Source organism: Lysinibacillus sp. CTST325 (assembly GCF_054665055.1).
This window is the reverse complement of sequence record NZ_BAAFHO010000009.1, coordinates 56,358-114,028: the sequence shown is the minus strand read 5'-3', so window position 1 is coordinate 114,028 and position 57,671 is coordinate 56,358. Positions and strand designations below refer to the sequence as shown.

The window sequence follows — 57,671 nt, the reverse complement described above, 5'->3', positions numbered from 1 at the left end:
TAGTGATAAATTCAAAATACAAAAAGAAAATAAGAATATTAGCGAGGAAAAGCTTATAGTCTCCGCCATCGTTATTGAATATTAAAATTTCAAGGAATTGGATGAGTTCTTTGCAAAGTAGGAAGGATAAAATGAGCGCTAGAAGTACAAGGCAAACATTTAGAAACAATTGTAAAGACTTGGGTATAACTTTTATTAATTGTAAATAAGTCGAGTTCTTTTGGTTCATCGAATTCCTCCAATCTTGTAAATCGTATAAAAAACTAAATAACACATAATCATATGGTTGAGCGTCATCGTTTTATGATTTGAATATAACATTTTATCGTAAATTTATTAGCGTTCATTTGTAAAGTTTTGGTATGTATTGGATTATCGTCAAAAGCTGTGGATGATATTTGTTAAAACGTATGTTATGTATATAGGTTGATTGGAGTCGCCCAGTCGGAACGGAAATCAACCACACGTTATGTATGGTGATGAGCCTATATATTGCGAAAGAAAGTTTTCAAAATAAATTAGCTGTATGCTAAAATAGATGTGCATGAATATAAAATTCAAAAGGGGTTTTTAAAATGGCTAAAGCAGCAAAAACAGGAAAAATTACACCAGAGCGTTTAGAAGAAGCATTAAACGTCCGTGATCGTCTTATTATCGAGTTACTAGTACAAGTTCTTGATGAAAAGCTTGTAATTGAACGTCCAGTATTACGTGAACGTGTAGCAAACCTTGTAGACCTTTCTGATCATGATGAAGAATTAAAAGAAACGATCCACGCTGTTATTAACAAGCTATAATCTTTAGGAAAATGCTACTCTTAATTGGTAGCATTTTTTCTTTTGTTGGAAAGGTACATTTTTAAATAAAAGAACAGTCTGCCAAGAGCCAAAACCTCTCGGGTAGCCCGAAGAACTGCTCAACCAAGAATCACAATTGCTCTGCCCAATTTAAACTCTTACAGAATAGAGAAACGAAACCCAAAGAAAAACCCCAACAAGAATGTTCTCCATTCTTGTTGGGGTTTCCTTAGTTGTTAGTATACTTTATCTCCATTAAAAATAGAGTTTTTCACAATTACATAATCTACATTTCGAATGGCATCTAGTTTATTGCCACCTGCATAGGAAATAGATGATTGAAGGTCTTGTTGCATTTCAATTAACGTATCTTTGATGCTGCCTTTATGTTCAACAAACATCTTTTTACCTTCAACATTTTTACGTTCGCCTTTTTGGAATTCAGAAGCAGATCCGAAGTATTCCTTCACAGTTTTACCGTCGATTTCGATTGTTTCGCCAGGTGACTCTTCGTGACCTGCAAATAATGATCCAATCATCACCATTGAGGCACCAAAGCGAACAGATTTTGCAATATCACCATGTGTACGAATACCACCATCAGCGATAATTGGCTTCGTTGCAGCTTTTGCACACCAGCGTAGTGCAGCTAGCTGCCAACCACCTGTACCAAAACCAGTTTTGATTTTAGTAATACATACTTTACCTGGTCCAATACCAACTTTTGTTGCATCAGCACCAGCATTTTCAAGTTCACGTACTGCTTCAGGTGTGCCCACATTACCAGCAATCACAAAGCTAGTTGGTAGATGTTTTTTGATATGTTGAATCATACGAATAACAGCATTTGAATGACCATGTGCGATATCGATTGTCATAAAATCGGGCACTAAATTCGCAGCTGCTAATTCTTCAATAAATGTATATTCTTCATCTTTTACACCAACACTAATTGATGCAATTAATCCACGACCTTGCATATCTTTAATGAAATTGATACGTGTCTCAGGGTTAAAACGGTGCATGATATAAAAGTAACCGTTTTCAGCAAGCTTCACAGCAAGACTTTCGTCGATAATAGTTTGCATGTTTGCTGGAACAACAGGAAGCTTGAATGTATGACCACCTAAAGTAACAGAAGTATCACATTCTGAGCGACTTTCTACAATGCATTTTGCGGGAATTAGTTGAATATCCTCATAGTCAAATACGTTATCCATTATAAACACTCCTAAAATACGAATATTTTTTAAGTTTTAATTTAAATCGTTCGTCATTTGGTAATTTACATTATTTTCGAGTAAATGTCAAAGCTTTTATCTAAAAAATAAAAAATCAGCAGGAAAGAACAGGAGTTAAGCGAAATATAAAGATATACTATTTTTTCGTTATAGTATGGAAAATAGGTATAAGCTTATTGTTTCAAAAGAAAGGTATTTAGTAAAAATCCTACAATCTTTGTAGGAAAATAAATCTTTATTGTCGCTGTATCTAAGATTTGTATTATTATTTGTTATCCATGTAAAATGGAATTGTTTCGGAAAATGACAAAGGGAGTGTTGGACATGGCAGTAGAGGTCTACTTAATTTTTAATGGAAATTGTCGAGAGGCTGTATCTTTTTATGAGGAAGTTTTTAATGCGAACAAACCTGAAATTATGACATTTGGAGATTCACCACAAAATCCAAGTTATCCATTACCAGAGGAAGCAAAAGATCTTGTAATGCATACACGACTTCCGATTTTTGGTAGCACTGTAATGTTCTCAGATACATTTCCAGGCAGTCCATTCACGACTGGAAACAATGTAACGTTAGCCGTTGTCTCAGACGATGAGGCCCAGATGCGAAAAGCTTTTGATGGCCTTAAAGAGGGTGGCAAAGTTAAAATGGAGCTACAAGAAACGTTTTGGAGTAAATGTTATGGCTCCCTTACTGATAAATTTGGTATCGAATGGCAGTTTAGTTATGAGGAAAATAAATAAAGATCAATTATGTGTTTCGGCATTATTGCGTCCGGAATAAGAAGTTAATATTGAAAAGCACGATGTTTGGAAAATCTTCATTAACATCGTGCTTTTCTTTTTAGTATTTAAAACGATTCACATAGCTTTGTAATTCATCAGCCATATCGAGAAGTACTTTTGAGGCTGCAGCCATTTCCTGCATCGAAGACAACGTTTGTTCAGTTGAAGCGGCAACTTCCTCTGACGCTGCTGCATTTAATTTAGCATGATCAGTTAGCTCGATAGCAGTTGCAGAAACTTCTTCGACTACTGCTGACATTTCTTGAGCGGATGCAGATATATCCTCCATTTTCGGAGCCATGTCGTGTAGGCTCTTAATAATGTTTGCAAATTTTGTACTTGTATCTTCTGTTAGCTGTAAACCATCCTGGACATCTGTTGAAGCCTTGATCATTGTTTGAACAGATTTAGCGGTATCTTGCTGAATGCCAGTAATTAATGTAGAAATTTGCTCTGCTGATTGATGAGATTGCTCTGCTAACTTCCGAACTTCATCGGCGACTACTGCAAATCCTTTCCCATGCTCTCCAGCTCGCGCCGCCTCGATAGCAGCATTAAGGGCAAGCAGATTTGTTTGATCTGAAATAGCACTAATAATTTCTAAAATAGAACCGATTTCTTTTGTTCGATCATAGAGTGATTTAATCATCGTATCTGATTGCGTCACAGATTCATGAATAGAAATCATTTGATTCACAGTTTGTTCTACTGCTTGACCACCTTCATCGGCCAATTTTATAGCATAGCTAGATAAATCTGAAACCTGCATTGAGCTATCGGCAACCTCGACGACGCCTTTTGCTATTTCTTCAATAGACATAGCATTCTGGTCAATGCCTGTTGTTTGTTTTTCTGTACTGATAGCCACCTGTTGCATAGCTTCTGTAACTTGCTCTGAAGCAGCTATATTTTGTTCGGCATTCGCAGATAATCCATGCGCAGAAATCTGTACGTGTTGGGAGCTTTGATCAACGTTACGAATAAGGTTTTTTAAGTTAACCTTCATTGCGATAAAGGCTTCCCCGAGCTGTCCAATCTCGTCTTTAGAATGAATGTCAATAAACTCTGTTAAATCGCCCTCGCTAATTTTTATAGCGCTTTGTTTAAGACGATTGATTGGATTAACGATCGATTTTATCATGAGTAACATAAAAATAATGCCAACTATAATAGAAATGGCGATGATTATTAAGTTGATATTAAAGGTCGAAGCAGCGGCTTTTGCAGCTTCGGCTGTAAACATTGTACCAACAACTTTCCAGCCTGTTAGCTTATTTGTAACAAATTGTAGCTGGCGATCTTTTTCTATAATGGTACCACTATCTTGTTCATAGATTTTAGGAATATAGCTCTCTGTTGCTTCAGAGCCACTTTCTTTATCTTGATGGGCGATATAAGTTTTATTGCTATCTAAAAGTGAAGCAAAGCCAGTTTCTCCAATGCGTATATCATTCGTGATGGTACTAAGTTTAGATATGTTTAAATCTAACCCTATTACCCCTGAGCCATCTGGTAAAGCCTGAGTAATCGTAAGAACGATATCACCTGTAGTTTGTGTAATATATGGAGCTGTAATAGATACTTGGTTTTTGTTATCTAAAGCTTGCTTATACCAAGGTCTCGTACGCGGATCAAACCCACTAGGGTATTTTTGAGCAGGCTTATCTAGTAGTCTGCCATCAGAGGTTCCAATATAAATTAGCTCCACCTCTGGATGCATATTGATGTATTCGTGGAAAAGAGATTTAAGTTCTGGAATTTTACCTTCTTGTAAATAAGATTGATTGAGCTTTTTTGAAAAATATTGAACGTCCTTCACTCTTGGCTCAATCGTGTTAGTAATATTCGTATTAAGCATACGCACACTTTCGGCTGCGCTTGCTTGTTGTTCTTCTGAAATTTGCTTTCCCGCACTTTGGTAAGACACAATTCCAATTAACAGTGTTGGGATGATAAGCATTGCTAAAAATGAAAAAATGAGCTTTTTTCTTAAACTTAGTTGTTTCACTTGAATTATCCTCACTATAATATTTGTATTTTAAACTTTGTTTTATCACCGAAAACTAAGTAATAATGCCTTTTGGGACCAACCTCCTATTATCCTAAGAGGATCATCGGATAATCGACACCTTATGTTATGGTGAAAAGTATATACTTTACCGATTAAGGTAAATAATAGACGACTAGGCTCATTTTATCAAAAATAAAATAAAAGTTAAGTATTTTATAATAACTGTTCATTAATTGTAGATATAAGAAACTAATATTTTGAAACGATAATCATTAGATGACATATAAAGCTACTTTTTGATATATACTAATGCTCAAAAGAGGAGGGAATTGTTTCATGATTCGACAAATTGGACAAGTGATGTTATATGTAAATGATCAGGAAACTGCCGTGAAGTTTTGGACAGAAAAAGTTGGATTTGTTGTAGTTGCTGACCAGGAAGAGGGAGGAGTACGTTGGATTGAAATTTCTCCAACTAAAGAAGCTCAAACTACCTTTGTCCTACACAATAAAGAAATCATTGCGAAAATGCAGCCTGAATTAAATTTAGGGACACCTTCTATTATGTTTTATGCCGATCATATAGAAAATTTATATCGGGATTTTCAAGTAAAGGGCGTTAAAGTGGGAGATTTAGTAATGATGCCAATGGGTAGGGTTTTTAATTTTGCTGATCACGAAAATAATTATTTTGCATTAGTAGAAAAATAAGCCTTGTCCTATCACTAGAAAAAGTAAGTTCGAATCTGTCCAATTTCGATTATGCTATGTGAAATCGGACAGATTTTTGCTTTTTTCCCCTATATAAGTGCACGTAATTTATTTTATATCTTCTCCAAAAATCCCTACAGTTTGACGGTCAACGATAAATGCATTGCCATCCCATTTTAAAATATTTTCTACATAGCCTAATCCATCGGCATGAAATCGGCCTGCTATAGCCTGATAAGCTAAAATCTCATATATTCCATCACGTTCATAGTCCACTGGGTACAATCCACTGATTGGATCTACCCAACCTTCAATAGGCTGCTTTAGTGTACCGTCTTGATTGTAAATTTCTGCTAAATATTCTGAACCCTTGTATTGTAAATCGATGATATATTGCTTTTTGGGATTCATGCTACGAACGGCTACTTTATATTGATTTTGATAATTAACGCTGTACTTTAACTTATTATTAAAAGAATTTGCATCAAAAATTGAGCGTATTTTGCCGTTTATTGAGGCAAATATTTCACCGTTGATAATGCCTCCACTACCTCCTGTGTCAGAAATAGCTAGAATATCTTCTAGATGATTGCCTGTAAAGTCCCCTAAAAAAATAGTTGGGTTATAGCCAACGCTTTGTTTTAGCATTATTTTTTCGAATTGGTGCGTCTGTCCGTAAAAAATAGCAAGCGTTAGGTCTTTCCACAAAGGGCTATCTGGAGTTTTAGTGCCCATCAAAAGAACAGTTTCAAGTAAGCCATCGCCATTAATATCTCCAAATTTTGTCTGAATAACCTGAGGGGTCATAGGTGAAATAGGCATATTATTTAAGAATGGATTCATATTATTAGTCATACATGCACCTCTTTCTTTAGTGTTAGCATATGTTGTAAATGTGGCTTGGTGAAAAAAGAAGACGTGTTAGTAATGAATATAAAACTTATAAAAAAACTTGTAATTAACCCATTGACATTTTTAAATGTGAAAAGTATCATAAATGTCAACGAATCAGAAAATTCAGTACCACGCATCCTCTTGCTACTAATACGTAGTTAGAGATTTTTTTACAATTTTAATTCTTAGTAAGTATATATGTTTTATATATTTTGGGAAGAAGGAGATTTTCTTGAAGAATTTATTTATTAAAACAAAGCAACAGCAGTATTGGCTAGATCAGCTAGCATCTATTTCTGAGCCAATCAAGGCTGAGGCTAAAGAAGTAGATGAACAATCTCGTTTTCCATTCGAAGCACATAAACTACTTCTGCAAATTGGTTATCCAACACTAACTTTACCGAAAGAATATGGCGGTGAGGGATTATCAGTCTATGATATGGTACTCGTTCAAGAAACGTTAGCAAGCTATGACGAGAATGCTTCACTCTCACTAGGGTGGACATTAGGCGTTGTAGGCGAAATATATGAGAAAAAGCTTTGGTCAGACGATTTACTAAGTTCATTTGCTCAGGAAATAAAGAAAGGTGCCATTATAAATAGGGCTGCGAGTGAAGCGGCAACTGGGAGTCCGACCCGTGGAGGGCGACCAGAAACAAATGCTGTTTCAAGAGAGGAAGGGTGGCTCTTAAATGGACGTAAAATTTTTACGACAGCCTCTCCGGTGCTAGATTATTTCTTAACATCAGCGTGGATTGAGGAAAAAAATAAAATTGGTTTTTTCCTTATTCATAAAGATGCTCAAGGACTTTCAATTGAAGAAAACTGGGAAATGTCTGCAATGCGAGGCACAAGTAGCCACGACCTAGTTTTAAAGGATGTAATTGTCCCTTCAAATCATTTAGTAGAATTACCGAATCACCCAAGTGGTGGCAAGATAAATGGTTGGATTCTACATATCCCAGCAACATACTTAGGTATTGCGCAAGCAGCTCGTGATTATGCACTGCATTTTGCCAATCATCATCAGCCTAATAGCTTGAATGCTCCGATTAGTACATTGCCAAATGTGCAGCAACTTCTAGGCGATATTGAATTGAAGCTATATCAAGCACGCTTTGTACTGTATGGGGTCGCTGACGCTTATGATGACCCAGCTAGACGTGAGCTTTTAGCAAATGAAATGGCGGTTGCTAAGCATACAGTAACAAACTTGGCGATTGAAATCGTCGATAAGGCAATGCGTGTAGTAGGTGCGAAAAGCTTACATTTAACAAATCCATTACAGCGCTATTATCGAAATGTTCGTGCGGGACTTCATAATCCACCGATGGATGATATGACAATTATTAAATTGGCAAATGTCGCAATTGAACAGCAAAAATCGAATGAAAATCATTGACAAAAACCATGGAGAATAAGGGGACATGATATATGTTTAAACATAAGAAAAAGATTTTTCAATTGGCAGCAATCGGGTTGGCTTCACTTGCTATTTTAGCAGGCTGTAATTCAGGTGAAGCTTCAGATAAAGATTCAGAGGATGGCGCGAAAGTACGTACAGTGAAGGTTGCATTTGACCAGGCGTCTAAGCCAATTAGTTATCTAGATGATAACGGAAATCCAACAGGCTACGATGTGGAAGTTATGAAGCTAGTCGATGAGATGTTACCTGAATATAAGTTTGAATTTGTAGGCACGACTAGCGATGATTTACTAATTGGTGTTGAGCAAGGGAAATATCAAGTAGGGATAAAAAATGCCTTCTTTACGCAAGAACGTACAGAGAAGTTTATTTTCCCTAAAGAATTTTTAGGCTTAAGTAGTGCGGGTTTAGTATTACGTAAAGAAGATGAAGGTGTAAAAACATTAGCCGACTTTGCGAAAAAAGGTTATTCATTAGCACCAATCGCTGCGAATAATGCTCAATACACAATTATTGATGAATATAATAAAGCCAACCCAGACAATAAAGTGAAATTACAAGCTGGAGATGCATTTACTGTCGATGTCGTGCAATGGGTAAATGAAAAACGTGTCGATGGTGGTGTGATGATTGAAGGTCCATTTAAACAACAAGTTTTAGCAGAAGATGGCCCATATCATAATTTAAAGGATGACGTAGTTTACAACGAATTTGACGTTATCAAAACATGGCCGCTGTTCAATAAAAAGGAACAAGAATTTGCAGATGCTTACGATAAAGCGATAGCAAAAATCAAAGAGCAAAAGAAAACAAATGAATTAAGCACTAAGTTTTACGGTCGAGATTTATTTGAAGTGTTAGATTCTGTGAAGCGCTAATAGGCGGTAGCTAATCAAAGAAGACGCCTCTTTAGCAGAGAAAGTATTCTAGCAAATAAAAGGCTGTTGAGTCAGTATACTCAGCAGTCTTTATTAACTTCTTTCAGCAGGTGTCCAAACACCTGCTGAAATAGAGGAACTCAGTCTAAGAGCGCCACGTCCTGTGGCAACGACTGAGTGACCAACATCGTGCCGTTGGCGCTACGCTTTCGCGCAAAAAACATCTGTTGGGCTAAAGCCTCCGGCGGATGTCACAGAATCGGAAAGGAGTTCTTAAAGGATGTTAGCCTAAAATCATTGCATCCATGCGGTAACGGCTAACTGACCTGCATCGGTAAAAGCGCCACGTCCTGTGGCATTACCGAAATGACCAACATCGTGTTGGCCCTCGGTAAAAGCGCCATGTCCTGTGGTATTACCGAAATGACCGATATCGTGTTGGCCCTCGTGCAGGCCTAAGCACAAAGCCGATTCTGGACGCAATTATGCCGAGGCATAATTGATTAGAAAGAGAATTATATAAAAGTTGGTGAGGAAATGGAGAAGTATTTTGATGCATCATACATTTGGAACTCAATTCCTGTATTATTGCCGTTTTTAAAAGTTACCTTCTTAGTCGCAGGATCATCCATTGTACTAGGCACAATATTTGGCTTACTATTAGCGGCAGCCAAGTTAAGTTCAATACAATTGCTGCGAAAATTAGCGAACTTATATACAACGATTATGCGTTGTACACCATCTATCGTCTTATTATTCCTCGTATATTATGGTGTGCCAGCGTTAGCGGAAAACTTCGGCATAAATCTCCATTCAATCGAAACAGCCATTTTCGTAGTCGTAACGTTCACTTTGCAGTTTGCGGCGATTATGTCAGAAGTTATTCGTTCTGCTTATTTAGCGATTGATAAAGGACAATTTGAAGCGGCTGTAAGTGTGGGATTAACGCCATTTCAGGCTTTTCGACGTATTATTTTCCCACAGGCACTTGTAGTCGCTTTACCGAACTTTGGGAATGGAATGATTGCCTTATTACAAGAAGGAGCGCTCGCTTATACAATCGGCTTAATTGATATTGTCGGAAAGGCAAATTTAATTATTGCAAGTAATATTAATGCGCATGCATTAGAAATATATATTGCTTTAGCGATTGTTTATTGGGTGCTGTCGATTATTATAGAAAAATTCTTCGCTATGCTAGAAAAGTTCTTTGGTAAGGGGAAAAAGACATTAGAAACAACGTAAGGAGGCGTAACCATGAATTATCAATTTTTAGTTGAAACATTTTTTGTTGCATTATCAGGTGTACCTATCGCACTCCTTGTGACAATTGTTGCTATGCTTGTTGCTCTACCACTTGGCTTTCTACTAGCACTAACACGAATCAATAAAATCCCAGTGATCCATCATATAGCAAAAATTTATGTCTCCTTTGTCCGAGGTACACCTATAATCATTCAAATCTTTATTATTTATAGTAGTATCCCATTACTACTTAAAATGATTTTTGAAAAATATAATATTGCCTATGATATTTATAAAATCAATCCGATTTGGTATGCATTTATCGTTTTCGCATTTAGTACAACGGCCATATTAATTGAGGTATTTCGTTCTGCTTTAAGTACGATTGAAAAAGGTCAGCTAGAGGCTGCTCATGCAGTAGGCTTAACAACGTTTCAAGCCTATCGCCGTATTATTATTCCACAGGCTCTAGTAGTAGCTATGCCGAATATTTGTACGGCTACAGTCAATCTCATTAAAGCGACGTCTTTAGGCTATGCAATGTCCTTACCTGAAATTACATTAAAGGCTAAGGTAGCTGCAAATGTTGGCTACAATTACGTAGAAGCATATATTGATATTTTCATAGTGTACTTAATTTTATGTAGTACGGTCGAATACATTTTTAAACGATATGAAAAACATTTAAGTAAATTCAAAGTGGCAAAAGCCTAAGGGGTGAACGAGTATGTTAGAAATTAAAAATATTCATAAATCATTTGGTGACAATGAAATTTTAAAGGGTGTCGATTTAGCCATTGATAAAGGTGATGTTGTTGTTATTTTAGGCCCCAGCGGCTCAGGAAAAACAACATTATTACGTTGCATTAACTTTTTAGAGAAAGCCGACCAAGGACATGCTACATTTGGCGATATCCAAGTAGATTTTCAAAATGTGAAGAAGAAGGACGTACATTCGATTCGTCAGCGTGTAGCCTTTGTATTCCAAAACTATAATCTATTCACGAATAAAACAGCGTTAGAAAATGTGACAGAAGGGCTTATTATAGGACGTAAAATTTCAAAAGCAGAAGCGATTGAAATTGGCAAAAAGGCGCTTGATAAAGTAGGCTTATCAGAAAAATATGATGCCTATCCAAGTCAATTGTCAGGAGGCCAGCAGCAGCGAGTCGGTATTGCACGAGCAGTAGCATTAAATCCTGATATTATTTTATTTGATGAACCGACTTCTGCACTGGATCCAGAGCTAGTAGGAGAAGTCCTTCAGGTTATGAAGAACATTGCAGCAGAAGGAACAACGATGCTTGTGGTCACACATGAAATGGGCTTTGCAAAAGACGTAGCAAACCGGGTGATTTTTATGGACGGTGGTGTCGTTGTAGAGGAAGGAAATCCTCATGATATATTTGTTAATCCGAAAGAGGAGCGCACGAAGAAATTCTTAAAACGTGTTATTCCAGAGGATTATACGTACTACATTTAAAAATAATAAAAAAAGAGAAGAGAATCTGCAAGCTTACCATGAAGTATCCATGGAAGCATGCAGATTCTCTTTTTGTAATAATTAAAACTCTAAAAAATGTGTTAATTCGTTAATGGAATAGATATGCAATTCGTGCATAGCTCGTGTACAAGCTGTGTAGAAATAATTACGTTCTGTTTCCCTAGAATAATTAGCCGAGGAGGCATTGTATATCAAGACAGCGTCGAATTCAATACCTTTTGCCATATAAGTTGGTAACAGTAAAATGCCTTTTTTAAATTGTTTTGTATCATGGGTAATGAGTTGAATATCTACTTGGTCTCTCATTTTATCAAAAACCATCGTACACTCTTGCTCTGTTTTACAGATGACTGCAATTGTTTCGAATTTTAGGGACAAGCTGTTAATCTTTTCGATAAGCTGTTCAATTAAATCTAATGCATTCGGAACAATCGTGATAGTCGGTTCGGAACCAGTTCTGTTAAATGCTTCTACTTTGGCGTCCTCATGTAAAATCTTCGAAGTAAGGTGAATAATTTGTTTTGTTGAGCGATAACTTTTCGTTAATATCATTTTTTCTGCTTGTTCACCATACAATTGTGGTGTCAGCAGTGAAGGGTTTTTAAAGGTATGAGGATGGATGGTTTGATGCCCATCGCCCAATATAGTCATACGTGCACGTGGGAATAGTTGTTGTAATACAAATAGCTGAAATGGAGAATAGTCTTGTGCTTCATCGATTAGAACATGACGAATCATCGTATTTGTTCGTTGACCTTCTATTTTGTCCTGTAAGTATAAAAATGGAGCGGCGTCTTCATACGAAATAATACGCTTTGCTAAATTAGGGAGTGTATGTTGACAGATTTCTTCCCAATGGTCAGGTAAAAAGTTCTGTAAATGCTGGTGAATAGATGTATTCATTTCAAATAGTTGACGATAAATGCCTAACATATGAACGAACCTCAATTGTTTCACAGATTGACGAAGTGGCTTGAACTGCTTTTTGACAATTTGGATAGCTATTTTCTTGCGCTCTTGCTCGAAATCATCAAAAGAGTTTTCTGAAAACCGACCTTCATGTAAAAGCTCGCTATAGGTTTTTGTATACTCTTCAATGTCTAAAAGTTCACTAGCTTCTTCTACCCATTCTTTCGCCCGTTCTGCCTTTTCTATTTTCGATAATTGTTGTAATAACCATTCTTTCACTAACTGTAGTCGATTTGGGATAGGCATTGTGGCGTTGAACGAATAAAAGTACTCAGCGATTTCTTGAGCTGTAATAATTCTTTCTCCGCGAAAAACAATATTTTTAAACAGCATACCTTCATGGGCAAGGTGCTCTATATATTTGTCCATCAATTCTCTATAGTGAAGGCTAGCTTTAAAAGAAATAATCGAAAGCTTTGTTTGGTAGAGAGAGTCATCTTGCTCTGTTAAAAGTGACTCTAATTGCTCATAAGGATATTCCAATTGGAACCGTCGACCTAAACGTTTTGTTGCATATTCGGAGAAGGTTAATTGCTGCATATTGTCTTCGCCTAAATCCGGTAAAACGGCATGAACATATTGATTAAAAAGCTGATTAGGTGTAATCAATAAAATTTGATCAGCTGTAATTTGGTCTCGATAATGATACAACAAATAAGCAACACGTTGGAGAGCAACAGCCGTTTTTCCACTACCCGCGACACCCTCTACGATTAGATAAGGAGTGTTGACATGTCGAATTATTTTATTTTGCTCAGCTTGAATCGTTGCTACGATGCTGCGGATATGTTCGTTTGCATTTTGAGCGAGAATATCGAGTAATAAATCATCACCAATAGTTAAACCTGTATTAAACATCGATTGTAATTGACCGTTTTTAATGATAAATTGCCGTTTTAAAAGCATCTCACCTTGAATTTCTTCAGTCGCTGTTTCATAAGTAGCTGGGCCAGGTGTGAAATCATAATACATACTTGCTATAGGGGCTCGCCAATCATAAATTAATATGTTGTCATTCTCTTCATCCATTAAGGTTGCTACACCGATATAAATCTTTAAAGGTTCATTATGATCATCCTGTAAAAAATCAATGCGAGCAAAATAGGGTGAATGCTGTAAACGATCATAAATTTTTACATCTTTGATGACACGTTTCTGAGCATGCTGGGAATCAGATAAGAGCTCTGCCTGCTGTTTAATAGCATAAAAGGTCTCGTCTAGATCCTCCGGCGTATCTAAATTCACTCTAACGTCGTCCCAAAAGGTTTTCTTTAATGTTAAAACATTGTCTCTAACATCCTTTTCCTTTTGTAGTAACTCCTCCTTTTTGTGACCAACTGTGTTTATACAAAGAACAAGATACTGTTTTTCTTCTGTCCATTCATATTGCTTTTCCAACGTTACTCACATTCCTTTCAAAATGGATTTAGAATCGGGAAATTTATCATACAGCTAGTTCAGAAAGAAGTATAGTCTAGTAATATTGGCAAATTTATGATATAATAAAGTTACAAGAGAAAATCAATTTTTTAATAAAAAGACTGTTCCGCAAAAGTTGGAGCAGTCTTTTTTTGTAGTCTGATTTCCCTTTTTGAAGAATGTTGCTTTTTATGGATAGTTTCCGAAATTTTGGTATGACATCATGTATATAAGTTGATCTCCGTTCCAACAGGACGCTTTCCTTGGGTGTCTGGTGAGGTGTGGTGTTCTTAGTCGCCGTTCTCGTACTTGCTCGCTCCAGGGTCCATATGTGACCTGAGAAGTCGCTCAGCCTCTGCTCGACTTATGTTCGTGGTATACATTTCAAAAAAGTTATGTCGGATTTATATCATTTTTACCCTCAAAAATTAATCCCTATACGTTAGAGTTAAGTTGATGATTGATTTTTGATAAAAACAGCTTCATGAGTAAGGGGGGCGTTAATCGCTAACTAAAGAATATGTTTCTATAAACGATATAGACATTTGAAAGGGGGTGGGAAAATGAAGGTGATATTTACAGTTGGGTTACCTGGAAGTGGCAAGAGTACGTTTGTTAAAGGGTTAGCGAAAAGCGAAAATGCAGTTATTCTTTCAAGTGATGCTATACGTCAAGAGTTATTTGGTGACGTTTCAAGACAAAAATCACGAATAGTATTTCGTGTTTTGTATGAGCGTTTAAATAAATTTGTGGCTAAAGGTCAATCTGTCATTGTTGATGCGACAAATATCGAACGGGAACGTAGGATGTTTGCACTAAGTAAATTGTCTGATGATGTGAAGGTTGTATGCTATTATTTTGATACTCCTTATAATTTGTGTATATCAAGAAATCAACAAAGAAAGAGAAAAGTTCCGTTAGTGATAATGGATAAAATGAGAAAGAATTTAGAGTTTCCGATAGTGGGAGAAGGGTTTGAAGAGGTGCATATTGTACATGAAGCGAGTCCATATGAAATCTCAAAAGAGCAATTTCTTTCACTAATCCAAAGCGAACCCACATATGAAGAGCTTTTTCTAAAGTTGAGACCGGTCCAACCATTTAAAGAGATTTATCAATTTAATCAAGAAAATCCTTATCATCAATTTTTACTTTGCCAGCATACGTATTTTGTTTATGAATATATGAACGAATATTATATGGAGAGTGACAAGTTAGCGCTACAAATAGCTGCTTTATTCCATGATGTAGGCAAACCGTTTTGTAAAAAATATAAAGAATTACAACAAAGATATGGATATTATGGACATGAAAATGTATCGGCTCAAATGGTATGCCATTTTTTATTAGAGCTTGGCTTTGAAGAAGACTTTGTTTTAAAGGTTGTTAATTTAGTGCAATTTCATATGTTAATTCAATATGGGGGCGATAGAGGATCAAGTAAGATTTATCATTTATTAGATGGTGAATTATTAACAAAGCTTTATTTCTTTCGTGAAGCAGATCAATTTGCGAAGTAGATGTAAACAAAGGGAGTGAGTTTATGACCAATTTGATGAAATATCCAAGAAGCTTTCATTTGCCGTGGAGTAGAGGATATACACATGATGATAAGATTGCTAAAAATGTTGATCATTTTATTGGAAAAGAGGTTGTTGTAACCGAAAAATTAGATGGGGAAGGAACAACGCTTTATCAAAACTATATGCATGCTAGAAGCTTAAATTCAGGAGATCACCCGTCGAGGCATTGGGTAAAAACGTTTCATGCTACATTTGCCTTCCGGATTCCAGAAGGTTGGAGATTATGTGGTGAAAATATTTATGCCAAGCACTCCATTTACTACAATGAGTTAACTAGTTACTTTTATTTATTTAGTATTTGGAACGAAAAAAATATTTGTTTAAGCTGGGATGAAACAGTCCGTTATGCAGCTGAATGGGGGGTTGAAACGGTACCTGTATTATACCGAGGCATTTTCGATGAAGAAAAAATAAAGAAGACGTTTACTGGAAAATCACTTCTTGGGGGTGAGCAGGAAGGGTACGTTATTAGAAATGCGGCTTCCTTCCATTATGATGATTTTCGAAATAACCTAGGAAAGTTTGTGAGACAGAATCATGTTCGAACAAGCGAACATTGGTTAAATGAAGAAGTGATTCCTAATCAATTGAAATAAGTATGATTTAAAATAAAACAAAAGGACTGAGAAAAATGTAATTCTTAAACATGAAATCATAATAAATAATATATATGAGGAAGTATGCAGTGGCAGCGTATCCCTTTACAGAATAGGGACTTGCAGGTTCGATTCCTGTCATCCTCACTAAATGAAATGACATACTATATAAAAAATGAACTCCCAAGTGAAAATGGGAGTTCATTTTTTATATCTTTTTATTTTGTATAGTTATCGAAATAACCTTGAATATAAATCATCGGCGTTCCTTTGTCACCTGAACCTGAAGTTAAGTCTGATAGAGAGCCGATTAGATCTGTTAAACGACGAGGTGTTGTACCTTGAGCAGCCATTTTTCCAGTTAAATCTTCATCTTTGTTTTGGATATACTCAGAAATTGCCGCTTTTAATTCTTCGCCGCGAAGATTCGCAAAATCGTTATCTGCTAAGTATTTTAGTTTTACTTCGTTTGGCGTGCCATCTAGTCCAGCAGTGAAAGCTGGTGAAACAACCGGGTCAGCTAATTCCCAAATTTTACCTACAGGATCTTTAAATGCACCATCACCATAAACCATTACTTCAACTGTTTTACCAGTAGCTTCTTTGATTTTTGCTTGGATGCCATCAACGATTGGTTGGCAAGTGTGTGGGAATAATTTCACGCTATCCTCAGTAGCTTTATTTGAACCAAGTAGACCGTACTCCGTATTGAAGCCAGAACCGTTATTAGATACAGATAAAATATTATCAAGACTGTGAACTTTTTCAGCGCCGTTTGCCGTTAAAATACGTTTCGTACGTAAGCGTGTATGAATATCACAAGTTAATACACTCTTCGTAAAGTCTAAAATTGTTTTTGGGTTATTTGAAAAGATCACTTCACAAGAAGCGCCTTCAGCTTCAATCAGTTCTTTATAATATTCGATATAATCTACACCTGTAAATGTATGTTTTTTATAGCCGAAATGCTCACGGAATTCAACCTCAGTTAAAGTATCTGTCCAAGGATTGATCCCTTTTACATCTAGCTCATCGATATCAACTAGATGATTCCCAACCTCATCAGATGGATAGCTAAGCATAAGAACGACTTTTTTCACGCCTTTTGCAATACCACGTAAGCAGTTAGCGAAACGATTGCGGCTTAGAATTGGGAAAATAACACCAACAGTATCGTCACCAAATTTAGCAGCTACGTCCGCTGCGATGTCATCGATGGATGCATAGTTACCTTGTGCACGCGCTACGACAGATTCTGTTACTGTGACAATGTCACGATCTTCAATGGAATAACCTTCAGTTTTTGCTGCATTTAATACTGTATCAACAACGATTTGCTCAATATTATCGCCTTCGTTAATAATTGGACCACGAAGACCTCTTACTACTGTACCAACAACACGTTCCAAAATAATCTCTCCTTATTAAATAGGTAAATGTATATTAAATAGTGAAATTAAACCAATATAGTTTTACTATACGCCCCTTTAGTGATATAAGTGAAATTAATAGTTCGTATAATAGCTATAAGAGGTGCTTATATGATAGGGAAATTAGATTTATATCGTGTTTTTAGTATTGTTGCTAAAAATAATAGCTTTTCAAGAGCGGCTAAAGATTTATATATGACTCAACCAGCTATTAGCCAAGCTATGATGCAATTAGAAAAGGAGCTCGGTACACGTCTCTTTAATCGCACACCTAAAGGAGTGACGTTAACAACTGAGGGTAAACTTTTATATGAGTATACAAATTCAGCGTTAGGCCTTTTAGATGCGGGGGAGGAGAAGCTGCTAGAATTTAAAAATTTAACAACAGGTCAGTTGAAAATTGGGGTAGGGGACACTATTTCGCGTTTCTTTTTAATGCCTTATCTAGAGGCATTCCATACAATGTATCCAAATATCAAATTGCAAATGTTAAATGGAACAACTTCAGAAATTTGTAACTTTATTAAATCTGGTGAGGTTGATATAGGGCTTTGTAATTTTCCGATAGAAGATCAGACATTACAGTTAACCGCTTGCACAGAGGTTCAAGATATTTTTGTATGTGGTGAGAAGTACAAAACGTTGGCATCAAAAAGCTTAAGCTTTGAGGATCTGTTAAAATTTCCGCTTATTTTTTTAGAGAAAAAATCAAATTCAAGAAAGTATGTAGAAGATTATTTATTTACAAGAGGAATCCACATTGAACCTGAGTTTGAGCTTGGTTCGCATGATTTAGTACTGGAATTTGCACGTAGTAACTTAGGGATTGCCTGTGTAACGAAAGAATTTTCTAAGGATTATTTGCAGCGAGGGCTTTTATATGAACTAGCTTTAACAGAAAGTATACCAACACGAAGCATTGGCATGTGTTATTTGAAAAGCGTACCTTTATCTCGAGCAGCGTTGAAATTTGTAGAAATTATTGAGCAAAAGCAGGAACGTAAACGTCTAAATTCAAGAATTATAAAATGAGCTTAGCGAGTAGTGTTGAAAAACAAAATGGTGAAGGGAATCTATGTCACATTAAAATAAAGTATGGCTCTTCTGCAAAACGAGAGGTTGATTTCCGTTCCGACTGGGCGCTTTGTTGTTGTTGTCGCTACGCTTTCGCACAGAGCAAAGCTTCCTGGGGGCGTCCGATGAGCCGCTTCGCTTCGCTGCAGGGTCTCGGGCCAACACGATGTTGGTCACGAAGGCGTTATTACAGGATGTGATGGTTTTAGCCTTCGTTCCTCTATCGCTGATCCCCAAGGAGTCGACCAGTCTCCACTCCAATCAACCACTTCACATAGTATACATCTTCTGACACATAATAGCTTTTCAACAACATGAAGCTTAGCGACTTAATCCGCTAAGCTTTCTTTAATAGTGCCTCTATAAGAATGTCGACATTGCGTTTATTTTTCATTGTAGGTGAGTACAAATAAGAAAATGTTCGTATAAAATGCTGTTCCTCGAGAGGTAAGACTTTTATATCGTTATTTTTTAATTCACGCTCAATGACACTAGCGGACAGTAATGAAAGTCCAAGCCCTTGTATAACGCTTTCTTTCACGCCTTGATTGCTACTAATAGTAAGAAGTGAACGTACTTGGAGGCCATTTGCTCTAAATAAATGATCTAAATAATAACGTGTGCCAGAGCCTTCTTCACGTGCAACCCAATTTTGCTGCTGCAAGTCCGAAACCGTGACCGTTGACTCCTTTGCAAGAGGGTGATTACTCGCACTGACAATAAATAACTCGTCTTGCATGAACGGTTTAATAAGAAGTTCATGGTCGTGTGCTTGTCCTTCAATAAGACCGATATCAACTTGTAACAATTTTGTATATTGAATGATTTCTTTCGTATTGCCAATAATAACTTGAAGCTCTAGCTGAGGGAATTGCTGTTGCAAGCTCGCTATGATAGGAGGCAATATATATTCGCCAATCGTAAAACTAGCGCCGATCACAAGTGTACCTTGGATTTCATGGTGATAGGTTAAAATATCTTCCTTTGCTGCCTCGGCAATGGCCATCATTTGCTTAGCTCGTTTATATAAAATTTCTCCAGTTGGTGTGATTTGTACTGATTTTGGTGAACGGATAAATAAGGTCGTTTGAAATTCTTGCTCTAAATTTTTAATGTGTAAGCTGACACTTGGCTGTGAAATATGAAGTATTTCGGAGGCTTTCGTAAAATTATTGACCTCCACCAGTGTAATAAACGTTCTTAAAGCATCAAATTGCATATCATCACTCCTATCATTAGAAATATTAATAATTACGATTATATATATGTATTTTACTGATGATTAACTTTCTAATAAAGTAAAATCATCAAGGATGAAAGAAGTGAACAACATGGATAATGGCCAGCATAGGTTAAAAAGTTTCCTGACCCCAGCGTTTATGAAGGGGATAATGTTGACGCTCATTATTGCCTTAGTAGCAAAGTATATTTCGACATTCCCGTTCTTCTCAATATTAGGGCAGCTTGTCATTGCCATTATATTAGGTATGGCTTGGAGAGCGGCCTTTAAGGTGCAGGATTCTTGGCAAACAGGTATAACATTTTCAAGTAAAAAATTATTACGCCTCGGCATTATTTTTCTAGGTATGCGTTTAAACTTAGCGGATATTTACAATGCTGGAGCGAATGTCTTTCTTATTGCATTTATTAATCTGGTATTTGCTTTAGTGGTTGTATATGGCTTAACAAAGGTATTTCATGTAGATAAGAAGCTAGGCATATTAACAGCTTGTGGCACAGCTATTTGTGGGGCTGCTGCTGTTGTCGCTATTGCTCCTCAAATTAAGGCGAATGAAAAAGAAACGGCAGTGGGCGCAGCGATAGTCGCATTACTAGGGACTGTATTCACATTAGTCTACACGGTGTTATACTCAGTATTTAACTTAACTCCTACTGAATATGGTATTTTTGCGGGAGGCACTCTACATGAAATTGCTCACGTTATTGCAGCAGCTTCAGCTGGTGGAAATGAAGCCATTGATATGGCAGTCATTGTGAAGCTAACACGTGTCGCATTGCTTGTACCAGTAGCCATAGTCATCGGTATTTTATATCGAAGAATTGATAAGGGGCAGGAAAAAGAAGGATTTTCACTGTCAATAATCCCGTGGTTTATCCTTGGGTTTTTAGCGATGAGTGCTATTAATTCGTTAGGGATTGTACCAGCTAATGTAGCGCAAACATTTGTAAATATCGCTTATATTTTAATTGGGATGGCGATGGCTGGACTAGGTTTAAATGTTGAGATAAAAACCTTTAAACAATTAGGTGTAAAAGCGTTTATTGCAGGATTTATCGGTTCGGTTTGCTTATCAATACTTGGCTATGTTTTAGTTATTTTCATGCAATAATAAAAAAAATCCTGCATTTTCAAAAATGCAGGGTTTTTTTAGATAGAATCAGAAGATAATTTAGTTGTTACTTCCTTCAGCCTGCTGAAAGAGGTTAAAAATTAGCGTAATGCTTCAATCGAAGAAGCTAATTCAGCTATAACTATTTTGCTACCGATAAGTGGACTGTTTTCAGGTTTTCCTCCCTCAGCACTTTGTCCAGGACGGTGATGAGCTGCAGCGAATGCATCGCTATTACGCCAAGCTTGGAAATGCTCCTTAGACTCCCAGTACATATTGACGCTCATTTCGTCATAAGTCGGATCATCAGTTGAAACTAAAACCTCCACTTTATGGAAGCCTTCAAACTGCTGTAGAGGTCCTGGTTTTGTAAAGTTCGGTGCCATTTTTGCAGCAAAGCCGGGTTTGACTTGAATACGATTTGTAACAATAATCATACTTTCCCCCCTAATCATTTTTTAGTTAACTATATGAATGAATTATCAATGATTATCATTCGCAATCAATGATAATTCGCCTAGGAAGACATTGTCAATAGAAGAGCCATGTAAATTGCAAATAGCTCGATATTTGATATGCCATTATAAGTATGAACAGACTTATTGGGTCCTGACATTTAACTGACATAATCCGGTGATATAATGAAAACACGAATGAGCTGGTAACGAGGTGAAAGGGCATGACAAAAATATTAGTAGTAGAAGACGAATATGCAATAAGCCAAGTTTTGAAGGCATATCTGAAAAAAGTAGGCTATGATGTTATGCAATGTTTTAATGGCAGTCAGGCATTGGCTATATTTCAAGAGGTTCTGCCTGATTTAGTATTACTTGATATTATGTTACCAGAAAAAAACGGTTGGTTGATTTTAAAGGAAATTAGGGAAATTAGCTCTTGTCCAGTTATCATGCTAACGGCATTAGGCGATGTAAATTATCGCTTAGAGGGATTCGATCAAGGAGCAGACGATTATATTGCCAAGCCATTTATAGCTGATGAGGTAGTGGCAAGAGTAAAGGCAGTTTTAAGGCGCGCTAAAGGGAGCCGTGAATCTTCAGAAATAAAACGCTTTGGTGGGCTAGAGATTGATATGAAAGCTCATCGAGTGCTACTTAAGGGAGAAGAAATCATCTTAACGCCTAGAGATTTATCTGTACTTTTATTTTTGGCCGAGCATCCGAACCAAACATTTACACGTGACCAACTTATTGATCAAGTATGGGGCTGGGAGTATGAAGGTAGTGATAGAGCGGTGGATTTAGCGGTGAAGCGACTAAGAAAGGTACTTAAGGAATGGGATGAGGAAGAGGGGGAAATAAAGACACTACGTGGATTGGGGTATCAGCTAAGTGTTCAAAAAAAATAAGCGAATATCTTTACGCAACTATTGGACAAGCCGCTATTTATTAACTCTCTTTGTAGGTCTAGCTATTATCTCTTTTATTTCTGCGGCATGGATTCGACATACGACGTTTCAAAATCGACTAGAGATGATGGAATTTATAGCAGACGAGACTGTATTTCGCCTAACAGATACTTCTGGCCAAAATAATGGACCTATGATCGGTATTCCAGGGTTTATTGGTAACCGTGAGCGATCTACTATGCGAGAAATTGATCCTGTTTTATATGTTGTAGATACGGCAGGCAATATAGTAAGTAGCAATCGCCCGATGCCTCCAGGGGGTGAAAAAAATGTTGTCAACTTACTGGATGGTGAAGAAGGGACAAAGAAAATAACTATAACGAGTGAGGGACAAGAGTTAGTTCAATATGTCGTAAAAAGAAAACTTCAAAGGGACAATAAGGACGTTGGCTGGGTGCTTGTCTTAGAGAAAAAGGAAAATTTAACGAAGGTTAACCAAGCTTACGGGCTATTGGCATTACTTATTGGGGCACTGGCTGTATTGGGGTGGAGTGCTATTTATTTTTTATCAAAACGTTTAGCACACCCAATAAAACAAGTTGCCGAAGCCGCGAAGCAAGTGCAAGAAGGAAACTATACATTTGTTTTGCCTCAAAATAGTAAGGAAGAAGAAATTTATGAGCTTGTTACTTCATTTAAGGAAATGGCGAATAAGCTAGAACAATTAGAAAAGACGCGAACAGAATTATTAGCAGGCGTCACCCACGAGCTAAAAACGCCGGTTACGTCAATTAGTGGATTATTGCAGGCGGTGAAAGATGGAGTCGTTACAGGTCAGGATGCTAGTGAATTTATTCAAATGGCATTAGTAGAAACGACGAAAATGAAAACGATGGTCGGTGATTTGCTAGCTTATAACCATTTTGCAGTAGACGCAATTCCAGTAAAGCTTGAAAAAATGAATGTTAATCAATTAGTACGTGATGCTGTTGCACAATGGGAAGTAATGCAGGATGACGAAAAGGTTAAAATACAAATGGGTTTCCTTGTAGAATCTGTTGATGTTCAGGTAGATGTTGTGCGTATGCAGCAAATAGTTACCAATTTATTGACGAATGCAAAGCAAGCAATGCAGGAAGGGATTGTTATCATAACGCTGTTGGAAAAAGAGGGTGCTGTATTCATTACTGTAAAGGACACAGGATATGGTATTCCTCAGGAAGATCAGGCATTTATCTTTGAACGTTTTTATAGAGGAGAAAATAAAAAATATGCAGTCCGTGGATTAGGCTTAGGATTATCGCTTAGTAAAATGATGGCCCAATCTATAGGTGGTGATTTACGACTAATTGACAGTAATTCATCAGGAACATGCTTTGAAATAACACTTAAAAAAGCTACTACGCTCTAAAGGCGTAGTAGTTTTTTTGTAAAGATTTTTTGAAGGAAATGTAAAGCTGACATCTGACTGACACATTAGGCCTTTATAGTAAGCATTGTAAACGAGAAACCAAAAGAAAGGATGGGATCAAGGATGACCGGAAACAAAAGGTTTTTCCAAATGATGACCTTACCTGCAGCATTATTAATACTTCTAGTCGGTTGTGGTGAGAGTAGCGATTATGTAGCGAAGGTTGATGGTGAAAAGATTTTACAAACAGAACTAGATGACGCATTGCGTGAACAATACGGTACAGAGGTACTAGAGACACTCATTACCAATAAAATAGTTGAACTAGAGGCGAAGAAAGTGGGTGTTTCTGTATCGGAGGACTCTATTCAGGAAGAGTATAAGGAGTTAGCCGATTCGTATGGTGGGGAAGAATCATTACAAGAGGCACTAGAGGCGAATGGACTGACAGAGCAGAGTGTGAAGGATAATATTCGCATATATCAACTTACCAAAAATGTCATTGCTGAAGACATTGACATATCAGATGAGGAAGTAGCTCAATATTTTGAAAACAATAAGGATAGCTATGGACAGAAGGAAGAGATTGTAGCTAGTCATATTTTATTGGAGGATGAGGCAACAGCAAAGGATGTGCTAGCAAAAATAAAAGCTGGTGAGGATTTTAAAGAGCTAGCAAAAACATATTCAATTGATTCATCAACGAATGAGGACGGTGGGGAAATAGGCTATATTAGTCGAGGACAAATGGATGAGAAATTTGAAGAAGCTGCATTTAGCCTTGAAAAAGGTAGTGTCAGTGACATTGTTCAAACGTCAGAAGGTTATCACATCATTAAAGTAACCGAAAAAGTACCTGCAGAAGAGGCCGTATTCGAGGATGTAAAAGATGAAGTTTATGAGACTGTGCTAGAGGATCGCATAAATGAGGAATACACATCTTGGTTAGCTGAAAAACAAGAGCAGTACAAAATTGAAAAAATGTAAGGAGTGACCTATATGCCTACTATTACCTCGTTTAATCCTAACGGTCGAAAGGAGATTAAACAGGCTATCTCCTATCCGGACTATGCATTATTAAAAACTAAGATACAACATGTAATGCAGTTAGACAAGAATGCTGGGATAAATGGTAAGTATTTAATTCGCAGCACATACTTCGATAATTTTGAAAACAAAGTTCTAAATGAAAAAAAAGAGGGTTATATCAATCGAGATAAATATCGAGTACGAATTTACGGTAAATCCACTACGACTATAAATTTGGAGCGAAAAAGTAAACGAAATAATTTAACCTTTAAAACGAAGTGTGCCATATCCCAAAAGGAATATGAAAAAATGCGTGGTGGAGATATCGCTTGGATGGAGGAAGATGAACGAGCGTTAATTCAAGATTTATATAAGGACATGAAGTATAACCAATTCAAACCAATGACAGTTGTCGATTACGAGCGTGAGGCTTACATCTATCCCTTTGGAAATGTGCGTGTCACATTTGATAGTAAAGTACAGTCGAGCCTACGTAATACAGATATGTTTAATCCGAAACTGCCGATGGTTGATGTACTTGAGCCAAACTTAGTTATTTTAGAAGTGAAGTATGATGAGTACTTGCCGGATATTATTAAGTACTTATTACAATCAGTAGATACACGTGCTGAGGCATATTCGAAATATCAGCTTAGTCGTATGTATGTATAAAGGAGAATTAAATAATGGATACTATAAAATTTAACGATATTTTTAAATCCAGCTTTTTAGAGAAAACAACATCATTTTCATTAATAGATTCACTTTTAGGGTTAGTTGTAGCGTTCTTTGTGGGGCTGTTTATTTACGCTGTGTACAAGAAAACTTTTAACGGCGTGATTTACTCTCATTCCTTCAATATTTCGTTACTCATTATGACAATGGCAACTTCACTAGTGATTATGGGGATAAGTTCAAATGTGCTGTTATCGTTAGGTATGGTTGGTGCATTATCAATCGTGCGTTTCCGTACACCTATTAAAGATCCTATGGATTTAGTATATATTTTCTGGGCAATAGTTTCTGGGATTCTTTGTGGTGCAGGATTTATTCCACTTGTTATAATCGGTGCTATTTTAATTGGTCTTGTATTACTCGTGTTAGTAAACAAAATTACTGTGGAAAATCCATATTTATTAATTGTTAAATTTGAAGAAGATTTTGCTTGTGAGGAAGTGGAGCGTATTATTGCAGCACAGTCTAAAAAATTTGCTTTAAAATCAAAATCTATTATGTCGGATGTTGAAATCGAAACAACCTATGAAATTCGTGTTAAACAAAATGATACAAAACTGATGGACAATCTTACAAAAGTACCTGGAGTAAAATCAGCAGTAATGCTTAGTTATGATGGTAATTTCACTGCTTAGTAACCACTCTAGATGAGTTTTCTTACTATAAAGAGAGGTGCAGATAATGATTAAAACACGGGTTGTCTATATGTGTATGGCAATTCTTCTACTCCTCTTTGTTGTTGTGTCTGCAGTGCTTCCAAACACCGGCATAGAAACAAAAAATACCGAGTTTTCCTATGAGACTGTTGTGTTTAATAAAAATAAAGTAACAACGGTAGATATTGAAATAGCCGAGGAAGATTGGGCTGACATGCTAGAAAGTGCAACAGATAAGGAGTTGAAGCAAGCTAATATCACAGTAGATGGCAAGAGAATAGAGAATGTAGCTATTCGTACAAAAGGAAGTTCATCACTGAACTCGGTTGCAAATAGCGACTCGGATCGATATAGCTTAAAAATAGATTTCGATTATTACGATGATACACAAAGCTTATACGGCTTGAAAAAATTAAATTTAAATAATAATTTCAGTGATTCAACATTAATGCGAGAATATATTTCTTATGAGCTGATGGAACAAATGGGATTACCTACACCGGCTCATTCATATATGTATGTCACAGTGAATGGTGAGGATCGAGGCCTATTTTTAGGGGTAGAAGCGGTGGATGAAACATTCCTAGCAAATAACTACGGTTCTAATGATGGATTTTTGTTTAAGCCAGATGGGACAGGCAGTGATTTAAAATATATTAGTGATGATATTGCTGATTATACGGGAATTGGCTTAAAGACGAACGAAGGTAATGTCGATCAATCAAAATTCATTGACATGGTTAAAGCCATCAATAATGGCGGTAATATCGGAAAATATATTGATGTCGATGAAATGCTGCGTTACTTTGCTATGAACACGGCACTTGTAAATCTTGATAGTTATCAGAGCAATATGAAACACAATTACTATTTGTATGAGAAGGATGGTCTGTTTTCTATCATACCTTGGGATTTTAATATGTCCTTTGGTGGCTTTGCGGGCCTTGGTGGAGGTGGTAGAATGGGTGGCAATATTCAAATGCCAGCCGATGCCAATATGAAAGCACCAGAAGATGCACAGACGAATGAGCAATTAGATAAACCAGACATGGAGTTTCCGAATAATGGTGTTCAACAACAGCGAGGAGAACATCCTAATGGTGACCTCAATAAGGGTGGAATCAATATGGGGATGGGTATATCCGGCGAACTTATGTCAGATAGCGCTATTAACTTTAGTGTGACTACTCCAGTATCTGGCACAACATTAGAGGATAGCCCGCTATTAAATGCCTTACTCTCAAATGAAGAATATCGTGCTAAATATGAAGGCTATTTAGAAGAGATAGCGACTAATTACTTAACAGAAGAAAACATACAAAACATTACCACAAAATTAGCAGCGCTATTAACAACGTATGTGGAAGCAGATCCTACGAAATTCTCTACAACAGAACAGTTTATAGAAGCGGTAGAAGGGGAAAAAAGTCTCCCTGAATTTGCAAAGCAACGTTCTGAATCTATTTTAAAGCAGCTGTCAGGGGAACTTGTTGTGGAAGCAACAACAGAGGGGAATATGGCAATGCCTAATCCAAACGAAATGGGTGACATAAACAATCCGATGCAAAGACCAGATGACTTTGATCCGAATAAAATGCCGGAGGATTTTGATCCTTCACAAGCCCCTCCATTTAATCAAAATGGCGATAAGCAGGGGGAAAGACCAAATGGTGATGGCCAAATGCCACGACCTGACAAAAATGGAGGGCCTATGTGGCCTAACCAAGGCAATGAGCAACAGCAAGGGACTGTTATAGATAAAAATACAATTCTTACAGCGATTGTTTGTTTTGCCTTATTAATAGTTGCACTGCTCTTTGTTTTTAAATTTAACCGAAGAGGTCGTTAAAAAAATAACCATATCCAAAACTTTTGGGTATGGTTTTTGTTTTCGTCATGCTAAAATAGAGCAATCTTTTTTGAGGAGTCTACTAATATGAATGAACAACTATTTGATAAGCTTTTACATATTAATACGGTCGGTGAACAGTATGGGTTTCCTAAATTAGCTCACTACCATCGTTATGAGCCAACACCATATGCCGGATTAGAACAATTATTTTCAGCGTATGAGATGCCTGATAATCCAGTGTTTATCGATATGGGATGTGGAAAAGGGAGAGTACCCATTTATGTACATGATAAATTTCATGTTCCGACAATTGGGGTAGAAATGGATGCAGGTTTTTATGCAGAGGCTGAGAATAATAAAAGGAACTATCTTCAAAAAAAGAGTGCGCAAGCTCCAATTTCCTTTATTCATTCAATAGCGGAGGACTATGCTATTCAGCCAGACGACACGGTTTTCTTTTTCTTCAATCCATTTTCAATTCATATTTTTCGTACAGTTATTCATAATATATGGAAGTCTTATGAACAGCATATGCGTGAAATTCATGTTATTTTATATTACCCCCCGTATGATTATTTACAGTTTTTACATCATGGGACGCCTTTTGAATTAATCCATGAGGTTCATCTTGAAAATGAAACAAATATTAACGAACGCCTCTGTGTGTTTGCCTTGAAAAAAGCTTAGAGCTGTAGAAATAACCCAGCTCTAAGCTTTTTTAATAAAATGTAGCAACTAAGAACTGATTTTTAGGATGTTATTTTATTTTCTAGGAAATAAATAGTTATTTGTTATTCCAAATTAAAACTTCGTGTTAGAGCCTTATATTCTAGATCTTGCAATTTTCGAAAAAAAGATTTCTTTTAACGAGTTTTTTCGTAAAAAAATAATCAAAAATAATAGTTTTGTATTAATATTTATTAACAGTTAATAGAAAATTCTTAAATTACTAATTATACTGAAAAATCACTCTAGACTAAATATAAAGAATGTTTTACAATGTAAAAGGCTTAAACGAATAATAGTTTGATTCACTTATAGATAGTTATAAATTGTCATTCTGGTTATTTTTGTTATTGAGGAAATGTCATGGATTGTTTATAATTATCAGAAATATCTAATATTTGAAAAAACTCAGGGGGAATAAAATTATGAGAGAGAACAAAAAGCTTAAAAAGTTTGGCTCACTTTTAGTTGCATCTTCACTACTTGCAGGCGTTCTTGCAGGCTGTGGTAATGGAGATAGTTCAAGTTCAGGGGGAGGGGCATCAGGCGGTGGCGGTTCTTCTGACGGTGATACGATTAAAATCGGTGCAAACTTAGAGCTATCAGGTAACGTAGCTTCCTATGGTTCTTCGATTGGTCTAGGTGCAGACCTTGCAGTGAAAGAAATTAATGATAAAGGCGGAATCGACGGTAAAAAAATTGAGCTTATTAAAGTAGATAACAAGTCTGAAAACTCAGAGGCTACTACTGCAGCTATTAAACTAGCAACACAAGATAAAGTAGTAGCAATGCTAGCGCCAGCAACTTCTGGTAATACAGTTGCCACTGTCCAAATTGCAAATGAAAGAAAAATTCCAATCGTTACAGGTTCTGGTACAGCTCCAAACATTACAGTAAATGATGATGGTAGCGTTAATGAGTATGCATTCCGTACTTGTTTTATCGATCCATTCCAAGGGATTGTAGCAGCGAACTTTGCTACTAATGAATTGAAAGCAAAAAATGTAGCTATTTTTGCGGACAACGCATCTGATTATGCAAAAGGTTTAGCAAAATCATTTAAAGAAACAATTACAAAAAATGGAGGTAAAGTTGTAAAGGAAGAAGCGTATGTAGCGAAGGATACTGATTTCCGTACACAATTAACTAATATTAAAGGAGAGAAACCAGACTTTATTTTTATCCCAGGATACTATGAAGAGGTCGGTTTGATTGTTAAACAAGCGCGTGAAATGGGTATTGATGTACCACTGATGGGGGCTGACGGTTGGGATTCACCAACATTAGTAGAGTTAGCTGGTGCGAAAGCGCTAAATAACACATACATCACAAACCACTACTCTGCTGAAGACCCAGATCAAAAAATTCAAGACTTCGTAAAGGCGTTTAAAGCAGCGAACAGTGATAAAGCACCAGATGCATTCAATGCACTTGGCTATGACTCAATTTACTACATTGCTGATGCTATTAAGCGTGCAGGCTCTACAGATGGGGAAGCTATTAAAAATGCTCTAGCTGACACAAAAGATCTTTCTTTAGTAACAGGTACTTTCGAAGTTGACAAAAATCATAACCCAATTAAAACAGCAACAGTTCTTGAATTTGAGGACGGTAAACAAGTGTTCAACTCTAAAGTTAATCCTTAATGTTTTCTAGGCAAGGGGAGGCGGGTAAACACGCCTTCCTTTTTATATTTTATCTTCATTCAGTTAAGGCTCTCACCATTGAAGGTGGTGAGATGAATGCGGATATGGTTCCTTTACAGTGTCCAAACACCTACTGAAATAGAGGAACTCAGTCTAAGAACGCCACGTCCTGTGGCAAGCACGAAACGGCCAACATCGTGTCGGCCATCGTGAAGGTCTGAGCACAAATTCAAAATCCGGACGCATTGTTTATCTGCGCGACAGCGGCAATTACACCAAGGCGAAATTGATAGAAGACCAAGACCATGAAAAAAATTTTTTTAAGAGGACACAATTTACTCTATTTTCAATAATAACATGTAGAAGTAAGTCCTATTTTTGCACTTTTCGAAAAAATAAAAAGGAGTGAACGCTCATGGAATGGATACAGCAGCTTGTAAATGGTGTTTCACTAGGTAGTATCTACGCATTAATAGCGTTAGGGTATACGATGGTATACGGGATTATTAAGCTGATTAACTTTGCCCACGGCGATGTCTTCATGATTGGGGCATTTATTGGCTTTTACGCAATTGCCAAATGGGAGCTTGGCTTCTTTCCAGCCCTATTATTGGCGATGGTGGTCTGTGCAATCTTTGGTGTGTTAATTGAACGGATTGCGTATAAGCGTTTGCGAAATGCCACACGCATTGCAGCTTTAATTACCGCAATAGGTGTATCACTATTAATCGAATATACAACTATTTTCTTCAGAGGTGCGCAACCGGCAGCATATCCTGAAGTCATTACTAATAAATCATTTGATGTTTTCGGTGTTCAAATCAGTAGTACATCAATATTAATTTTATCTGTCACAATTGTACTGATGATTCTTTTACAATTCATCGTACATAAAACAAAAATTGGAAAGGCCATGCGTGCGGTTTCTCATGATGCAGATGCAGCGCGTTTAATGGGTATTAATGTAGATAATACAATTTCAGCGACTTTCGCAATTGGTTCAGCTTTAGCGGGTGCGGCGGGTGTTATCTTCGGGGTATATTACACAAAAATCGATCCATTAATGGGGGTTATTCCAGGGGTTAAAGCGTTTATAGCGGCAGTACTTGGTGGTATTGGAATTATTCCTGGTGCAATGGTTGGCGGTATGCTACTTGGTGTTGTGGAATCATTTGTAAGTGCACTTGGTTTCTCTTTATGGCGCGATGCAGCGGCATTCGTTATTTTAATTTTAATTTTAATATTCAGACCATCGGGTATCTTTGGTAAAAATGCCCGTGAGAAAGTGTAGGTGAGCGGTAATGATGAAAAAGTCTAAAGTTTTCTGGGGCTATGCCGTATTAGCGCTAGTCATCTATGCAGTTGTTCAGGTGCTTATTTCAACAAATTTTCTCGATATTTACTATCAAAATATGTTAATCACGATGTGTATTAACATTATGCTTGCGGTTAGCTTGCACATTGTCATTGGTATTACTGGTCAATTCTCGATAGGGCATGCAGGCTTCTTAGCGGTAGGGGCATATATTTCTGCCATTATTACAACTAAATTAATGCTTCCATTCCCATTAGCAATTTTCTTAGGAGCACTGGCAGCAGCAGTAGCAGGTTTGATCGTAGGCATTCCGACATTACGCTTAAAGGGTGACTACTTAGCAATTGCAACGCTAGGTTTTGCAGAAATTATACGTATTATCTTTTTAAATACGGATTATGTTGGTGGCGCAGCAGGGATGCAGGTTAAATATTTATCGAATTGGACTTATGCGTTCATAGGTGTGGTTTTAACAATTCTAGTAATCTCTAATTTTACAAGTTCGCGTCATGGACGTGCATGTATTTCGATTCGTGAGGACGAAATTGCAGCAGATGCAATGGGTATTAATACAACCTACTATAAAGTTGTAGCTTTCGCAATTGGTTCTTTCTTCGCTGGTCTTGCAGGGGCCATCTTTGCACATAACTTTTATATTATTCAACCGACAACTTTCGGTTTCTTAAAATCATTTGATATTTTAATCTATGTAGTTCTTGGTGGTTTAGGAAGTCTTTCGGGATCTGTCATAGCTGCGATTTTCCTAACAGTAGTCTCAGCATATCTAGCAAACTTCCCAGAAACACGTATGATTATTTACAGCTTAGTCTTAATAGTCGTAATGCTGTACCGTCCAACAGGGTTGATGGGAACAAAAGAAGTTACGGATTTATTTAAGTTTGGTAAAAAAGGAGGTACAAAATAATGACTGGAAACCTTCTTATTAATGTTGAGAACATGGGCATTCAATTCGGTGGTTTAAAGGCGGTACAGGGCGTTAATATGTACCTAAATCAAGGAGAACTAGTAGGTCTTATAGGGCCTAATGGTGCCGGAAAAACAACGAGTTTTAACATGCTTACCGGAGTATATAAGCCAACTGAAGGCACGATTACGTTTGGTGGTATAAAGTTAAATGGGCTTGCACCATATCAAGTAACACAAAAAGGTATTAGCCGTACATTCCAAAATATTCGTTTATTTAAAGAGCTATCTGTTTTAGATAATGTTAAGGTAGCGAACCATTCTCTTGCAAAGCATTCCATGTGGTCTTCTATTTTCCGCTTGCCGAATCATTTTAAAGGTGAGGCAGAAATGGAGCATCAATCTATTGAGTTTCTAAAAATCTTTGGCTTAGATGTTTATAAGGATGAGCTTGCGAAAAATTTACCTTATGGGATGCAGCGCCGTTTAGAAATTGCTCGTGCTCTAGCTGCTAAACCTAAGCTACTTTTATTAGATGAGCCAGCAGCAGGGATGAACCCGCAAGAGACACATGATTTAATGGAATTAATAGCGTTTATTCGTAAAGAATTTGGCTTAACAATTCTTCTAATTGAGCATGATATGAGCTTAGTTATGGGCATTTGTGAACGTATATACGTGCTCGATCACGGTCAATTAATCGCTGATGGGTCACCAGAAGAAATTCGCAACAATCCAAAGGTAATTGAAGCTTACCTTGGCGAGGAGGTTATCAGCTAATGCTAAAAGTACAAAATATAGATGTATTTTACGGTAACATTCAAGCATTAAAGGGCCTCTCTTTAGAAGTAAACGAGGGTGAAATCGTAACGTTAATCGGTGCAAATGGTGCTGGTAAAAGTACATTATTAAAAACATTGTCAGGCTTATTAAAACCAAAGGGTGGCATCATTGAATATGAGGGCTTCTCTATCGCAGGAAAAGCTGCACAAACAATTGTAAAATCCGGCATTTCACATGTTCCAGAGGGGCGCCGTGTTTTTGCCAATATGTCCGTTGAAGAAAACTTAGAGCTTGGAGCATATCTCCGTAACGATAAAGCAGGCATCAAAAAAGATCTAAATCATGTGTATGAATTATTCCCACGTCTTTTAGAGCGCCGTAAACAGCAATCAGGTACATTATCTGGTGGTGAGCAACAGATGCTAGCGATGGGGCGAGCATTAATGGCAAAACCGAAATTGTTATTAATGGATGAGCCTTCAATGGGACTTGCGCCACTCATGGTAAAAAATATTTTTAATATTATTGAGCAAGTCAACAAAGAGGGTACAACCGTATTACTTGTTGAGCAAAATGCCAATATGGCTTTATCGGTAGCCAATCGTGCGTACGTACTTGAAACAGGACGTATAGTATTATCAGGTACAGCAAAAGAACTTCAAGAGAGTGAACAAGTAAAGGCTGCTTATTTAGGTGGTTTATAGAGGGAGAAGACGTCTCAATTTTCGAGGCGTCTTTTTTATGAGCGAAGGGAGTAAACAGACGGATAGACCAGTTAAAGTGAAGGATAGAAGGGCTAGAGCGACGGAAAGAACAGTCAAGGTGATGGAAAGAAAGGGCAAAACGACGGATGGAATGATCAAAGTGACGGAAAGAAGTCAAAGCGACAGAAAGAACGGCCAAAACGAAGTAGAATGACCAGATCGACGAAATAGCAGTAGCATTAGTCCTTTATTATTTGGTAATGTGGACGAAAGGAGTGATGTTTTATGAAGTATTCAGCACAATATTTTATTGAGAAATTAAATTTAGCAGAGCATCCAGAGGGAGGGTATTATATATCCTCATTTCGAGCAGCTGAGGATATGGCTGTAAGAGATGTACAGAGACCAATTTATACGAGTATTTATTTCTTACTTCGTTCACAGGATATATCGCATTTGCATCGTTTGAAATCGGACGAGCTTTGGTATTATCATGCTGGCAGTCCGCTAACAGTTCATATGATTTTCCCAGATGGTACATATGAGGCGAAGAAGCTTGGATTAAATGTTGAGGCAGGAGAAGTACCACAAATAGCAGTACCGAAAAATACTATATTTGGCTCGTCCGTAGAGGATGCAGATACATTTAGTTTAGTAGGCTGTATGGTTGCACCAGGCTTTGATTTTGAAGACTTCGAATTATTTACACAAAATGAGCTTTTAGCAGACTATCCGCAGCACGAGGAAGTTATTCAGAAAATGGCTTATAAGAAAATTTAACTTATTTCAGCCTGCTGAAATAAGTTAAAGCCTCCGGACGTAATTATGCCAAGGCATAATTGATAAAAAGAAAAGTAGCCGTCTCAAAATTAGTTGAGACGGCGCTTCCTATTTACCACAAAATAGTTTCAGGATATTTAGTTTTAATTTCGATTTCATGTAACGATTTTTTTGTAGTAATCGCCGCTTCCATGAGTTGCGATTTTAGCAGTACATATTCATCGTCTTCTAACATTAATCTAAGAGCAAATGCTGCTAAATGAGCTTTACGTTCCTCCAAGCTTAGTTGAATATACTCTAAGTTCAAAACATCGACGTACTGTGTTGCATACCGGAATGTTAATGGACTTTTAGTGTGCAGCATTCTTAAAAATACTAAGTATTCTTCTTCATTAAGCTCCTGCTCTAAACAATCAGCAACCGCTGCCTGGAATTTACGAATGGCGGTAACGTCAATATTCCAATCAGAAGAATCAATTAGCTCTTGATGTAGGCGAATGAAGTCATTTAATGCGATAGCAGTAAAGATCAGCTCAGGCCAAAGAACTTCTGCTGCGAAATAAACATTTTTGTTTGGGAAAATTAGTCCATGCTGTGTCAAAACACTTTTATTGAGTCCATTGCTAACAAACTCAAGCTGATGCTCCCCCTTGGCGGCTTGACGTAGATTATAACAAACACTAAGAATGCGAATGCGCGCTCCTTGATAATCATAATACTTGTTTTCATCACCAGTTATTTTGTAAATAGCATTAATAAGTTCATCTAAGTCCCAAAAATCCCCGCTAACACGTGCTCCAGTTAACTGCTCAGTACTTTGAATTGACAGCATAGTTCTATCCCCTTAAACTGCTTTATTTTGGTGTGTATTTAAGTAGTCTGAATAGTTCTGTTCGTTCTTTGTCTGTTAAATCGCGCCACTGTCCAACTTTTAAATTACCAAGCTTAATATTCATAATACGAATGCGTTGTAGACGCTTAACGGAGTAGCCAAGTGCTGAACACATACGACGTATTTGACGATTTAAACCTTGCTCTAAAATGATTTTAAAGACTTTATCAGATATTTTTTCAACATGGCAAGGTAGGGTTGTAGTATCTAAAATATCTACACCCGATCCCATTTTTTTGATAAATTGCTCTGTAATAGGTTTATCAACTTGCACGATATATTCTTTTTCGTGATGGTTTTCCGCACGTAAAATTTTATTGACGATGTCACCATCATTTGTCAGTAATAATAGCCCTTCTGACTCTTTATCTAGCCGTCCAATATGGAAAATGCGAAGAGGGTGATTGACAAAATCAACGACATTTCCTTTTATATGACGTTCTGTTGTACTTGTAATTCCTACTGGTTTGTTTAAGGCAATATATACGAGCTGTTCTTCTTTCTTTACCTCTTTTCCATCAACGCAAACTAGATCACCAGCTTCTACTTGACTACCGACTGTAGCAAGTTCACCATTAATTGTTACTTTACCTTCTTCTACCCATTTATCCGCACCGCGACGAGATACGATGCCTGTTTCACTCAAATATTTATTAATGCGCATACTGTTCTCCTATACATTTATATTATTTTTAAGTATACATTATAGTTGGTCAAACCGTGAATCCAAGAAGCTTTTCTAGCAAATATAACTCACTCCAGGAAAACAATTTTCGTGGGCCACCGCGTCTCTCATACTTATTCCTTGTGCTTTTATACCGCCTACTTCCTTAATCACAAATAGATTTTAATATTAATTTTAAAAAATTTAAAAAAGTTGAAATTATTTTTCGTTTCTGACAATATATTGTGTAAGAGGGTATCTATGAAAATATCGTTATTTCGATAAAAAATGACGATATTTGTAGATTATTTTCTCATCATTTTGTGTAAAGGGGAGAAGTAAAATGGTTTATGCATTTCCAAACACTGAAGGATCGGTAGTTCAATTCAAAGAGAAATATGAAAATTACATTGGTGGGGAATGGACACCTCCAGTGAAAGGACAATACTTTGACAATGTTACACCTGTTACTGGACAAGTTTTTACACAAGTAGCTCGTTCTACTGCTGAGGATATTGAACTTGCACTTGATGCAGCACATGCCGCAAAAGATGCATGGGGAAAAACATCTGCTACAGAGCGTGCAAACATTTTACTTAAAATTGCGGATCGCATCGAACAAAATTTGGAAAAGCTAGCCGTTGCCGAAACATGGGATAACGGGAAAGCGGTACGTGAAACATTAAATGCAGATATCCCTCTTGCCATTGATCATTTCCGTTATTTTGCGGGGGCTTTACGTGCACAAGAAGGCGCAGTAAGCCAAATCGATAATGATACTGTCGCTTATCATTTCCATGAGCCAATTGGGGTAGTAGGCCAAATTATCCCTTGGAACTTCCCGTTATTAATGGCTGTTTGGAAGCTAGCACCTGCACTTGCAGCTGGAAACTGTGTAGTGTTAAAACCTGCAGAGCAAACACCAACTTCGATTATGGTGCTCGTTGAATTAATAGAAGATTTATTGCCATCAGGTGTACTAAATGTTGTCAATGGTTTTGGCTTAGAGGCAGGGAAGCCGCTAGCATCGAATCCACGCATCGGTAAAATTGCCTTTACTGGTGAGACAACGACAGGTCGCTTAATTATGCAATATGCTTCACAAAATCTTATTCCAGTTACATTAGAATTGGGCGGCAAATCGCCAAACATTTTCTTTGAGGATATTATGGACGAAGATGATGCCTTTTTAGATAAAGCAGTTGAGGGCTTTGTATTATTCGCATTAAACCAAGGTGAAGTATGTACTTGTCCTTCTCGTGCATTAATACAAGAATCTATTTACGATAAATTTATGGAGCGTGTCCTACAGCGTGTGGAAGCGATTAAAGTTGGGAATCCACTTGATCCGAATACGATGATGGGTGCGCAAGCTTCAAGTGAGCAAATGGAAAAAATCCTTTCTTACTTAGATATTGGTAAGCAAGAAGGTGCAGAATGTCTAATTGGAGGAGAGAAAAATAATGTAGGATCAGGCTTTGAAAATGGTTACTACATTAAGCCAACTGTCTTCAAAGGTCACAATAAAATGCGTATTTTCCAAGAAGAAATTTTCGGGCCAGTTGTTGCTGTAACAACATTTAAAACAAAAGAAGAAGCGTTAGAAATTGCGAATGACACATTATACGGTTTAGGTGCAGGTGTATGGACACGTGATATGAATACAGCTTATCGCTTTGGTCGTGGTATTGAAGCAGGACGTGTTTGGACAAACTGCTACCATGCTTATCCTGCACATGCAGCGTTTGGCGGTTATAAAATGTCGGGTGTTGGCCGTGAAAATCATAAGATGATGTTAGCTCACTATCAACAAACGAAAAATCTATTAGTTAGCTACAGTGAAAACAAACTTGGTTTCTTCTAATCAATAGGGAGGTGCATGAGCGTGGTCGAGCGTGTTATAGCAACAGAAGAAGCGCTAGCACTAATCGAATTATTGAAAGAAAAGCATGGACCCGTTATATTTCATCAATCAGGTGGATGCTGCGACGGCTCTTCGCCAATGTGTTATCCAGAGGGCGACTTACTATTAGGTGATCAAGATGTTTGCCTAGGAGAGATTGGTGGTGCTCCCTTCTATATGCATAAAAATCAATATGACTATTGGAAGCATACACAAATAATCTTGGACGTTGTCGATGGCAGAGGTGGTATGTTTTCACTTGAAGGCGTTGAAGGTAAACGATTTTTAACAAGATCAAGAGCCTTTTCAACAGAGGAGTTAAAGGAATTAGGGTTAATTTAAAGCTTTAGTGACAGCGGCAAAAAGTATTGCCGCTGTTTTTCTATGTCCATTTTTCTGGGAGAATGTATGTAAGGCTATATTTCTTGGAGAGTTGTGTAATCTCAAAATAATCGTAATCGATCCACTTTCTATTGGTCATTTCAAACAGTGTCAGCCCCTCCAAGCTAAAATGGATGAATCCTTTTTTATTTAATTACGTAAATATGGAAAAGGAGCGTGTTAAACATGGATTTTGTTATGATTGAAAATCAGTTTACAAATATGGTGGAGGATGTCTCAAAGGCTGTTGGCCGGACAGTAGATCGTAAAATTGTGTTAGCCATAGCTAGCAAATATGTGGCATCTGGAAAACCTTTTGATTCTGTTAAATATAAAGAAGTATTACAAGAAATAAAAAAGCAAACTTCATGGACATCTCCGTTAAGAACAACGGTAGGTTATAGTATTGCTGCAAATTTATTGGAGCAAGAAGATACAGAACAAGCAGTAAAAAATTTACTGAACAACGTTCATATAATGAAGGAAGCAAAATTTAGAAGTGGGAACTTTAGTTTTATTGGTGCACAATTTTTAACGGAAGAGGAAAGTGAGAAGCGTGCACATGCGCAGGCAGCACGTGCATTATTTGATGCAATCCGTAAACATCATAAGTTTTTAACGTCATACGATGATATTCCTTATGCAGTATTGTTAAGCAGCCCATCGGATGATGTTGAGCTACGTGCGGAAACAATGAATCGTTATTATAAAGAATTACGTACGTATAATTTTAATGCGGGTAATGAGCTTCAATGGCTATCGCAAGTACTGACTTTCTTATCAGCTCAATATGATAATAAACTAGTGCCAAGTGTTGTGACAATCCGTGACACACTAAAGAATCAGGATGTAAAGGCCAAGGCGATGCACTATCCTTTACTTGGTTTTTTAGCAATCCTTGAAGTGAATCAAGTACAGCTTCAACAGATTGTTGATTTATATAATGAGTTAAAGGATATGAAGCTTTTAAAATGGCATCGTGAATTTGTATTATTTATGGCCATACAAATTGCAATTTATGATATGGCGCAGGTGCAACAATCCTTATCAATGACGATCATGTCGTCTATTGAATTATTGATTCAAGCACAGCAAGCAGCGATATTCGCGGCAGTTAGTGCAGCAGCTGTAGCATCAAGTTCTTCGTGATAAAATAAAGAAGAACTTGATTTTCGGAGGTGCATTTGAAGGATGAAGGAAACAAAGCTTTGGATGAATGGCCAGTGGCAGAACGCAAAGGCGACATATGAGTTGAAATCACCCTATAGTGGTGAGGTTATTGCAAAGGTTGCTAAGGCGTCAATTTCTGACGTTGAGCAAGCAATAGAAGGTGCACAGGAGGCATTCCAAACGTTTAAAAAGACAACAGCCTACGAACGTGCCGAAATATTATATAAAGTGGTCGACATCATGCGCCAGCGTAAAGAGGAATTAGCTGAAATTTTGGCTTTAGAAGCAAGTAAGCCAATATCGGCAGGTTTAACTGAAATAGAACGTACAATAGCAACCTATCAATTTGCAGCGGAGGGTGCTAAGCAAGCAAAGGGTGAAACGGTACCGATGGATGCTGCACCTGGGGCAGGAGATCGTATCGGTTGGACAAAACGAGAACCTCTAGGTGTAATTTCAGCCATTACACCATTTAATTTTCCATTTAATTTAGTGGCACATAAATTAGGTCCTGCTTTTGCAGTTGGAAATACGGTTGTCTTAAAGCCAGCGACGCAAACGCCATTAAGTTCTATCGTGATGGCGGAAATTTTCCAGCAAGCTGGTCTACCTAATGGTGCGCTTCAAATTATTACAGGTAGCGGAGGGGAGCTAAGTGATACACTTGTGACCCACCCACTTGTGAAAAAGGTGACATTCACGGGAAGTGGTACGGTTGGATTGGGCATTAAAGAAAAAGTAGGCTTGCGTAAAGTCACTTTAGAGCTTGGTTCCAATGCTGCAGTAATTGTCGAGCCATCGACACCAATTGATAAAATTATTTCGCGTTGTGTCGGTGGTGCTTTTAATTTTGCTGGCCAAGTTTGTATCTCTTTACAGCGTATTTATGTACACGCATCTATTATTGATGAATTTACAAAGGCGTTTGTAGCTGAGACAGAGAAATTGGTGGTCGGTGATCCACTAGATACAAATACTGATGTTAGTGCCATGATTAATCCAAAAGAAGTTGAACGTATTCGTCAATGGATTGAAGAAGCAAAGTCACAAGGTGCGGTAGTTGCAACAGGAGGAACATTTACAGAACGTACTTTAACGCCAACTGTTATGACGAATGTGACGGCGGATATGAAAGTTGTTTGTCAAGAAACATTCGCGCCAATCGTCTCAATTGTTTCATATGAAACATTAGACGACGCTATTCGACTAGTGAATGAGTCGGAGCTTGGCTTAAATGCTGGAATTTATACGAATGTGTTACCTGATGCATTACGTGCAGCAGATGAAATACAGGCAGGAGCTGTTATTATTAATGATATTCCGACATTTAGGGTGGATAATATGCCATACGGTGGCGTAAAAATGAGTGGCTATGGACGTGAAGGCATTAAGTGGGCAATCGAGGAAATGACAGATATGAAATTTATTACGATGAAGAAATCGTTCTAATTTGCATCAACTCTTTTTCTACGATACGATGACGAAAGAACATTCATGAAGGGAAGTTGCAAGAACTATGACAAACAACGCAATACCGATGGGTCAGTCACGTACTGTTCAAACGCGTCTCGTATTACCGCCAGATACAAATAATCACAACTCCATTTTCGGTGGAAGAGTGTTAGCTTATATTGATGAAATTGCTGCTATTACAGCAATGAAGCATGCGAAAGGGCATGTAGTTACAGCCTCTATTGATTCGGTTGATTTTTTATCGGCAGCACATGTAGGAGATATTTTAGAAATTGAAAGTATTGTTTCGTCAACTGGACGTTCTTCAATGGAAGTTTACGTTCGGGTTATTTCACGAAACATTGAAACTCGTGAGGAAAAATTAACGACGGAATCCTTTGTAACGATGGTTGCAGTAGATGATGACGGTAAACCTAAGCCAGTTCCTGCAATTTATCCTGAAACAGATGCAGAACAACGTCTGTTTGAAACCGGCCCTGCAAGACGAGAACATCGTAAACAAAAACGGGAATTACCGCATTAAAAATGAAAAGGGAAATTGACGTATTCTGTCAGTTTCCCTTTTTTGTGCTTACATTTTCAACTCATTTACCACATTAATAAGTGAATCGGAAGAAGAAGAAACTAGTGTAGCCCCTTGTGACAGTTCAGTAATCAAGTTAGAGATTGCTGAAATATCTCTTGAAGTATTTACATACTGCTGTTGAATTCCAGAAACAGCATCGGCGATATCATTAAATGATTTAGATAAACTGTTTTGTGTATCTACGCTATGTTGAATCTTTTGATCAACGTTAATAACTGAATTCGACATTGTTGTAATATTACTTTCTGTTTCTTTAATGAGATGAGAAACATTTTGTACAGCATTTTTTGTTTCTTCTGCAAGCTTACGGACTTCCTCTGCTACAACAGCAAAACCTTTACCATGCTCACCTGCACGGGCTGCCTCGATAGAAGCATTCAATGCTAATAAGTTGGTTTGATCGGCAATTCCTGTAACTAGCCCTACAATCTCTGATATTTTTTGAGAAGATGTGCGTAACTGGTTCATCGTAACTTCGAGACTGTTTACACTTTGCAAAATAACCTGTATTAAATCATTTTGATCTTGTAGCTGCTGCTGTCCGCGTCTGGATTTTTCCTGTGTCTCAGCAACGAAGGTTAAGCCTTGCTTAGTAGCTACTGCGATATCGTCCGTTTGAGAAGAAATGACTAATAAAGAAGCTGCTGTTTCTTCACTAATCCCATTGAGTTCCTCTGCCGTTTTTTGAATGGTAGTAACAAGTGCATATTTTGTTTCATCTGCTGCTACTCGAATGCGTTCCTCTTCTTTTTCATAGGCTTCGATTACAAGCTGCTGCTCGAAGTTAATGATTTTACAGAAGGCATTGATAGCACGTATGGCATCATGTTTTGATAAATCTAACTCATTTGTAAAGCGTGTAAATGTCGTTGTTAATGACTGGAATGAGGCGATATACCACTTTGACTGTAGACCAATTCGAACATGGGTTTCGGCGATTGCCTTCCGTTCATCAATATAAGAGTTATTAATATGACTTTCGAAAATATCACTCAAGTGCTTATGTAAAGTAACTTTTAAACGATCGATTTGTGAAGTCCTGTTTATAATACCTAACAAATCTTGGCTCAAACTAATGGCTGCATAAAATTGATCCACCATTTCAGGAACTAAATCCTTAGCTAAAGGCTGTAGTTGTTTGATGATGGCTAAATCCTCAATTGTTAAATCTAAAAGTTGCAACTGCTTTTGAAGTTTTGGATGGTTTGATACATCCAATTGTACATTGTTCGTATAATTTTCAGGTGCTAATGTAATTGAGTAACTAGAATCATTCTTTTTTGAAAACCAACTCATTGTTGTTTGCTCCATTCTTTATAAATGCATAGTAGTATATAAAAAATCGAATTGCTTGGTTTGTTAATTTTTCGGAATATATGGTATTTAGTCTATTCTACTATTTTTTGTGGTAAATTTGGTTAAAATTTTAGTTTATTTCTTTATTTTTTTATAGGCATTATAGACGACTGTCGATTAAAAGTCATGAAATAGACTATTAAAAAGGTAATAGGTAAATTGAATTTGAAATAGGAAACCTGTAAAATACGAACTGTTTAGATTGAACGTAACAATAGTTTTGAGGAGGTATTACATGGAAAAGAAACGTTTCAAATTTGTTATTCCGGTTATGGTAATTGTGGCGATTGGCTCGGTTTACATGTTAAGAAACTACTATGCTGAGGTACCAGACTTAGATCAACTGTTTATTACTATCTGTGCAACATTAGTATCTGGGGTACTCGCTTACTTTTTATTTCCACAGCAAGGCGAAGGTAAAATTGATGATCGTGGTCCTTACTGACAGTGAAAAGGCACCTTAGAAAAATCTCTAAGGTGCCTTTAGTATGTTGATTAAAGAATAATACTCTTCTCGTCATCTGGTCCCGAAGGAATTATTATAGCAATAAACTTTCACTTCTAAGGTTTAAATAAATTGAACCAGCCTTTGAGCTTAAAGATTCCCAGCATAAATAAAGCGATAAAAATCATAATTCCGAGTACGATAAAGTAGCTAAATCTCCCATGTAGCTCTGGCATATATTCAAAATTCATTCCATAAACACCTGCAATAAATGTTAGAGGAATAAAGATTGTTGAAACAATTGTTAGGGTCATCATGATGCCATTCATGCGACTAGAGCTCATCGCCATATAGCTATCACGCATATCAGCAGTGAGCTCACGGTTGGATTCAATCATTTCGGTGAGTTTAAGCAGATGATCGTAAATATCTCCGAAATAAGCTCGTTCTGATTTTTTAAGTGAAAATCGGTAAGAGTTAAGAATACGATATAATAGATCACGCATTGGTAATATGGTGCGACGTAGATCAAGCAAATCACTACGGAATTCAAACACAATTTTCATAGCATTGAGGTTACTTTGATAGGTAAGCTCATCTTCTAGTGCATTTAAATGATCCTCAATCTTATAGACAAGTGGGAAATAGTTATCAACGATTTTATCGATTACCTGGTATGTTAAATATATTGTGCCGCGTTCCCAATTCTTTGGCTGTTTTTCTAACATCATTTGTACTCGATCTATCTCCGGTGCTGAATTTTTATGAAATGTGACAATAAATTTATTAGAAACAAAAATGTTTACTTCCTCAGCTGTTAATTCTTCGTTAACTCTTTGGATAACAAAGAAATGGAAATCATCATAAAAATCGAGCTTTGGCCGCTGTAAACGCATTAAACAATCTTCTATAGCGAGCGGGTGAAAATGAAAGAATGTATCTAACAGTAGCTCTTCCTCATCGGTCGGACAATTAAAATCGACCCAGTACCATTCAAATTCGTTTTTGTGTATATCTTCAAGCGGAAAATCCTTTATAAGTTTTTGGTCTTTTGTAATGCCAATTGTACGTATCACAGCATTCACCTCTATTCTGTTAATTCTATCTTAACAGGTGTATATATCTTCACAGCTAACTTTCTTTATAACATATCCAACCACCAAATAAAGTAGTCGCAAAGAATCTAGATGGTTTTGTAAAGCCTGCCTGCTGTAATAGTGATAAAATGTCCTCTTCACGCATAAATGAAAGAGAACGTATGGATTTCTCCATTTCTGCTACGTCCGATGGTGTTAGCTTTGTATGCTGTAGCCAATGAGCACGCCATAAATCAAATTGTAGCTCAGTTTCTAAGGAACCTGGCTGCCCGTATTTTGAGACGAGGACAAATGGAGCACCAGGCTTTAAATTATTCGCTATTTCTTTTAATGTTGCAAGCTTCTCTTGATCATCTTGTATAAAGTGAAGCACTAATACACAGCTTGCTGCATCAAACTTCACTGTAGGTAGCTGAGTATCCAGTATAGTTCCTTGATATAAAGAAATATTATTAGGTAGAGATTTTAAACGGTCACCAGCTATTTGTAGCATCGCTTCTGACGGATCTATGCCAACAAATGACCAACGAGGTCTTTTCTCAGCGAGCTGTAAAATTTCATTGCCGCTTCCGGAGCCAACTACTAAAAATTCAGCTTTTTCATGTAACGCAGATTGGTAAAAGGTTTGTGTCAAACGTAGCATTGCATCATAGCTAGGTAGCGTGCGACGAATACCCTTTTCGTATTCGTTTGCAAGTTTGTTATTAAATTCCATCGAGTATCACATGCCTTTCAAAAAAATTTAAAAATGCAATTTATATTTGAAACTATTTAAGGGATAGGTCCGTAAATAATAGTACATAAAATAAAAAATTAAATGGAAGGGTTGATATAAATGGAAACAAAATGGTCTAAGGTAATCATACACGCAAGTGCGTTTTTTGCGCCATGGTTAGTACCGATTATATTTTTCTTAATTGGCTCGGATGAAGAGGTAAAGAGTCTTTCTGTGCAAGCCTTATTGTTCCAAGTTGTGATGATAGTGTTACTTACAATTTCGGGTATTTTCAGCTTCCTACTCATTGGTATACCGTTCTTGATTGTATTTGGTATTATGTATTTTATTGCGCCAATTATTGGTATTGTGAAGGCTTTATCTGATGAGCCTTGGCGTTATCCGATTGTTGGTCGTTGGGTATAATTTTTATAGACGCAAGTATATGCTAGTTGCATATGCTTGCGTTTTTTCTATAACTGAAAAGGGTATCTTATAACTAAGGACAGAAAATGCTTTAACTTATTTCAGCGGTTGTCCAAACATCCGCTGAAATAAGTTAAGCCTCCGGAGGATGTCACGGAAATCGGAAAGGAGTTCAATATAGGATGTTAGCCTAAAATCATCGCATCCATGCGATAACGGCTAACTGACTTGCATCATTCCGCTGCCGCTGCGTTAGCACTACGCTTTCGCACAAAAAAACATCTGCAGGCCTAAGCACAAAGCCGATTCCGGACGCAATTATGCCTCGGCATAGGCATAATTGATTTTTTCTATGTGCGAATTAATTGCAATTATTTTCAAGCGTTTTGTATAATATACTCAAAGAAAGTCAAAGATAGTCAAAGTCAGTGAAGTAAGCGAGGTGTATTCCTAAAATGCGTAATATATCAGACATCATAGAAGGCTACTTAAAGCAAGTACTTGAATTAGGTGGAGAAGGGCATATTGAAATAAAACGTAGTGAAATCGCAGATAAATTTCAATGCGTGCCCTCACAAATAAATTATGTAATCAATACAAGATTTACTGCCGAACGAGGTTACCTTGTTGAAAGCAAACGTGGTGGTGGTGGATACATTCGAATTTTACGTGTCCGCGCGAATTCACAAATTGATTTAATCGATGATGTCCTCGCGCAAATAGAAGGTGGGGCATCGCAAACGATGGCAGAGGATTTAGTGTATCGACTAATTGATGAGCAGGTAATTTCAAAGCGAGAAGCGAAAATAATGTTAGCAGCAGTTGATCGCTCAACTATCGATTTGCAACTCCCGTTACGGGATATCATTCGAGCAAAAATTTTACGAGCAATGCTAACAACGATTAAATATGAACAGCAAAAATAAAAGAGGTGATGGAAATGATATGCGAACATTGTAAGCAGCGTAATGCGACAGTTACCGTAACACAAGTTCAAAGTGGTCAAAAAGTGGAGCATCATTATTGTGACGTCTGCGCCTCGCAGTTCCATCCATTTCATGCTGAATTTAAGCAAGAGCCAATATCTATTCAACAGCTATTATCCAATTGGTTTGGCTCCCCTACATGGCAGCAACAACAAGTGGGTGAAAAACAGCAGGCACCACCACAACCGCAAACATGTCCACAATGTGGATTTACCTATAAACAGTTTTTAAAAGAAGGTAAATTTGGATGCCCTAGCTGCTACGACACCTTTAGCGAGCACTTACCGAAGCTCTTTAACCGTATACAGGCTGGTCCTCAACATATAGGGAAAATGCCTGGTGCTCGAAATAATGTTTATGTCATTAAAAAGCAAATTGAAGACATTCGTAAACGTATGAAGGCTGCTGTAGATGAAGAACAATTTGAAGAGGCAGCAAAGCTTCGTGATGAAGCGAAGGAACTTGAGAAGCAGCTACAATTTGAAGGTGGTGATGTGTCGTGATGATTGAATCGTTTTTAGAGCGTGCTACACCAATATGGATGAGTGTAGAGGACGATTATTCAGATATTGTCATAAGTACACGCATCCGCCTTGCTCGAAATTTAGATGGTTATCGTTTTCCATTAGCCTTTACAGAGGATGAAGCATTACAGGTGGAACAGGCAGTTACACATGCAATCAAGGATAGTACAGAACTTCGAGAAAATTATTCATATTTTGCTATTAAAGACTTAACGTCTTTACAGCGTCAAATACTTGTGGAAAAGCACCTGATTAGTCCTCAGCTTGCAAAAAAAGAGCGAGTTGGCTCCATGCTCTTATCTGATGATGAATCAACTAGCATTATGGTGAACGAAGAAGACCATTTACGCATTCAATGTATGACAGCGAGTTTTCAACTTCAAAAGGCATACGAGCAGGCTAATAAAATTGATCGTATCTTAGAGAAAGCTTTGCCTTACGCATTTCGAGATACATTTGGTTATTTAACAAGTTGTCCAACAAATATTGGTACTGGTTTACGAGCATCTGTCATGATGCACCTGCCGGCCCTTACACTTACGGGTCAGATGAATCAAATCATTAATGCAATGACACGATTAGGAATGACGGTAAGAGGAATATATGGGGAGGGTAGCGAAAATATAGGGAATGTTTACCAAGTGTCAAATCAGATTACACTAGGAAAAACAGAAGATGATATTTTAGCGGATATCCAAAGCGTCGCTGAAAAAATAATTCAAAAAGAACGACATGCAAGAGATAGGTTAATGGAAAAAGCAGAGCTTGCCTTAGAAGACCGTGTATATCGTGCTTTAGGGACATTAACACATGCTCGAACTTTAACGAGTGAGGAAGCCGCTACCTGTCTATCTAATGTTCGTTTAGGAGTAGATTTACAGTTAATTGAAGGTATTAAAGCGACTAAATTAAACGAATGTGTAGTTAGTATGCAACCTGGATTTTTACAGAATTACGCAGGTGACGTTTTGCCACCTACTGAGCGAGATCGCGTACGAGCGGAAATGCTTCGTGAGGCACTATCTCGAGAAAATATGAGTAAGCCTATTATTCGGGGAAAAGGAGAGGATTCATTTGATGTTTAATCGTTTTACACAACGCGCGCAAAAAGTATTACAGCTTGCACAAGAAGAGGCAATTCGTTGGAAACACGAATCAATTGGAACAGAGCATATTCTATTAGGGCTTATCCGTGAAGGTGGCGGTATTGCTGCAAAAGCATTAGAAGCCATTGATATTAGTCCTCAAATGATTGAAGCAGGTATTGAAGAGCTTGTAGGGAAAGGTAAAGAGGATGTTGGCCCGATTGTCCACTACACACCTCGAGCTAAAAAGGTAATAGAACTATCTGTTGATGAATCACGTAAACTAGGTCATTCTTATATCGGCACAGAGCATTTACTATTAGCGCTTATTCGTGAAGGTGAAGGTATAGCGGCCCGTGTATTAAATAATGCTGGTGTCGGATTGAATAAGGCTCGTCAGCAAGTGCTATTGTTATTAGGCAATAACGATAATGCTCAATCTGGTCAACAAGCTGCACAGGCTGCCAATACACCAACATTAGATAGCCTTGCGCGTGATTTAACGCAAATTGCTCGTGAAGGTACTTTAGATCCAGTCATTGGTCGAAGCAAGGAAATTACACGTGTTATTGAGGTTCTGTCACGTCGTACAAAAAATAACCCTGTATTAATCGGGGAGCCAGGTGTTGGTAAAACGGCTATTGCTGAAGGTTTAGCGCAGCAAATTATTAATAATGAAGTACCAGAAATTCTTCGTGATAAACGTGTTATGACACTTGATATGGGAACAGTTGTTGCTGGAACAAAATATCGTGGTGAATTTGAAGATCGCTTGAAAAAAGTAATGGATGAAATTCGCCAAGCAGGTAATGTTATTTTATTCATCGATGAATTGCATACATTGATCGGTGCAGGTGGTGCAGAAGGTGCCATTGATGCGTCAAATATTTTAAAACCATCTTTAGCGCGTGGCGAGCTTCAATGTATTGGTGCAACGACACTAGATGAGTATCGCAAATATATTGAGAAGGATGCCGCGTTAGAGCGCCGTTTCCAACCAATTCAAGTTGATGAGCCAACTGTAGAAGAAGCGATTCAAATTATTCAAGGCTTACGTGATCGTTATGAAGCACATCACCGTGTGAAAATTACAGATGAAGCAATTGAAGCGGCAGCAAAAATGAGTGACCGATATATTTCTGATCGTTTCTTACCGGATAAGGCGATTGACTTAATCGATGAAGCAGGTTCTAAAGTACGCTTACGTTCATTCGCAGTGCCACCAAACTTAAAGGCACTTGAAGATAAGCTTGAAAATGTGCGCTCTGAAAAAAATGCAGCTGTCTCAGGTCAAGAATTTGAAAAGGCAGCGTCATTAAGAGATACAGAGCAAAAGCTAAAAGATGAAATTGAAACTACGAGAAAAAATTGGAAGGAAGAACAGGGTAAAGCCGAGTCAAAAGTTACAGTGGATGATGTAGCAGCGGTAGTCTCTATGTGGACTGGAATTCCAGTATCAAAAATTGCTTCAGAAGAATCTTCTAAGTTATTACAACTTGAAGAAGAGTTACACAAACGAGTTGTAGGTCAAGGAGAAGCAGTAGAGGCAATTTCTCGCGCAATACGTCGTGCAAGAGCTGGTTTGAAAGATCCGAAACGACCAATTGGCTCATTTATTTTCTTAGGCCCTACAGGGGTTGGTAAAACAGAGCTTGCTAGAGCGCTAGCTGAGGTGATGTTTGGCGATGAGGACGCAATGATTCGCGTTGATATGTCTGAGTACATGGAAAAACATTCGACTTCACGTTTAGTTGGTTCACCTCCAGGCTATGTAGGCTTTGATGATGGCGGTCAACTAACAGAAAAGGTTCGTCGTAAACCGTATTCAGTAGTATTACTAGATGAAATTGAGAAGGCCCATCCAGATGTTTTCAATATCTTACTTCAAGTACTTGAAGATGGCCGTTTAACAGATTCTAAAGGCCGAGTGGTAGATTTCCGCAACACAGTTGTTATTATGACATCAAACGTTGGTGCAGATGCTTTAAAATATCAGAAAAACCTTGGCTTCAATGTAGGTGGTACTGATACGAAGTATAAAGATATGAAGGGTACAATGCTCGAGGAATTGAAAAAAGCATTCCGCCCAGAGTTCTTAAACCGTATCGACGAAATGATCGTCTTCCACTCACTAGAAAAAGAACATTTAAAAGAAATTGTAGCGATGATGGCGAATGCTTTAACAAAACGTCTAAAAGAGCAAGACATCTCGTTAGAGTTAACGGATTCGGCTCTCGAGAAAATTGCCGAGGAAGGTTACGATCCTCAATACGGTGCTCGTCCACTACGTCGTTCATTACAAAAACAAGTAGAAGACCGTTTATCGGAAGAACTGCTGAAAGGCAATGTAGAGAAGGGCAACCAAGTGATCATTGATTACGTGAATGATGAGTTTGTTGTGAAGAAAAAAGAGGAAGTTTCTACTTCTAAATAATCTTCATCAGTGGGAGCTTCTCCATCTCCCATTTGCCCGTTAAATGTTTATTTAAAAAGGACAGCAAGGCTATAGTGCCAAGCTGTCCTTTTTTATGTACAATAAATATAAGAACAAATATTCGAGGTGGATGCAATTTGGCAAAGAAAAAAACAAAATTTGTATGCTCAAGCTGTGGCTATGAATCCGCAAAATGGATGGGAAGATGTCCAGGGTGTGGAGAATGGAATAAGATGGTTGAAGAGGTGGAGGTCGTCGCGAAAGGGCCACGTGGGGCATTCCAACATTCTGCTACAGTTACACAAAAGGCTCTCCCTATTATGCAGATTGAAGCTGCTGAAGAATCACGAGTTGCAACAGAAATGGGTGAGCTTAACCGAGTGTTAGGTGGAGGCATCGTGCCGGGTTCTCTTGTGTTAATTGGGGGAGATCCTGGGATTGGGAAGTCGACGTTGTTATTACAAGTATCGGCATTGCTATCGAATAAAGGGCATCGTGTGCTCTATATTTCTGGTGAGGAATCCATACGTCAAACAAAGCTACGTGCAGAACGTTTAGGGGTGGTATCGCAGGAGCTGTATATATATTCTGAGACGAATTTAGAGTTTTTAAATCAGACCATTGACGATGTGCAGCCAAAGTTTGTTATTGTCGATTCTATTCAAACTGTTTTTCATCCGGAAGTAACGAGTGCACCTGGTAGTGTATCACAAGTGCGTGAATGTACAGCAGAACTTATGCGAATTGCAAAAACAAAGGGAATTGCCATTTTTTTAGTTGGACATGTAACAAAAGAGGGACAAATTGCAGGGCCACGTATTTTGGAGCATATGGTTGATACGGTATTGTATTTTGAAGGAGAACGACATCATAATCACCGTATTTTACGCAGCCAAAAAAACCGTTTTGGCTCTACGAATGAAATTGCTATCTTTGAAATGCTCCAGGGGGGCTTAAAGGAAGTGTTAAACCCATCTGAGTTGTTCTTACAGGAGCGTTCACAGGGGGCGGCAGGGTCAACAATCGTAGCCTCAATGGAAGGTACACGGCCAATTCTAGTTGAAATTCAGTCACTTATAACACCAACAAGCTTTAATTACCCGAAACGAATGGCAACAGGTGTCGATCAAAACCGTGTACAACTGCTTATGGCTGTTCTTGAAAAGAGAATGGGCCTCATGCTACAGGCTCAGGATGCATATATTAAAGTTGCTGGCGGCGTGAAGCTTGATGAGCCTGCAATTGATTTAGCGGTGTTAACAAGCATCGTTTCAAGTTTTAAGGACCAAGCTGTCAGAGCAACGGACTGCTTTATTGGGGAAGTAGGTTTGACAGGCGAGGTGCGTCGTGTATCTCGTATTGAACAACGTGTGATTGAAGCAGCAAAGCTTGGATTTAAACGGGCCTTCATACCGGCTTCGAATATCGGTGGATGGGATTTCCCACAAGGTATTGAGATAGTTGGTGTGGAAACGATAAAGGATGCATTGACTGCTTGCTTTAGAGAGCTATAAAGAAGCTTGTGCATGTTGGACAATGTTCTGACATGCACTTTTAATTTATTTCAGCGGGTGTACAAACACCCGCTGAAATAGAGGAACTCAGGCTAAGACCTTCACATCCTGTGAAAACGCCTGAGTGACCGACATCGTGTCGGCCTAAAGCCCCTGGCGGATGTCATGGAAATCGGCAAGGAATTCTTTGTGCATGCACAAAGCCGATTCCGGACGCAATTATGCCTCGGCATAATTGATTTGCAAGCTTTTGTAATTCATAGATAGAAGGTAGGAAACTCTGAGAGGGGAAACGGCGTCTAAGATAACGTCTGTGAAAAGGCTTCTTTAATGTCCAGCAGATGCTAAAGAATTTCTAAGTTGAGTGTGAAGGATTTCAATAATTGATTCTCCTCTTTCATTAGAATCGAAATGATCGATCAAAAGCAGAGATTTTAATGATACTTGATGGGTTCATAAAAGATTTTCTACAGTAAACTATGTATAATTATATATTAAAAATGGGAGGTGACAGTTTATGAAAAAATTTGTTCAAATTGCTTTTTTACTGATTGGAGGAGCATTAGGCCTTGTTTTCTTACCGCCATTATACGAATTGCTTCATTTATCATCTAATCCTTGGCTTGATAATCCCTACGTATCAGTAGCTTTAGGAGCGCTTTTACTGTTTACACTATCGTTTGCCTTTTCAGATTATTTCGTAAGGCTTATTAGTTGGATGGAAGAGGTGCTATTTAAAGTACCTGTTGGAGATTTATTATTTGGTACACTGGGACTTATTATCGGGCTAATCGTTGCTTATTTCTTAGGGTTTGCAATTGATAGTATTGATTTACCGAAATTTACAAAGGTTTTACCAATTATACTGTCATTTGTGCTTGGCTATTTAGGGTTCCGTGTAGGCTTTAAAAAGCGAGATGAATTAATCCAACTATTTACGTTACGTGGTAATAATGCGAAGAAAAAATTAACGGAAGGTGTAGAGCCTCAAGAAGTACGAGGCAGCTATAAACTGTTAGATACTAGTGTTATTATTGATGGTCGTATTGCAGATATTTCTGAAACAGGCTTTATAGAAGGTACTCTAGTTGTACCTCAATTTGTCCTTACTGAGCTTCAGCATATTGCTGATTCTTCGGATACATTAAAGCGTACAAGAGGTCGTCGTGGCTTAGATATTTTGAAGAAATTACAAGATGAACGTATGACAAAGGTACAGATTTCTGAAGAGGACTTTGAAGATGTGCAAGAGGTTGACTTAAAACTAGTACGCCTTGCAAAGAAAATGGGGCACGATACACAAATTGTGACGAACGACTTTAACTTGAACAAAGTTTGTGAGCTCCACCACGTTAAAGTGCTGAACATCAATGATTTAGCAAATGCAGTAAAGCCTGTCGTTATTCCGGGTGAGGATATGCAAGTGATGGTCATTAAAGATGGCAAAGAGCATAATCAAGGGGTTGCCTATTTAGATGACGGCACAATGATCGTTGTTGAAGGTGGACGTAGCTATATAGGACAGGCAATTACAGTAACCGTAACAAGTGTTCTTCAAACATCGGCAGGTCGTATGATTTTTGCTAAACCAAAGGATGACTAGGAAGTGGGAAATGTGCATTATGAAGTAGTGTTGCCTGCTGCGGGAAGCGGAAAGCGAATGGGTGCAGGGCAAAATAAGTTATTTTTAAATCTTTTAGAAAAACCGATCCTCATACACACGCTGGAGGTATTTGAACAGGATAGCCAGTGTACTGGTATTTGGCTTGCTGTGAAGCCAGAAGAGCGTGTATTTATTCAAGAAATGCTAGAGAGATATGGGATTACTAAAGTTAAAGGTTTACCTGATGGTGGTGCAGAGCGACAGTACTCTGTCCATTCGTGCATGAAAGAAATGAAGCAGGTCGATATTGTGCTTGTGCATGATGCTGCGCGTCCATTTATTACGCATGACATTATTGCGAATCTTGTACAAAGTGCGCATGAATTTGGCGCTGCGATTGCGGGAGTTCGTGCGAAGGATACGATGAAAAAAGTACGTGATGGTGTTATTGAAGAGACGATTGATCGAGAAAGCTTATGGATGATTCAAACTCCACAAGCATTTCAATTTGATTTGATTGTAGAGGCAGAGGATGTCGCTGAGAAGGTGGGCTTTCTTGGTACCGATGAAGCAATGCTTGTTGAACGTCTCGGCCATGAGGTGCATATTGTAGAAAGTAGCTACGAGAATGTAAAGATGACGACGCAAGAGGATTTAGTTTTCGGTGAAGCGATATTGCGTAAACGTGCTTTGTATAAGAGTAGTTGAAGCGAGAGACATTAGGTAAATTAAAATGGTAGCGGCTAAGCGGCTATACAATATCCCGTAAAGAAGTAGCACTATAACTTCTTACGGGATTTTATATTAACTTCTTTTAGCGATGTTCTTAAATGCCTCAATTCCTCAAAATGTAAAGCTGTTAAGCAACTCTTTTTGCAAGGGAAATCCACTATTTCATAATAATCTTTAATTCCTCTATAAAAGCAGGGCGTTTTGGGTAAGTTTGCAGTAAATCAGTAATCAACTGTTCAGCTTCTACGGTATAGCCAGCCATACGCATAACATTGATTGAACGACAGACATCTTTATAATTTTTTCGATTAGCGGAAGATTGAGCATCTATGGTGATGGCGTCAATGAAAAGTGCACAAACTTCTTCATAGTACTGCTCTTTAATGAATTGATAATAGTGCTCTATTCGTGTTGGGTATTCTTTGCAATAGTCTAGAATACGTTTAGATTGCTGTTCCTCTACAATAAGCCTTGCATATAAGTTCGAATTGGTAAGGCTATTTAATAATTCTTCTAGAACCTCTGGCCATTGTTCAGTAGAGTGAAGAGCTTTGAACTCCTTGTAAAAATCATATTCACCCTTTTGCAATAGCTCTAAAGCTATTTCGCGCATTTCTTCGGTATGCCCTAAATGCTGATGAGCTATAAAGGCATAACGTTTCCACATGCTCACAATGCCAGGGAGTTGTTGATCTTGCTGGATCCCATCTGTTGTCAATTGTAATACTTTTCCATATTTACCGCGATTAATGGCAGATTGAACTATTTGTTCACGCATATGGTAGTCCTCGATATGCTTTTCCAAAAATGCCTCTACTTCCTTACTACTGTATTTATTTTGTAATAAGTGAAGCTCAACCTGTTTTAACTCTTTGTTTAAATATTGTGCATTCCAATCATCTGATGTACTTTCCATTGAATGAATAAGGGTTTTAAACTGTTCCTCAATCCCATCATACAAACAAAGAAAAACACAGGCGTTGAGAATATGAATTCGACATTCTACCCAGTCATCTAACTCGTGTCGCATGGCTTTTTGAATAACAAGTTCATATACTGTTTCATACTGCTCTTGTGACCAAAAGTTTGCCCCTTCTTCAATCGCTTGACTAATTAATTCAAGACTTTCCTTAATGGCATCACCGAAATGACCATCGGAATCATCCCCATATTGTAGTGCCTCTAATGCATATTGGAGGCACAGAAAACTTAGCTCGATAGCTGTAATATTATCCTCTTTGTCGATATGTTCCTCAGCGTGCTGAAGTGTTGCGTAGACACCTTTTAGTGCTTTCGATGCCCGATGGCGAGGGATAAAACCGCTTCGCCCCTCTTGCCCCGATTTCAGGTGCTGGACAATCATTTTTTTAGCGGCCTTTACTATATCTGTTGGCTCCATTAGCCGGATTTCTAATTCTTGCAAAAAATTAGGGGAGTTCTTCCCAACTGTTAGAATTAGGCTTATTAAATTTTCTTTTGTTTGTGTTGTTAGCAATTGCTGTAATGTTGATTTTTTTGCTTTAGATGATCTAGATACTGATACAGGAGGATTGTTAAACTGTTCCTTGATCGCGTATAGCACAGCGGCAATATGCTTGCAATCATCATCGTAAGGGCAGCCGCAATTCGCGTATGTAATATCACCTTTTGAGTTGAAGGCGACATCTACAGTATACGATTCAGTTCCTTCAACTTCTGCCCGCCAGTTGTTAGTGTCAATTTGCATAATATCAATGACATGATTATTCATATAATAATTGTACCCACGTTGTACAATTACTTTTTTAAACTGCTTTTCAAAAGTATTAATGTTCATTTCAACACGGCCTTTTAATATTTTATTAATGTAAGCATATCAAAAAAATGAGAGAAGAAAGAGAGCCAAATATTATAACTTTGCCGAGACACTCATTTCCTAGGAAATATGTTAAAATGTGAGGGTATAATATAGAGTAAATATATAAGTGAAGGAAGGTGAATGAGACTGCCTTATAAGCTGAATAGAGCTTTTTAAGTCTGCATATTTTTTGAAGTGAATGAACTTCAGTTAGTGGATTTTTCTGTTTTATTTATCTTATTAGACAGTTTCAAAATCATATGTTTCGAGTGGGACAAGGATTTGACGTGCATGCATTTGAAGAAGGACGTCCTTTAATTATTGGTGGTATAACAATTCCTCATGAAAAAGGGTTAGTAGGACATTCTGACGCAGATGTTTTATTACACACTGTAACTGATGCAGCGTTAGGGGCTATTGGTGAGGGAGATATCGGTCGTCATTTCCCAGATACAGATCCCGCATTCAAGGATGCTGATTCAGCGAAATTATTAGAGTATATTTGGAAAATTGTTGAGGATAAGGGCTATGTTCTAGGGAATGTGGATTGTACGATTATGGCACAACGTCCGAAAATGGCGCCATATATTCAACAAATGCAAAATCGTATTGCTGAATTACTTCATGCAGAGCCTTCTCAAGTGAATGTTAAAGCAACAACAACTGAGCGTTTAGGTTTTACAGGACGCGAGGAAGGGATTGCTGCGATGGCGACAATCCTATTGATTAAGAAATAAAAGCAGGCTTTCAGCGCTTTTATTTCCTGTAACAGAGTGGTAAAATGAACAAAGTCAATTTTTTGATCGAAAATTTAGGAGGCTTTTAATTATGGCGAAAGAAGTTCGTGTTCGTTACGCGCCATCCCCTACTGGTTTCTTACATATCGGTGGAGCGCGTACAGCGTTATTTAACTATTTATATGCAAAACATCATAACGGTAAATTCATCGTACGTATTGAGGATACAGATATTGAGCGTAATGTAGAGGGCGGAGAAGCATCTCAGC

General features: G+C 37.7%; 56 protein-coding genes (2 of these 56 cut by a window edge). 41 read left to right on the top strand and 15 right to left on the bottom strand.

The features are described 5' to 3' along the window. Positions 1-229: the 5' portion of a phosphate-starvation-inducible protein PsiE gene (psiE, locus tag ACYQ73_RS18860; protein WP_460013867.1), read on the bottom strand. Its footprint begins 227 nt before the window's first position; the window shows 229 of its 456 coding nt (coding positions 1-229); its start codon is at positions 227-229; its stop codon lies off the left edge, out of view. A gap of 346 nt (positions 230-575) precedes the next feature. Between psiE and ACYQ73_RS18855 the strand changes: the two genes are divergently transcribed. Continuing rightward, positions 576-797 (top strand): phosphate-starvation-inducible protein PsiE, encoded by a 222-nt coding sequence (locus tag ACYQ73_RS18855; protein ID WP_068985751.1) that lies wholly within the window; start codon positions 576-578, stop codon positions 795-797. A gap of 236 nt (positions 798-1,033) precedes the next feature. Here the strand turns inward: ACYQ73_RS18855 and guaC are convergent, their stop codons facing one another. Then, positions 1,034-2,017, bottom strand: a complete 984-nt coding sequence (gene guaC / locus ACYQ73_RS18850; protein ID WP_460013866.1) for a GMP reductase — start codon at positions 2,015-2,017, stop codon at positions 1,034-1,036. Between the two features lie 345 nt (positions 2,018-2,362). Between guaC and ACYQ73_RS18845 the strand changes: the two genes are divergently transcribed. Beyond that, positions 2,363-2,782 carry a VOC family protein gene (locus tag ACYQ73_RS18845; protein WP_460013865.1) on the top strand — a complete coding sequence of 140 codons (420 nt, stop codon included), beginning with the start codon at positions 2,363-2,365 and terminating at the stop codon, positions 2,780-2,782. Between the two features lie 100 nt (positions 2,783-2,882). On the opposite strand, the gene ACYQ73_RS18840 is transcribed toward ACYQ73_RS18845, so the two are convergent. Further along, positions 2,883-4,832: a methyl-accepting chemotaxis protein gene (locus ACYQ73_RS18840; RefSeq protein ID WP_460013864.1), complete on the bottom strand. Its 1,950-nt coding sequence runs from the start codon at positions 4,830-4,832 to the stop codon at positions 2,883-2,885. Between the two features lie 339 nt (positions 4,833-5,171). Here ACYQ73_RS18840 and ACYQ73_RS18835 point away from each other — a divergent pair, with 339 nt between their 5' ends. Next, positions 5,172-5,546: a VOC family protein gene (locus ACYQ73_RS18835; protein WP_460013863.1), complete on the top strand. Its 375-nt coding sequence runs from the start codon at positions 5,172-5,174 to the stop codon at positions 5,544-5,546. Positions 5,547-5,654: 108 nt separating this feature from the next. Here ACYQ73_RS18835 and ACYQ73_RS18830 read toward each other — a convergent pair whose 3' ends face one another. Next, positions 5,655-6,401 (bottom strand): hypothetical protein, encoded by a 747-nt coding sequence (locus tag ACYQ73_RS18830; protein WP_460013862.1) that lies wholly within the window; start codon positions 6,399-6,401, stop codon positions 5,655-5,657. Positions 6,402-6,672: 271 nt separating this feature from the next. Between ACYQ73_RS18830 and ACYQ73_RS18825 the strand changes: the two genes are divergently transcribed. Together ACYQ73_RS18825 and ACYQ73_RS18820 are read left to right on the top strand one after the other, a co-directional pair. After that, on the top strand, positions 6,673-7,842 hold the full coding sequence (locus ACYQ73_RS18825; RefSeq protein WP_460013861.1) for an acyl-CoA dehydrogenase family protein: 1,170 nt from the start codon (positions 6,673-6,675) through the stop codon (positions 7,840-7,842). A gap of 32 nt (positions 7,843-7,874) precedes the next feature. Next, positions 7,875-8,744 (top strand): transporter substrate-binding domain-containing protein, encoded by an 870-nt coding sequence (locus tag ACYQ73_RS18820; protein ID WP_460013860.1) that lies wholly within the window; start codon positions 7,875-7,877, stop codon positions 8,742-8,744. Between the two features lie 294 nt (positions 8,745-9,038). Here ACYQ73_RS18820 and ACYQ73_RS18815 read toward each other — a convergent pair whose 3' ends face one another. After that, entirely contained in the window at positions 9,039-9,227 is a 189-nt protein-coding gene (locus ACYQ73_RS18815) for a hypothetical protein (RefSeq protein ID WP_460013859.1), read from the bottom strand. A gap of 54 nt (positions 9,228-9,281) precedes the next feature. Between ACYQ73_RS18815 and ACYQ73_RS18810 the strand changes: the two genes are divergently transcribed. Genes ACYQ73_RS18810 through ACYQ73_RS18800 form a run of 3 tightly spaced genes read left to right on the top strand, consistent with a single transcriptional unit; the run spans position 9,282 to position 11,472 of the window. Beyond that, positions 9,282-9,989 carry an amino acid ABC transporter permease gene (locus ACYQ73_RS18810; RefSeq protein ID WP_460013858.1) on the top strand — a complete coding sequence of 236 codons (708 nt, stop codon included), beginning with the start codon at positions 9,282-9,284 and terminating at the stop codon, positions 9,987-9,989. Between the two features lie 12 nt (positions 9,990-10,001). Further along, positions 10,002-10,703, top strand: a complete 702-nt coding sequence (locus ACYQ73_RS18805) for an amino acid ABC transporter permease (protein WP_134022231.1) — start codon at positions 10,002-10,004, stop codon at positions 10,701-10,703. 13 nt (positions 10,704-10,716) lie between these two features. Next, positions 10,717-11,472 carry an amino acid ABC transporter ATP-binding protein gene (locus ACYQ73_RS18800; RefSeq protein ID WP_460013857.1) on the top strand — a complete coding sequence of 252 codons (756 nt, stop codon included), beginning with the start codon at positions 10,717-10,719 and terminating at the stop codon, positions 11,470-11,472. 81 nt (positions 11,473-11,553) lie between these two features. Here the strand turns inward: ACYQ73_RS18800 and helD are convergent, their stop codons facing one another. Continuing rightward, complete coding sequence (helD, locus tag ACYQ73_RS18795; RefSeq protein ID WP_460013856.1) at positions 11,554-13,860, bottom strand: RNA polymerase recycling motor HelD; 2,307 nt, start codon at positions 13,858-13,860, stop codon at positions 11,554-11,556. Between the two features lie 584 nt (positions 13,861-14,444). On the opposite strand from helD, the gene ACYQ73_RS18790 reads away from it, so the two are divergent. Both ACYQ73_RS18790 and ACYQ73_RS18785 read left to right on the top strand, forming a co-directional pair. Continuing rightward, complete coding sequence (locus tag ACYQ73_RS18790) at positions 14,445-15,401, top strand: AAA family ATPase (RefSeq protein ID WP_460013855.1); 957 nt, start codon at positions 14,445-14,447, stop codon at positions 15,399-15,401. A gap of 23 nt (positions 15,402-15,424) precedes the next feature. Then, positions 15,425-16,060, top strand: coding sequence for an RNA ligase family protein (locus ACYQ73_RS18785; RefSeq protein WP_460013854.1), 636 nt, complete (start codon positions 15,425-15,427; stop codon positions 16,058-16,060). A 218-nt stretch (positions 16,061-16,278) separates the two neighbouring features. Here the strand turns inward: ACYQ73_RS18785 and ACYQ73_RS18780 are convergent, their stop codons facing one another. Next, positions 16,279-17,469: a coenzyme F420-0:L-glutamate ligase gene (locus ACYQ73_RS18780; RefSeq protein WP_460013853.1), complete on the bottom strand. Its 1,191-nt coding sequence runs from the start codon at positions 17,467-17,469 to the stop codon at positions 16,279-16,281. 132 nt (positions 17,470-17,601) lie between these two features. On the opposite strand from ACYQ73_RS18780, the gene ACYQ73_RS18775 reads away from it, so the two are divergent. Beyond that, on the top strand, positions 17,602-18,522 hold the full coding sequence (locus tag ACYQ73_RS18775) for a LysR family transcriptional regulator (protein WP_460013852.1): 921 nt from the start codon (positions 17,602-17,604) through the stop codon (positions 18,520-18,522). Between the two features lie 379 nt (positions 18,523-18,901). On the opposite strand, the gene ACYQ73_RS18770 is transcribed toward ACYQ73_RS18775, so the two are convergent. Further along, on the bottom strand, positions 18,902-19,783 hold the full coding sequence (locus ACYQ73_RS18770; RefSeq protein WP_460013851.1) for a LysR family transcriptional regulator: 882 nt from the start codon (positions 19,781-19,783) through the stop codon (positions 18,902-18,904). A gap of 112 nt (positions 19,784-19,895) precedes the next feature. Here ACYQ73_RS18770 and ACYQ73_RS18765 point away from each other — a divergent pair, with 112 nt between their 5' ends. After that, complete coding sequence (locus tag ACYQ73_RS18765) at positions 19,896-20,915, top strand: YeiH family protein (protein WP_460013930.1); 1,020 nt, start codon at positions 19,896-19,898, stop codon at positions 20,913-20,915. Between the two features lie 101 nt (positions 20,916-21,016). On the opposite strand, the gene ACYQ73_RS18760 is transcribed toward ACYQ73_RS18765, so the two are convergent. Further along, a complete protein-coding gene (locus ACYQ73_RS18760; RefSeq protein WP_142509939.1) occupies positions 21,017-21,352 on the bottom strand; it encodes a heme oxygenase in 336 nt (111 codons plus the stop codon). A 242-nt stretch (positions 21,353-21,594) separates the two neighbouring features. Here ACYQ73_RS18760 and ACYQ73_RS18755 point away from each other — a divergent pair, with 242 nt between their 5' ends. The 13 genes from ACYQ73_RS18755 (at position 21,595) to ACYQ73_RS18695 (ending at position 34,842) form a co-directional block, all read left to right on the top strand. Next, positions 21,595-22,281 carry a response regulator transcription factor gene (locus tag ACYQ73_RS18755; RefSeq protein ID WP_460013850.1) on the top strand — a complete coding sequence of 229 codons (687 nt, stop codon included), beginning with the start codon at positions 21,595-21,597 and terminating at the stop codon, positions 22,279-22,281. After that, on the top strand, positions 22,265-23,692 hold the full coding sequence (locus tag ACYQ73_RS18750) for a sensor histidine kinase (RefSeq protein ID WP_460013849.1): 1,428 nt from the start codon (positions 22,265-22,267) through the stop codon (positions 23,690-23,692). The genes ACYQ73_RS18755 and ACYQ73_RS18750 overlap by 17 nt, the downstream gene beginning before the upstream one ends. A gap of 123 nt (positions 23,693-23,815) precedes the next feature. Then, positions 23,816-24,679, top strand: a complete 864-nt coding sequence (locus ACYQ73_RS18745; RefSeq protein ID WP_460013848.1) for a peptidylprolyl isomerase — start codon at positions 23,816-23,818, stop codon at positions 24,677-24,679. Between the two features lie 12 nt (positions 24,680-24,691). Then, positions 24,692-25,393 (top strand): polyphosphate polymerase domain-containing protein, encoded by a 702-nt coding sequence (locus ACYQ73_RS18740; protein ID WP_460013847.1) that lies wholly within the window; start codon positions 24,692-24,694, stop codon positions 25,391-25,393. Between the two features lie 14 nt (positions 25,394-25,407). Continuing rightward, complete coding sequence (locus tag ACYQ73_RS18735) at positions 25,408-26,091, top strand: DUF4956 domain-containing protein (protein WP_460013846.1); 684 nt, start codon at positions 25,408-25,410, stop codon at positions 26,089-26,091. Between the two features lie 46 nt (positions 26,092-26,137). Then, positions 26,138-27,961 (top strand): CotH kinase family protein, encoded by a 1,824-nt coding sequence (locus tag ACYQ73_RS18730; RefSeq protein ID WP_460013845.1) that lies wholly within the window; start codon positions 26,138-26,140, stop codon positions 27,959-27,961. Positions 27,962-28,048: 87 nt separating this feature from the next. Then, positions 28,049-28,651 carry a class I SAM-dependent methyltransferase gene (locus tag ACYQ73_RS18725; RefSeq protein ID WP_460013844.1) on the top strand — a complete coding sequence of 201 codons (603 nt, stop codon included), beginning with the start codon at positions 28,049-28,051 and terminating at the stop codon, positions 28,649-28,651. A 464-nt stretch (positions 28,652-29,115) separates the two neighbouring features. Beyond that, positions 29,116-30,336, top strand: a complete 1,221-nt coding sequence (locus tag ACYQ73_RS18720; protein WP_460013843.1) for an ABC transporter substrate-binding protein — start codon at positions 29,116-29,118, stop codon at positions 30,334-30,336. A 415-nt stretch (positions 30,337-30,751) separates the two neighbouring features. Continuing rightward, entirely contained in the window at positions 30,752-31,627 is an 876-nt protein-coding gene (locus ACYQ73_RS18715; protein ID WP_460013842.1) for a branched-chain amino acid ABC transporter permease, read from the top strand. A gap of 13 nt (positions 31,628-31,640) precedes the next feature. Continuing rightward, positions 31,641-32,576, top strand: a complete 936-nt coding sequence (locus ACYQ73_RS18710) for a branched-chain amino acid ABC transporter permease (RefSeq protein WP_460013841.1) — start codon at positions 31,641-31,643, stop codon at positions 32,574-32,576. Then, entirely contained in the window at positions 32,576-33,355 is a 780-nt protein-coding gene (locus ACYQ73_RS18705; RefSeq protein WP_460013840.1) for an ABC transporter ATP-binding protein, read from the top strand. Before ACYQ73_RS18710 ends, ACYQ73_RS18705 begins: the two co-directional genes overlap by 1 nt. Continuing rightward, complete coding sequence (locus ACYQ73_RS18700; RefSeq protein ID WP_460013839.1) at positions 33,355-34,062, top strand: ABC transporter ATP-binding protein; 708 nt, start codon at positions 33,355-33,357, stop codon at positions 34,060-34,062. The genes ACYQ73_RS18705 and ACYQ73_RS18700 overlap by 1 nt, the downstream gene beginning before the upstream one ends. Before the next feature lie 285 nt (positions 34,063-34,347). Next, positions 34,348-34,842, top strand: a complete 495-nt coding sequence (locus ACYQ73_RS18695) for a cupin domain-containing protein (RefSeq protein WP_460013838.1) — start codon at positions 34,348-34,350, stop codon at positions 34,840-34,842. A 112-nt stretch (positions 34,843-34,954) separates the two neighbouring features. Here ACYQ73_RS18695 and ACYQ73_RS18690 read toward each other — a convergent pair whose 3' ends face one another. Next, positions 34,955-35,674, bottom strand: a complete 720-nt coding sequence (locus tag ACYQ73_RS18690) for a DUF6904 family protein (protein ID WP_460013837.1) — start codon at positions 35,672-35,674, stop codon at positions 34,955-34,957. 22 nt (positions 35,675-35,696) lie between these two features. Beyond that, positions 35,697-36,398 carry a 23S rRNA pseudouridine(2604) synthase RluF gene (gene rluF / locus ACYQ73_RS18685; protein ID WP_460013836.1) on the bottom strand — a complete coding sequence of 234 codons (702 nt, stop codon included), beginning with the start codon at positions 36,396-36,398 and terminating at the stop codon, positions 35,697-35,699. Between the two features lie 343 nt (positions 36,399-36,741). On the opposite strand from rluF, the gene adh reads away from it, so the two are divergent. The 5 genes from adh (at position 36,742) to ACYQ73_RS18660 (ending at position 41,848) form a co-directional block, all read left to right on the top strand. Beyond that, entirely contained in the window at positions 36,742-38,262 is a 1,521-nt protein-coding gene (gene adh / locus ACYQ73_RS18680) for an aldehyde dehydrogenase (protein ID WP_460013835.1), read from the top strand. A gap of 21 nt (positions 38,263-38,283) precedes the next feature. Next, entirely contained in the window at positions 38,284-38,643 is a 360-nt protein-coding gene (locus tag ACYQ73_RS18675) for a DUF779 domain-containing protein (protein WP_053482849.1), read from the top strand. A gap of 225 nt (positions 38,644-38,868) precedes the next feature. Further along, positions 38,869-39,831, top strand: a complete 963-nt coding sequence (locus tag ACYQ73_RS18670) for a DUF4003 family protein (RefSeq protein WP_460013834.1) — start codon at positions 38,869-38,871, stop codon at positions 39,829-39,831. Positions 39,832-39,873: 42 nt separating this feature from the next. Next, complete coding sequence (locus tag ACYQ73_RS18665; RefSeq protein WP_460013833.1) at positions 39,874-41,301, top strand: aldehyde dehydrogenase family protein; 1,428 nt, start codon at positions 39,874-39,876, stop codon at positions 41,299-41,301. Between the two features lie 67 nt (positions 41,302-41,368). After that, positions 41,369-41,848, top strand: coding sequence for an acyl-CoA thioesterase (locus ACYQ73_RS18660; protein ID WP_460013832.1), 480 nt, complete (start codon positions 41,369-41,371; stop codon positions 41,846-41,848). Between the two features lie 48 nt (positions 41,849-41,896). On the opposite strand, the gene ACYQ73_RS18655 is transcribed toward ACYQ73_RS18660, so the two are convergent. Then, entirely contained in the window at positions 41,897-43,207 is a 1,311-nt protein-coding gene (locus ACYQ73_RS18655) for a protoglobin domain-containing protein (RefSeq protein WP_460013831.1), read from the bottom strand. A 295-nt stretch (positions 43,208-43,502) separates the two neighbouring features. Between ACYQ73_RS18655 and ACYQ73_RS18650 the strand changes: the two genes are divergently transcribed. After that, positions 43,503-43,712, top strand: coding sequence for a hypothetical protein (locus ACYQ73_RS18650; protein WP_460013830.1), 210 nt, complete (start codon positions 43,503-43,505; stop codon positions 43,710-43,712). A gap of 116 nt (positions 43,713-43,828) precedes the next feature. Here ACYQ73_RS18650 and corA read toward each other — a convergent pair whose 3' ends face one another. Both corA and ACYQ73_RS18640 read right to left on the bottom strand, forming a co-directional pair. Beyond that, positions 43,829-44,788 carry a magnesium/cobalt transporter CorA gene (gene corA / locus ACYQ73_RS18645; RefSeq protein WP_460013829.1) on the bottom strand — a complete coding sequence of 320 codons (960 nt, stop codon included), beginning with the start codon at positions 44,786-44,788 and terminating at the stop codon, positions 43,829-43,831. Positions 44,789-44,843: 55 nt separating this feature from the next. Then, entirely contained in the window at positions 44,844-45,524 is a 681-nt protein-coding gene (locus tag ACYQ73_RS18640) for a class I SAM-dependent methyltransferase (protein WP_460013828.1), read from the bottom strand. Positions 45,525-45,644: 120 nt separating this feature from the next. On the opposite strand from ACYQ73_RS18640, the gene ACYQ73_RS18635 reads away from it, so the two are divergent. The 8 genes from ACYQ73_RS18635 (at position 45,645) to ispD (ending at position 54,804) form a co-directional block, all read left to right on the top strand. Then, positions 45,645-45,950, top strand: a complete 306-nt coding sequence (locus ACYQ73_RS18635) for a DUF4870 domain-containing protein (protein WP_460013827.1) — start codon at positions 45,645-45,647, stop codon at positions 45,948-45,950. Between the two features lie 455 nt (positions 45,951-46,405). After that, positions 46,406-46,876 carry a CtsR family transcriptional regulator gene (locus ACYQ73_RS18630; RefSeq protein WP_460013826.1) on the top strand — a complete coding sequence of 157 codons (471 nt, stop codon included), beginning with the start codon at positions 46,406-46,408 and terminating at the stop codon, positions 46,874-46,876. Between the two features lie 14 nt (positions 46,877-46,890). After that, positions 46,891-47,439 (top strand): UvrB/UvrC motif-containing protein, encoded by a 549-nt coding sequence (locus ACYQ73_RS18625; RefSeq protein ID WP_460013825.1) that lies wholly within the window; start codon positions 46,891-46,893, stop codon positions 47,437-47,439. Further along, complete coding sequence (locus tag ACYQ73_RS18620) at positions 47,436-48,545, top strand: protein arginine kinase (protein WP_460013824.1); 1,110 nt, start codon at positions 47,436-47,438, stop codon at positions 48,543-48,545. Before ACYQ73_RS18625 ends, ACYQ73_RS18620 begins: the two co-directional genes overlap by 4 nt. Beyond that, the gene (locus tag ACYQ73_RS18615) at positions 48,535-50,979 is read left to right on the top strand and encodes an ATP-dependent Clp protease ATP-binding subunit (RefSeq protein WP_460013823.1); all 2,445 of its coding nucleotides are present in this window, start codon (positions 48,535-48,537) and stop codon (positions 50,977-50,979) included. Before ACYQ73_RS18620 ends, ACYQ73_RS18615 begins: the two co-directional genes overlap by 11 nt. Before the next feature lie 137 nt (positions 50,980-51,116). Further along, positions 51,117-52,493, top strand: coding sequence for a DNA repair protein RadA (gene radA, locus ACYQ73_RS18610; RefSeq protein ID WP_460013822.1), 1,377 nt, complete (start codon positions 51,117-51,119; stop codon positions 52,491-52,493). Positions 52,494-53,010: 517 nt separating this feature from the next. Then, the gene (locus tag ACYQ73_RS18605) at positions 53,011-54,096 is read left to right on the top strand and encodes a PIN domain-containing protein (RefSeq protein ID WP_460013821.1); all 1,086 of its coding nucleotides are present in this window, start codon (positions 53,011-53,013) and stop codon (positions 54,094-54,096) included. 12 nt (positions 54,097-54,108) lie between these two features. After that, a complete protein-coding gene (gene ispD, locus ACYQ73_RS18600; RefSeq protein ID WP_460013820.1) occupies positions 54,109-54,804 on the top strand; it encodes a 2-C-methyl-D-erythritol 4-phosphate cytidylyltransferase in 696 nt (231 codons plus the stop codon). Between the two features lie 181 nt (positions 54,805-54,985). On the opposite strand, the gene ACYQ73_RS18595 is transcribed toward ispD, so the two are convergent. Further along, the gene (locus ACYQ73_RS18595; protein WP_460013819.1) at positions 54,986-56,644 is read right to left on the bottom strand and encodes an SWIM zinc finger family protein; all 1,659 of its coding nucleotides are present in this window, start codon (positions 56,642-56,644) and stop codon (positions 54,986-54,988) included. Between the two features lie 281 nt (positions 56,645-56,925). On the opposite strand from ACYQ73_RS18595, the gene ispF reads away from it, so the two are divergent. Together ispF and gltX are read left to right on the top strand one after the other, a co-directional pair. Then, entirely contained in the window at positions 56,926-57,402 is a 477-nt protein-coding gene (ispF, locus tag ACYQ73_RS18590) for a 2-C-methyl-D-erythritol 2,4-cyclodiphosphate synthase (RefSeq protein WP_460013818.1), read from the top strand. Positions 57,403-57,493: 91 nt separating this feature from the next. Further along, positions 57,494-57,671, top strand: partial view of a glutamate--tRNA ligase gene (gene gltX, locus ACYQ73_RS18585; RefSeq protein WP_460013817.1) — the beginning only. It continues 1,283 nt past the right edge of the window; 178 of the gene's 1,461 nt are visible here — the first part of the coding sequence; the start codon lies at positions 57,494-57,496; its stop codon lies beyond the right edge, outside the window.

Excerpts from the sequence above, each read along its gene's own strand:
- ACYQ73_RS18855 (WP_068985751.1), top strand. The coding sequence starts at position 576 with ATGGCTAAAGCAGCAAAAACAGGAAAAATTACACCAGAGCGTTTAGAA.
- guaC (WP_460013866.1), bottom strand. The coding sequence starts at position 2,017 with ATGGATAACGTATTTGACTATGAGGATATTCAACTAATTCCCGCAAAA.
- ACYQ73_RS18845 (WP_460013865.1), top strand. The coding sequence starts at position 2,363 with ATGGCAGTAGAGGTCTACTTAATTTTTAATGGAAATTGTCGAGAGGCT.
- ACYQ73_RS18835 (WP_460013863.1), top strand. The coding sequence starts at position 5,172 with ATGATTCGACAAATTGGACAAGTGATGTTATATGTAAATGATCAGGAA.
- ACYQ73_RS18830 (WP_460013862.1), bottom strand. The coding sequence starts at position 6,401 with ATGACTAATAATATGAATCCATTCTTAAATAATATGCCTATTTCACCT.
- ACYQ73_RS18820 (WP_460013860.1), top strand. The coding sequence starts at position 7,875 with ATGTTTAAACATAAGAAAAAGATTTTTCAATTGGCAGCAATCGGGTTG.
- ACYQ73_RS18810 (WP_460013858.1), top strand. The coding sequence starts at position 9,282 with ATGGAGAAGTATTTTGATGCATCATACATTTGGAACTCAATTCCTGTA.
- ACYQ73_RS18805 (WP_134022231.1), top strand. The coding sequence starts at position 10,002 with ATGAATTATCAATTTTTAGTTGAAACATTTTTTGTTGCATTATCAGGT.
- ACYQ73_RS18800 (WP_460013857.1), top strand. The coding sequence starts at position 10,717 with ATGTTAGAAATTAAAAATATTCATAAATCATTTGGTGACAATGAAATT.
- ACYQ73_RS18790 (WP_460013855.1), top strand. The coding sequence starts at position 14,445 with ATGAAGGTGATATTTACAGTTGGGTTACCTGGAAGTGGCAAGAGTACG.
- ACYQ73_RS18785 (WP_460013854.1), top strand. The coding sequence starts at position 15,425 with ATGACCAATTTGATGAAATATCCAAGAAGCTTTCATTTGCCGTGGAGT.
- ACYQ73_RS18775 (WP_460013852.1), top strand. The coding sequence starts at position 17,602 with ATGATAGGGAAATTAGATTTATATCGTGTTTTTAGTATTGTTGCTAAA.
- ACYQ73_RS18770 (WP_460013851.1), bottom strand. The coding sequence starts at position 19,783 with ATGCAATTTGATGCTTTAAGAACGTTTATTACACTGGTGGAGGTCAAT.
- ACYQ73_RS18765 (WP_460013930.1), top strand. The coding sequence starts at position 19,896 with ATGGATAATGGCCAGCATAGGTTAAAAAGTTTCCTGACCCCAGCGTTT.
- ACYQ73_RS18760 (WP_142509939.1), bottom strand. The coding sequence starts at position 21,352 with ATGATTATTGTTACAAATCGTATTCAAGTCAAACCCGGCTTTGCTGCA.
- ACYQ73_RS18755 (WP_460013850.1), top strand. The coding sequence starts at position 21,595 with ATGACAAAAATATTAGTAGTAGAAGACGAATATGCAATAAGCCAAGTT.
- ACYQ73_RS18745 (WP_460013848.1), top strand. The coding sequence starts at position 23,816 with ATGACCGGAAACAAAAGGTTTTTCCAAATGATGACCTTACCTGCAGCA.
- ACYQ73_RS18740 (WP_460013847.1), top strand. The coding sequence starts at position 24,692 with ATGCCTACTATTACCTCGTTTAATCCTAACGGTCGAAAGGAGATTAAA.
- ACYQ73_RS18735 (WP_460013846.1), top strand. The coding sequence starts at position 25,408 with ATGGATACTATAAAATTTAACGATATTTTTAAATCCAGCTTTTTAGAG.
- ACYQ73_RS18730 (WP_460013845.1), top strand. The coding sequence starts at position 26,138 with ATGATTAAAACACGGGTTGTCTATATGTGTATGGCAATTCTTCTACTC.
- ACYQ73_RS18725 (WP_460013844.1), top strand. The coding sequence starts at position 28,049 with ATGAATGAACAACTATTTGATAAGCTTTTACATATTAATACGGTCGGT.
- ACYQ73_RS18720 (WP_460013843.1), top strand. The coding sequence starts at position 29,116 with ATGAGAGAGAACAAAAAGCTTAAAAAGTTTGGCTCACTTTTAGTTGCA.
- ACYQ73_RS18715 (WP_460013842.1), top strand. The coding sequence starts at position 30,752 with ATGGAATGGATACAGCAGCTTGTAAATGGTGTTTCACTAGGTAGTATC.
- ACYQ73_RS18710 (WP_460013841.1), top strand. The coding sequence starts at position 31,641 with ATGAAAAAGTCTAAAGTTTTCTGGGGCTATGCCGTATTAGCGCTAGTC.
- ACYQ73_RS18705 (WP_460013840.1), top strand. The coding sequence starts at position 32,576 with ATGACTGGAAACCTTCTTATTAATGTTGAGAACATGGGCATTCAATTC.
- ACYQ73_RS18700 (WP_460013839.1), top strand. The coding sequence starts at position 33,355 with ATGCTAAAAGTACAAAATATAGATGTATTTTACGGTAACATTCAAGCA.
- ACYQ73_RS18695 (WP_460013838.1), top strand. The coding sequence starts at position 34,348 with ATGAAGTATTCAGCACAATATTTTATTGAGAAATTAAATTTAGCAGAG.
- ACYQ73_RS18690 (WP_460013837.1), bottom strand. The coding sequence starts at position 35,674 with ATGCTGTCAATTCAAAGTACTGAGCAGTTAACTGGAGCACGTGTTAGC.
- rluF (WP_460013836.1), bottom strand. The coding sequence starts at position 36,398 with ATGCGCATTAATAAATATTTGAGTGAAACAGGCATCGTATCTCGTCGC.
- adh (WP_460013835.1), top strand. The coding sequence starts at position 36,742 with ATGGTTTATGCATTTCCAAACACTGAAGGATCGGTAGTTCAATTCAAA.
- ACYQ73_RS18670 (WP_460013834.1), top strand. The coding sequence starts at position 38,869 with ATGGATTTTGTTATGATTGAAAATCAGTTTACAAATATGGTGGAGGAT.
- ACYQ73_RS18665 (WP_460013833.1), top strand. The coding sequence starts at position 39,874 with ATGAAGGAAACAAAGCTTTGGATGAATGGCCAGTGGCAGAACGCAAAG.
- ACYQ73_RS18660 (WP_460013832.1), top strand. The coding sequence starts at position 41,369 with ATGACAAACAACGCAATACCGATGGGTCAGTCACGTACTGTTCAAACG.
- ACYQ73_RS18655 (WP_460013831.1), bottom strand. The coding sequence starts at position 43,207 with ATGAGTTGGTTTTCAAAAAAGAATGATTCTAGTTACTCAATTACATTA.
- ACYQ73_RS18650 (WP_460013830.1), top strand. The coding sequence starts at position 43,503 with ATGGAAAAGAAACGTTTCAAATTTGTTATTCCGGTTATGGTAATTGTG.
- ACYQ73_RS18640 (WP_460013828.1), bottom strand. The coding sequence starts at position 45,524 with ATGGAATTTAATAACAAACTTGCAAACGAATACGAAAAGGGTATTCGT.
- ACYQ73_RS18635 (WP_460013827.1), top strand. The coding sequence starts at position 45,645 with ATGGAAACAAAATGGTCTAAGGTAATCATACACGCAAGTGCGTTTTTT.
- ACYQ73_RS18630 (WP_460013826.1), top strand. The coding sequence starts at position 46,406 with ATGCGTAATATATCAGACATCATAGAAGGCTACTTAAAGCAAGTACTT.
- ACYQ73_RS18625 (WP_460013825.1), top strand. The coding sequence starts at position 46,891 with ATGATATGCGAACATTGTAAGCAGCGTAATGCGACAGTTACCGTAACA.
- ACYQ73_RS18605 (WP_460013821.1), top strand. The coding sequence starts at position 53,011 with ATGAAAAAATTTGTTCAAATTGCTTTTTTACTGATTGGAGGAGCATTA.
- ACYQ73_RS18595 (WP_460013819.1), bottom strand. The coding sequence starts at position 56,644 with ATGAACATTAATACTTTTGAAAAGCAGTTTAAAAAAGTAATTGTACAA.
- ispF (WP_460013818.1), top strand. The coding sequence starts at position 56,926 with ATGTTTCGAGTGGGACAAGGATTTGACGTGCATGCATTTGAAGAAGGA.